Raw genomic sequence first — 57671 nt, forward strand, 5'->3', positions numbered from 1 at the left:
CTTGATCGCACGGTGCAAAAACAAGTGGTCGCCCTGCTCCGCCAACTTCAGGAAAAACATGGCCTGACCTACCTGTTCATCAGCCACGACCTGGCGGTGGTGCGCGCACTGGCTCACGACATGATCGTGATCAAGGACGGCAAAGTGGTGGAAAGCGGTGCCGCCCACGACGTGTTCGATTCGCCGCAGCATCCGTACACCAAAGAGCTGTTGGCGGCGACGCATCCTGGGGCCGCTCGATGAACACCACCGACAGCCTGAAGGACTACCAACGCGTTCGCCTGCTGGCCATCCGTTCGTTGTTCGAGATCATCGAGCAGTCGAGTGAAGGCACGGTGATTGTCGACCGCGATGCGAACATCGTCTGGATGAACGAGCGTTATGCCCGACGCTTCGGCCTGGAATCGGCGGAAGTGGCCATCGGCAAGTCCTGCGAAAGCGTGATCCCCGGCAGTCTGTTGCGCGAGGTGGTGCGCACGGGGCGGCCGATTTTACTCGACATGCAAGACACCCCCAAAGAGCCGCTGGTGGTGATGCGCCTGCCGATTCATGACGACGCCGGCGTGGTGATCGGCGCCATCGGTTTTGCGCTGTTCGACGAATTGCGCAGCCTCTCGCCGATGCTCAAGCGCTACATGAGCATGCAGGAAGAACTGGCCTCCACCCGCTCGCTGTTGCGGGCGCGGCAAACCAAGTACAACTTCGCCCATTTTATCGGCACCAGCGCGGCCAGCCTGGAAGTCAAACGCCGCGCCCGACGCAGTGCCAGCGCTGATTCACCGGTGTTGCTGCTCGGTGAAACCGGCACTGGCAAAGAGCTGCTGGCCCAGGCGATCCACGGCGCTTCGCCGCGTGCGCACAAAGCTTTCGTCAGCATCAACAGCGCGGCGATTCCCGAATCGTTGCTGGAAGCGGAATTCTTCGGCACCGCGCCCGGCGCGTTTACCGGCGCCGATCGCAGGGGTCGCGCCGGCAAGTTGCAGATTGCCCAGGGCGGCACACTGTTCCTCGATGAAATCGGCGACATGCCGTTGCCGCTGCAAAGCAAACTGCTGCGGGTCCTGCAGGAAAAGGAATTCGAACCGGTGGGCTCCAACGAAGTGATCCAGAGCGATGTGCGGGTGATCGCCGCGACCTCCACGGATTTGCAAGCCGCGATCAAACGCGGCGAATTTCGCGCCGACCTGTATTACCGCCTCAACGTGCTGCCGATCCAGGTCCCGCCGCTGCGTGATCGACTCGATGACCTGCCGGCCCTCAGTGAAGCGATCCTTGAGGAACTGCGCAGTCAGCACGAATTGAACCGTGAAGCGCTGGAGCTGCTGGGCCAGCACGCCTGGCCGGGGAACATACGCGAACTGCGCAATGTGCTGGAGCGCGCGGCATTGCTCAGTGATGACTTGATGCTGAATGCCACGGATATCCGCGCGGCGATTGGTACGTTCACACCGGTAGAGCGTGCGGCGCCGTTGGCGATTGAGGCGGTTGCGCACGAAACCTTCAGTGAGGCCCGGGAGCGGTTTGATCGACAGTTGATTGAGGTAACCCTCGCGCAATGCGGCGGGAAGGTTGTTGAAGCGGCGGCGCGATTGGGACTGGGACGGTCGACTTTGTACAAGAAGATGGTGGCGCTGGGGATTGTCGAGTCTCTATAACGAGACATTGATCTCTATTGTTAGACAGAACATCGCGAGCAAGCTCGCTCCCACCTTTGACCACATTCCTCTGCGCAACTCGGTCACCCTGTGGGAGCGAGCTTGCTCGCGATGAGGTCGGCATTACCCATACAAGTCTCAAACTAGAGACAACCAACTGAAACACAACTCAAAAAAACTACATACATCCTTATGTTTCAATAGCTTGCGCGTCTGGCACGAATCTCGCTATAGCCCTCTCCCACAAAAGACCCACCCTACAAAAATAACAATCCAGGAGACACACCATGAGTGTGATCATTGCCTTGGCAGCCCTCACGCTGCTAATGCTCGCGGCTTACCGTGGCTACAGCGTTATCCTTTTTGCCCCGATTGCCGCCCTCGGCGCCGTTCTGCTCACCGACCCTTCCGCCGTCGCCCCTGCCTTCACCGGGGTGTTCATGGAGAAAATGGTCGGCTTCATCAAACTGTATTTCCCGGTGTTCCTGCTCGGTGCGGTGTTCGGCAAGCTGATCGAACTGTCGGGCTTCTCGCGCTCCATCGTTGCAGCGGCGATTCGCCTGCTCGGCACCCGTCAGGCGATGCTGGTGATCGTGTTGGTCTGCGCCCTGCTGACTTACGGCGGCGTGTCGCTGTTTGTGGTGGTGTTCGCGGTCTATCCGTTTGCCGCTGAAATGTTCCGCCAGAGCAATATTCCCAAGCGACTCATCCCGGCAACCATCGCCCTCGGTGCATTCTCGTTCACCATGGACGCCCTGCCCGGCACCCCGCAAATCCAGAACATCATCCCCAGCACCTTCTTCAACACCACCGCCTGGGCCGCGCCTTGGCTGGGCTTGATCGGCTCGATCTTCGTGGTCTGCGCCGGCATGCTGTTTCTCCAGCGCCAGCGCAACAAGGCGCAGCACGCCGGTGAAGGGTATGGCACCGATCTGCGCAACGAGCCGGAAACCGCTGCCAACATCAAACTACCAAATCCGTGGATCGCGGTGTCGCCGCTGCTGGCCGTCGGCATCATGAACCTGCTGTTTACCCAGTGGATTCCGCAGTGGTACGGCAAGACCCACAGCCTCGCGCTGCCGGGCATGGCCGCGCCGGTGACCACCGAAATCGCCAAACTCACGGCGATCTGGGCCGTTCAGGCAGCCTTGCTGGTCGGCATCATCATGGTACTGGTGTTCGGCTTCCAGGCGATCCGCGGCAAGTTGGCCGAAGGCAGCAGAAGCGCGGTCAGCGGTTCGTTGCTGGCGGCGATGAACACCGCGTCGGAGTACGGCTTTGGTGCGGTGATCGCCTCCTTGCCGGGCTTCCTGGTATTGGCCGGCTGGCTCAAAAGCATTCCCAATCCGCTGGTCAACGAAGCGATTACCGTGACCCTGCTGGCCGGTATCACCGGTTCCGCGTCTGGCGGTATGAGCATTGCGCTGGCGGCCATGGCCAATGACTTCATCGCAGCCGCCCACGCCGCCAACATTCCGCTGGAAGTACTGCACCGGGTGGCCGCGATGGCCAGTGGCGGCATGGACACCCTGCCGCACAACGGCGCGGTGATTACCCTGCTGGCTGTCACCGGCCTGACCCACCGCGAAGCCTACAAAGACATTTTCTGTATTACGCTGATCAAGACCCTGGCGGTCTTTGTGGTGATCGGTACTTTCTACGCCACTGGCATTGTGTGAGGTATCTATGACAACTCTTTCGGGCAAGACTGCACTGGTCACCGGTTCCACCAGCGGCATCGGCCTGGGCATTGCCCTCAGCCTGGCCAAGGCGGGCGCCAATCTGATCCTTAACGGTTTCGGTGATGCGTCTAAAGTCATTGCCGAGGTCGAGCAGTTCGGGGGCAAGGTCGGCCATCACCCGGCCGACGTGAGCAACCCTGAGCAGATCGCCGACATGATTGCCTACGCCGAGCGTGAATTCGGCGGCGTGGACATCCTGGTCAACAATGCCGGCATCCAGCATGTGGCGGCGGTGGAAGACTTCCCGGAGGAGCGCTGGGATTCGATCATTGCGATCAACCTGTCCTCGGTGTTCCACAGCACTCGATTGAGCCTGCCAGGCATGCGCGCCAAGGGCTGGGGACGGATCATCAACATCGCTTCGGTGCATGGCCAGGTCGGGTCTGTCGGCAAGGCGGCTTACGTGGCGGCCAAGCATGGGGTCATCGGTTTGACCAAGGTGGTGGGCCTGGAAACGGCCACCACCCACATCACCTGCAACGCCATCTGCCCGGGTTGGGTGCTGACGCCGCTGGTGCAGAAGCAGATTGATGATCGCATTGCCAAAGGGGTCGACCCGCAGCAGGCGCAGCATGATTTGCTGGCCGAGAAGCAGCCGTCCCTGGCGTTCGTCACGCCGCCGCAACTGGGCGAGCTGGTGCTGTTCTTGTGCAGCGAAGCCGGTAGCCAGGTGCGCGGTGCGGCGTGGAATATTGATGGTGGGTGGTTGGCGCAGTAACCCACAGATGATCGTTCCCACGCTCTGCGTGGGAATGCAGCCCGGGACGCTCCGCGTCCCAAAGCGGACGCAGAGCGTCCATTGAGGCATTCCCACGCAGAGCGTGGGAACGATCTGATACCAACAAGAAGAGGCAAGCCATGTCCGACATCCTCTGGCAACCCAGCGCCAAGCGCATCGGCAAGACCCGCATGGAGGCCTTTCGGCGATTCATCAATCAGCGACACAACCTCCACGTCGACGACTACCCTGCCCTGCACCAATGGTCCATCGATCAGCGTGAAGCGTTCTGGCAGGCCATCGTCGATTTCTTCGACATCCGTTTCCACGATCAGCCGGACGCTGTGCTGGTGGAAGGCGCGCAAATGCCCAGCGCCCAATGGTTTCCCGGCGCCACCCTGAATTTCGCCGAGCACCTGCTGCGCCGTCGTGACGATGCCGTGGCATTGGTGGCCATCGGTGAAAACGGCCAACGCGAACAGCTGACCTGGGCCGAACTGGCAGAGCATGTCGCCGGTTTTCAAAATAGCTTGATTGCCGCCGGCGTCGTCGTTGGCGACCGAGTGGCCGCGTGCATGCCAAACACTTGGCAAACCCTGGTGGCCATGCTCGCCACCACCAGCCTGGGGGCGATCTGGTCCTGCTCTTCGCCGGACTTCGGCACTCAAGGGGTGATCGATCGCTTCGGCCAGATCGAACCGACCGTGCTGATCACCTGCGCCGCTTACCGCTATGCCGGCAAAGAGATTGAGCAAACCGCCAAGGTCAACGAGATTCTCGAGCGCCTGCCGTCCTTGCAGCAGTTGATCGTCGTGCCTTACGCCCGGCCACAGGCGCGCATCGAGGACTTCCACACACGGGCCAACGTGACGCTCTGGGATGATTTCTACGACGCTGGCGGCGAACCGGATTTCGTTCCCGTGCCCTTCGCGCATCCGCTGTACATCCTCTATTCCAGCGGCACCACGGGCGTGCCCAAATGCATCATTCACAGCACCGGCGGCGTGTTGCTGCAACACGTCAAGGAACATGGCCTGCATTGCGATCTCGGTCCCGGCGACCGTTTGTTCTACTACACCACGTGCGGCTGGATGATGTGGAACTGGCTGGTTTCGGCGCTGGCCGTGGACAGTGCGGTGGTGCTGTACGACGGCTCGCCGTTTCATCCTGCCACCGAGCGCCTGATCGATCTGATCGACGACGAACGCATCAGCGTCTTCGGCACCAGCCCCAAGTACCTCGCGACCCTGGAAAGCAGCGGCATCAAACCTCGTGAAAGCCATGACCTGAGCAGCCTCAAAACCCTGCTCTGCACCGGTTCCGCGTTGTCGCCCCAGAGTTACGACTATGTCTACCGCGACCTCAAGGCTGACCTGTGCCTGGCCTCGATGTCCGGCGGCACCGACATCGTTTCGTGTTTTGTGAACAGCAATCCGCTGCAACCCGTACGACGTGGCGAGATACAAGGCAAAAGCCTGGGCATGGCAGTGGAAGTCTGGAACGACAACGGCCAGCCTGTGATCGGCGAAAAAGGTGAGTTGGTGTGCACCCGGCACTTTCCGGCAATACCCATCGGGTTCTGGAATGACCCTCAGCAGGAAAAGCTTCGTGCCTCGTATTTCAGTCAGTTCCCCGGTGTCTGGGCCCAAGGCGATTACGCTGAACAACTGCCCCATGGCGCGATGATGATCCACGGACGCTCCGACGCCGTACTCAACCCCGGCGGCGTGCGCATCGGCACGGCGGAAATCTACCGTCAGGTGGAGAAGATCCCGCAGGTACTGGACAGCGTGGCCATCGGTCAGCAATGGCTTGATGACGTTCGGGTCGTGCTGTTCGTACGTTTGCGTGACGGTGTCGAACTCGACGAGGGGCTGGAACAGCAGATCCGCCAGGTCATCCGCGCCAACACCACACCACGGCATGTGCCGGCAAAGATTGTCGCGGTGACGGACATTCCACGGACGATCAGTGGCAAGGTTGTCGAGTTGGCGGTGAGGAATGTGGTGCACGGGCAGAAGGTGAAAAACACCGATGCGCTGGCCAATCCCGAGGCGCTTGAACAGTTCCGCAACCGACCGGAATTGCAACGCTGAGCGAGCCTCAGTCCATCAATCCCCATTCACCCGGTGGTGCATGGGGGCCCGGTGATGCTTCGGCGTGCAGCTTCAACCGCAAGCGCAAATTGTTCACCGAATCCGCATGCTTGAGCGCTTCTTCCTCTTCAATCGCCCCCTCGACGACCAACGCGTACAACGCACCATCGAACGTCTGCATCCCCAGTTCCACAGACTTCTCCATGATCCCCTTCAGTTCTGAAAACTCATTGCGCCGGATCAGGTCGCCGATGGTCGGCGTCCCGAGCATCACTTCTACCGCCGCCCGCCGCTTGCCGTCGCGGGTGCGCACCAAGCGCTGGGAAACGAAGGCCTTGAGGTTGTTGCCCAAATCATTAAGCAGCTGTGGCCGGCGCTCTTTGGGGAAGAAGTTGATGATTCGGTCCAGCGCCTGATTGGCGTTGTGGGCATGCAGGGTGGAAATGACCAGATGGCCGGTATCGGCAAACGCCAGCGCGTGCTCCATCGTCTCGCGGTCACGGATTTCACCGATCAGCACTACATCCGGTGCCTGGCGCAGGGTATTTTTCAATGCAGCATGAAAACTGCGGGTATCGACGCCGACCTCGCGCTGGTTGATGATCGACTTTTTGTGCCGATGGATATACTCGACCGGGTCTTCGATGGTGATGATGTGGCCACTGCTGTGGCGATTGCGGTAGTCGATCAATGCCGCCAGCGAGGTGGATTTACCGGAGTCGGTGGCACCGACGAACAGCATCAGTCCTTGTTTGAGCATCACCGTCTCGAGCAGTACCGACGGCAGGTTGAGGTCTTCGAAACGCGGAATGTCGAGTTTGATGTTGCGCGCCACGATCGACACATCGTTGCGTTGTTTGAAGATATTGACCCGAAAGCGCCCGACACCTGTCAAAGAGATCGCCAGGTTCATCTCCAGCTCCCGATCGAACTCCAGCCGCTGTTCGGCGTCCATGATGGAGGCGGCAATGGCCGCAATTTCTCCCGGCTTAAAGGGACGATCGGCCAAGGGTTTAAGCACACCATCGAACCGTGCGCTGGGTGGCGCACCGGTGGACAGGTATAGATCGGAGCCATCCTGATTGGCCAGGAGCCTCAACAGCGAATCGATTTCCATGGCAAAAAGCACCCGCGAAGCATTCAATGAACAGAAATGACCCAAAGTGGGTCATCCAGCGTCTACCGCCTCAGGATAGTTGACGCCGCCACACCGACTTAAGTGCAGGACATGTAGATGAACGCATCACCGACCGGCAGCGATGCCCAGGCCTTGATTGCCCGACTGGATTGGAGACGCAGCCCGCTGGGAGCGGCCAGTACCTGGCCGCAGAGCTTGCGAACCGCCGTGGATATCGTGATTCATTCGCCGATGCCAATGCTGTTGTTGTGGGGTCCGCAGCTCACGCAGATCTACAACGACGGCTTTGCCCTGCTGTCCGGCAGCAAGCATCCGCACGCTTTCGGACAGCCGACGCACCTGATCTGGCCAGAGTTAAAGGAATTTACCGACCCCATTTACAGCGCCGTCCTACAAGGACAGGTGCGGACCTACAGCGAACAGCGCTTCACCTTGCAGCGTGATGGCCATGATTCCGACTTTTGGCTGGACCTGACCTACAGCCCCATCCGCGATGAAAGCGCCCAGGTCGCCGGGATTCTGGTCACCGCCATCGAAACCAACGAACGCCGACGCATCGCCCTCGAACTCGAACAGCGCTCGGCCGCCAGCCTCAAGGCCCAGCACGAGACCGAGGAGCGTCTGCAACTGGCCCTCGCTGCCACCGACGCCGTCGGCACCTGGGACTGGGACATCGGCGAGGATCGCTTCATTGCCGACACCCGCTTTGCCCAATTGCACGGCGTCGACCCGCTGCTCGCCAGCCAGTTGCCCATCAGCGCCTACCTCCAGGGAGTGCACCCGGAAGACCGCGCCATGGTCACCCGCAGCATCAAGCACTCCATCACCCACGGCACCGAGTACGCCGAGGAGTATCGCCTGCTGCAACCCAATGGCCAGCTGCGCTGGGTGTTTGCCCGGGGGCGTTGCTACAAGGACCACCATGGCCGGCCGATTCGCTTCCTCGGCGCTGCCCTGGACCTGACTGAACGTAAACACACCGAGCAAGCCTTGCGGCAAAGTCAGACCGAGCTGCAACTGATCATTAACGCCATGCCGATCCTGATCAGCTACGTGGACCGCGAGGAGCGCTTTCGCCTGAACAATGCGGCCTACCTCGATTGGTACGGGCTGACGCCTCAGGAGCTCTATGGCAGAACCATCCGCGAAGTACTGGGTGAAGAAGCTTATGCCCTGCGCGCCGAACACATCGCCCAGGCACTGTCCGGCAGGTCTTGTTGTTTCAGCATCAGCACCCCGCACCGTGACGGCAGCAACCGCCATGCCCTGATGAACTACTTACCGCGCCACGGTGCGGATGGTGCGGTCAATGGTTTCTACATCTTTGTGATTGACGAAACCGAGCGCAAACAAACCGAAGAAGCCCTGCGCAATCTCAACGAAACCCTTGAAGAACGTGTAGTCGCCCGCACCCAACAACTGGCCGAAGCCAACCAGCGGCTGCAGAACGAGATGTTCGAACGCGAGCGCGCCGAAGAGGCGTTGCGGCATGCACAGAAGATGGAAGCGCTCGGCCAGCTCACCGGCGGCATCGCCCATGACTTCAACAATATGCTCACGGGGATCATCGGCAGCCTCGATTTGATGCAGCGCTACATCGCCGACGGGCGCGCCGCCGAGGTTGGCCGTTTCACCGAGGCGGCAGTGTCCTCGGCCAACCGTGCCGCCGCCCTGACCCATCGCCTGCTGGCGTTCTCCCGGCGTCAGTCACTGGACCGCAAGCCGCTCAACGCCAATGATCTGATCCATTCCCTGGAAGACCTGCTCAGCCGGACCAAGGGCGACCACATCGAGCTCACACTGCAACTGGCCGATGACGTCTGGCCGGTCAGCACGGACGTCAGCCAGCTGGAAAACGCCCTGCTCAATCTGGTGATCAACGCCCGGGACGCCATGCCCGATGGCGGTGAATTGAGGATCGAAACGGCCAACGTTTACCTCGACAGCAGTGACATCAACACCCTGGAAGCGGTCAAGGCTGGGGATTATCTGATGATCGCCGTCAGCGACAACGGTACCGGCATGACACCGTCGGTGCTGGCCAAGGCCTTCGACCCGTTCTTCACCACCAAACCCATCGGCCAGGGCACCGGTCTCGGGCTGTCGATGATCTATGGTTTTGCCCAGCAGTCGGGCGGGCATGTCAGCCTTTTCAGCTTGCTGGGCCAGGGCACCAGCGTGCGTCTGTACCTGCCGCGGCTACACGTTTGCGAGCCGGTCAATACCCTGATGCCGGTCACGAGTGAGGCGCCGGCCGCCATTGCCGGTGAAACCGTGGTGTTGGTAGAGGACGATCCGGCGGTGCGCATGCTGGTGCTCGACCTGCTCCACGAGCTGGGTTACCACGCCCATGAAGCCGAAGACGCGAAGACCGCCCTGCCTCTGTTGGAATCCGATCTGCGGGTCGATTTGCTGGTCACCGACGTCGGGCTACCGGGAATGAACGGTCGACAATTGGCGGAAATCGCGCGCCAACACCGCCCCGACCTTAAAGTGCTGTTCATGACCGGTTATGCGGAAAAAGCCACCGAGCGCCAGGGTTTCCTGGAGGAAGGCATGGACATGGTGTCCAAGCCCTTTTCCATTGACCTGTTGGCCAACAAGATTCGCGCGATGATCGGTCAACCGGACTGAGTTAAGGCATAATCGCGCGCCCCCCGCGGGCACTAACATAGCCACCACCGTTGCAAGGTACTGCCCATGAAAGCTCAAGCTCGCCATATTCTGGTGAAAACCTCGGAAGAAGCCGAACAGCTCAAACAACGCATCGACAAGGGCGAAGCCTTCGATGTGCTGGCCAAAAAGTACTCCACTTGCCCGTCCGGCAAGCGCGGCGGCGACCTCGGTGAAGTACGGCCCGGGCAGATGGTCGGGGTCATTGATGCCGTGATCTTCAAAAAACCACTGCGCGTGGTGCACGGGCCGATCAAGAGCAAGTTTGGTTATCACCTGGTGCAGGTGTTTTACCGGGATTGATCGATTGGCTTGAGGCCCTCATCGCGAGCAAGCTCGCTCCCACATTGGATCTGCGGTGTGCACAAGCCCCCTGTGGGAGCGAGCTTGCTCGCGATCCGACTGCGAAGCAGGCGGCCATTCACCGCTTATCTCGGGATCAGTGCCCCCGGCACCTGAATCACCCGACTCGCCAATCGATGCCCGGCCTCAGCAGCCTCAACCGGACTGCCGCCCTTGAGCCGACTGGCCAAATACGCCGCACTGAACGAATCCCCCGCCGCCGTGGTGTCCACCACTCGCTCAACGACCTGAGCCGGCACCTCGAACGACTCCCCGTCACAGCGAATCAGACAGGCCTCGGCGCCACGCTTGAGCACCACTTCAGGCGTGCCGATTTGCTCATAAGCCGCAAACACCGCCTCATAATCAGAAAAATGAAACAGTGCCTGCTCGTCATCGACGGTCAGCAACGCCAGGTCGACATAGGGCAGAACGCTGCGATAAGCCGTCCGAGCTTCTTCAACCGATGCCCACAAACGTGGCCGGTAGTTGTTGTCGAACACAATCCGCGCATCCCGCTGCCGGGCAGCGATCAGGGTTTCCAGCAACTTCTCCCGCCCCTGCACACCCAGTACCGCCAGGGTGATGCCGCTGAAATACAGCACATCGTAATCCGGCAGCGCCGCCAGGATTGGCACGGCGGCTGGGGTCGTAAAGCAATCACGGACTGCCGCTTCATTGCGCCAATAGAGAAAACGCCGCTCGCCGGCGGCGTCAGTCTGGATGCAATACAAGCCGGGCAAGCGACCGGGCAAGCGCTGGACCATGCCCAGCCCGATGTTTTCCTCGGCCCAGCTCTGGCACATGGCATCGCTGAAAGTGTCGTCGCCCAGCGCGGTGACGTAATCCACGGTGCCGCCCTCGCCCAATTCCCGGGACAGGTAGACCGCCGTGTTCAAGGTATCGCCACCGAAACGCTGTTGCAGGCTGCCGTCGGCGCGTTGCTGCAACTCGATCATGCACTCGCCGATCAGGGCGATGCGCGGGATGTTGGGGCCGAGGGTGCTGATGGTGTTCATGGGTGTTGGGGTCTCAGGTGGTGCAATGTTGTCTGGGAGGCCGCCTTCGCGAGCAGGTCTCAAGCCTTAGAAACAGGTTTCCATGGTTTCGATGACGTTCAGTTGCTCATCCACCAGACACCCGGTACGCCACTTGTCGAACGTCAGGCACGGATGGGACGTGCCGAACGAAATAATGTCCCCCACCCGCAACTCAACGCCCGGCGCTACGATCATGAACGCATGCTGGTCCATCACCGCCGTCACCTTGCAGGCGCTGACGTCATCGCCCGTCGCCGGCACTACACCGGCCTTGTAACGCAACAACGGCACCGGCAGACCGGCATCGTAGGCCACGTCGCGTTTACCCAGGGCGATCACCGCAAACCCCGGCTCCGGCAACGACTGCACATGCGCCCAGACTTCCAGCGCCGGGCGCAGGCCCTCGTGCAGATCACTGCGGCGGTCGAGCACGCAGCATTGCGCTTCTTTGTAGATGCCGTGATCGTGCGCCACATAGCTGCCGGGACGCAGCACGCTGAGGAACCGCCCACCGGCGTTCTGCGCTTCGAATGATTCAGCGATCAGGTCGTACCAGGCCGAACCAGAGGCGGTGATGATCGGCTTGGGAATGGCGAACGCCCCGCTGTCCTGCAACTGCACGGCCAGGCGCACCAAAGAATCAGCGAACGCACGGATGCCACTTTCCGCGTGATCACCGTGAATCACCCCTTCGTATCCTTCGATCCCGGTCAGCGCCAACGCCGGTTGCGCCGCGATGGCCTTGGCCAGCGCAACCACTTCCTCTTCCGTGCGGCAACCGCAACGACCACCGACCACGCCGTACTCGATCATCACGTTCAAGCGCACACCGCGCGAGGCGAAATACGCGCCGAGGTCAGCGACGTTGTCCGGGTGATCGACCATGCAATGGAAGTCGAAAGCCGGATCAGCCAACAGATCAGCGATCAGCGCCATGTTCGGCGTACCGACCAATTGGTTGGCCATCAACACCCGATGCACGCCATGGGCGTAAGCCGCGCGGGTTTGCGTGGCGCTGGCCAGGGTGATGCCCCAGGCACCGGCGTCCAGTTGGCGCTGAAACAGCGCTGGGGTCATGCTGGTTTTACCGTGGGGCGCGAGTTCGGCTCCGCTGTTGCTGACAAACGCCTGCATCCAGCGAATATTGTGTTCCAGTGCTTCGCGGTGCAGCACCAGCGCCGGCAGGCTGACGTCGCGCACCAGGTTGGCGCCAGTGTGGGCAAAGCCCTTTTCCACGGCGGCAGTATTTTTGGCAGAAGACATGGTCGAACTCCTCACATTCGCGGCCGCAGGCAGCCGCTGTTATTCGTTGATGCGACGGGCCAGGTTGTTGGCGCTGTCGATCAGCACCCGGCGATAGTCGTTGTAATTGTTCTTGGCATCGGCCCGTGGGGCAACGATGCACAGGGTCGCAATGGCCACGCCGTTCGCGTCTTTAACCGGGGCGGCGAAGCAATGGGTAAACGTGTCGGCAACGCTATCGAAAGAGAAGAACCCATCGATACCGGCCTGACGAATCTCCTGAAGAAACTGTGCAAGCGGCAGGCGCTCGCCGTTGGGCAGGATGAAGTCGTCGTGATCGATCAGGTCAACGATTTCCTGGTCGCTCAGGTGCGCCAGCAAGAGGCGCCCGGATGCGGTCCAGGGAATCGGTGCGTTCTCGCCGATGTCCGAGGAAATACGGAAATGCCGCTCGCCCTCTTTCATCAACGCCACGGTGTATTTTCGCCCGTTGAGCAGGCACATCTGCGCGGTTTCGCGGGTCTGGCTGACGATCTCCTGCAAGGCGTGATCGGCCTCGCGGGTCAGGTCGAAATGGCGCAAGTGCGCCTGACCGAGGAAGTACAGCTGACGGCCGAGGTAGACGTGACCGTCCTTGCCCACGGCCTCCAGAATCCGCCGGTCCAGCAGGGAGGCGACCAATTCGTAGACCGTGGATTTCGGGCTGCCGATGCCGCTGGCGATCTCGTTCGGGCGCAGGGGCTTGCCGACCTCCTTGAGGAAGTCGAGGATATCGAACGCCCGGTCCAGACCGCGAGCCCGGCGCTTGATGGTGTCTTCGGTCATGTCTGTGTTCCCATTCAAAGTCGCCGGAGTTTACCGCCAATGATCGTTCCCACGCTCCGCGTGGGAATGCCTCAACGGACGCTCTGCGTCCACCGCTGGGACGCAGAGCGTCCCGGGCTGCATTCCCACGCGGAGCGTGGGAACGATCTATAGCCTCAGGCCTTTTTCTTGTACGCGATGCAGTCAATCTCGACCTTGCAATCGACCATCATGTTCGCCTGCACACAGGCCCGCGCCGGTGCGTGTTCGCTTTTGAAGTACTCGGAAAACACCTTGTTAAAACTCCAGAAATCCCGCGGATCTTCCAACCACACGCCGGCGCGCACCACGTCTTCCAGGCCATAACCACCTTCTTCGAGAACGGCGATCAGGTTCTTCATGGTCTGGTGAGTTTGCTCGACGATGCCGCCCGCAATGATCTCACCGTCCAGCGCCGGCACCTGGCCGGACACGTGCAGCCAGCCATCGGCTTCAACGGCGCGGGCGAAAGGGCGGGGTTGGCCGCCACCGGCGGTGCTGCCAGTGCCGTAACGAGTAATGCTCATGAGGGTTTCTCCTGATTGAAAAGTGATAGGTCAAAAACGCGTGTTCTTGAGAAATTCCGCCAGTCGTGGCGATTGCGGACGTTCGAAGAGTTCCTTGGGTGGCCCCTGCTCTTCGATCCGCCCCTGATTCATGAAAACAATCTTGTCCGAGACCTCGAACGCAAAACGCATCTCGTGGGTCACCAGCAGCATGGTCATGCCGTCCTCGGCCAGGCCCTTGATCACGCTCAACACTTCGCCGACCAGTTCCGGATCGAGGGCCGAGGTCACTTCGTCGAACAGCATCAGGCTCGGGTTCATCGCAATCGCCCGGGCAATCGCCACACGCTGCTGCTGACCGCCGGACAGCTGACCGGGGTAGTGGTCGCGCCGTTCCAGCAAGCCGACCCGTTCCAGCCATTTTTCCGCCAGGGCAACCGCTTCATCCTTGTGTAGCTTTTTGACCTTGAGCAGACCGAGGGTGACGTTCTGCAACGCCGTGAGGTGCGGAAACAGGTTGAACTGCTGGAACGCCATGCCGGTCATGGCCCGATGCCTGGCGATGACTTTTTCCGGGTGGCGCACACGCTTGCCATTGATCTCGTCATAACCGATGGACTCGCCATCGAGCATGATCTGCCCGCCCTGAAACTCTTCGAGCATGTTCACGCAACGCAGCAGCGTGGTCTTGCCCGAACCGCTGGAACCGATCAGCGTCACGACGTTGCCGCGCTGCATCGTCAGGTCGACGCCCTTGAGCACTTCGAGCGGGCCGTATTGCTTGTGCAGGCCGCGGATGTCCAGCAGCGCCTGATTCTGTATCGAAGCTTGAGGTTGAGTCATGGCAAGGCCACCCGCTTTTCAATGTGCCGGCCGAGTAATTCGATGGCGTAGTTGATGACGAAAAACAGAAATCCGGCGAACAGGTAAAACTCGAGGGTCATGAAGGTTCGGGCGATGATTTGCTGCGTGCTGAGCAACAACTCAGCCACACCGATCACCGACAACAGCGTCGAAGCCTTGACGATCTCCGTGGACGAGTTGACCCAGGTCGGCAAAATCTGCCGCAGCGCCTGAGGCAACAGCACGTAGCCGAGCGATTGATAAAACGTCAGGCCGATGGCCTTGCTCGCTTCCATCTGACCACTGGGCAGCGCTTGCAACGCGCCGCGAACAATCTCGGCGACGTGGGAGCCGCAAAACAGCGTCAGCCCCAACGCACCGGCCTGAAACGCACTGATCTGCCAGCCCAGCGCAGGCGCCATATAGAAGCAGGCGAGCACCAATACAAACACTGGCGTGCCGCGAATGATGTCGACGTAAAACCGAAACGGCGCACGCATCCAGAACTTGCCGTAGGTCAGCACCAGACCGGTGACAATACCGACCATCGTGCCCAACAGAATCGCCAAGGCCGAGACCTGCACACTGGTCAGAAAACCTTGCCACAGGACTTCCCGCGCTACCCATAACTCATGCAACCAACTGGGGGATTCGTACATGTGGCCTCCTATCGGCGAATCGCCAGACGCTGCTCGAGGTAACGCAGCATCATGGCAATGAGGTAACAGGCCGCCACATAGAGCGCTGTGGTCACCATCCAGGTTTCAATCACCCGGTAGCTCTCGACATTGATCTTGCGCGCGTAATAAGTCAGCTCCGGCACGGCAATCGCAGCCGCCAGCGAGGTGTCCTTGAACAGCGAGATAAAATTGTTCGACAAGGCCGGCAGTACATTGCGCAGCATCACCGGCACAGTGACGTAGGCCTTGACCTGCCATTCGCCTAGACCGATTGCCAACCCGGCTTCACGTTGCCCTTTGGGAATGCTCAACAACCCGCCGCGGAACACTTCGGTCAGATAGGCCCCGGCATACAGCGACAGCGTGATGATGAACGACGGGATCTTGTCCAGACGGATCCCCAGGCTCGGCAAGGCGAAGTAGATCAACAGAATCAACACCAGAATCGGCGTGTTACGGATGACCGTCACATACACCGACGCCAGTACTCGCAACGCGCGGTGCTTCGACAGCAAAGCAAACGCCATCAGCAGGCCGATCACGCAGCCGATGGCGATCGACACCAGCGCCAGTTCAAGGCCCAGACCGAGCCCCGCCAGCAAGGTGTCGAAATCGCGCCACACGGCGGCAAAGTTCAACTGATAGTTCATAGTCAGCAGTACCTTGAACGGGGCGATTTATGACCGCCCCACTCTCACGAGATCATTTGAATTCGACGGGGAAACCGATGGCCGGGGTCGGCAGATCCACACCGAACCACTGCTTGAAGGACGCCGCATAGGTCGGGAACTCAACGCCGGTCATGGCTTCATGCAGGGCGGTGTTGATGAAGTTCAGCCAGTCTTGATCGCCGCGTTTGACGGCGCACGCGTAGGTTTGCGGGCTCCAGGCGAAAGCCGGGCTGCGATAGCGCCCCTGGTTTTGCACCATCAGGTATTTCACCGACGATTGATCGGTGGCAGCGGCATCGGCGCGTCCGGAGTTCACCGCCTGATACATCAGGTCCACGCTGTCGTATTGATCGACCTTGGCGTTAGGCAAGGCCTGATGCACCAACTCTTCGGCGTACACGTTTTGCAGGACTGCCACGGTCACGCTATCGCCGGCGGCTTTAAGGTCTTCGATTTCCTTGTACTTGCTGTTGGCCGGTAACAGCAGGCCGACACCTTCGCGGTAGTACGGCAGCGTGAACGCCACCTGCTGCGCACGGCTGGCGGTGACGGTAATGAACTGACAGCTCATGTCGACCTTGTCGGTCAGCAAGTTGGGAATCCGCGCATCGGACGACTGCACCACGAACTCGACCTTGCTCGGGTCGTTGAACAACCCTTTGGCCACCATCCGCGCGATATCAATATCAAACCCCTGCAACTTGCCATCCGCTCCCTGGAAGTGCCACGGCGCATTGGTGCTGCCCGTGCCCACAATCAGTTTCCCGCGGGCCAGCACGCTATCGAGCTTGCTGTCCGCCGCCTGGGCCACGCCCATGGCAGCAGCCGAAGCCGCGAGAACAAAAACACACGCTTTAAACAAGGTAGGTCGGCGATGCATGGCAAGCACTCCAGGGTGATGTTAATTCCGCTATACCGGACGTTGGTATGTAACAACGGAATAGACAGCAGAAAGTGTGCCACAGGGTGTGGGTGGAATGTTGAGGAGATTGAAAAGTGTTTTGAATCAAATGGATGGATAAAATACAAAACGGACGTTACGAAATGCACAGCTGAGCAGCCGCTACCTTTGGCTACACAGTGCGGGCATCTGGTTCACAGTTGGAGTTTTGATGAGCTGATTCGGTGCGGCGCTGCATTAGTCTTTGCAGCCGGAAAATGAATGTAACAAGGCCCATCAGCGATCGGCTGCTTCCTTGTAAACATCGCTTCGCTCTCTTTTCCCTACTGCTATTACGGTTACTACCAGCACATCATCAAGCACGCGATACACCATTCGATATCCGGCACTACGCAGCTTGATTTTGTAAGCATTTCCAAGCCCGCTGAGTCGGTCAGCAGGAACGTGTGGGTTTACAAGACGCTCCTGAAGTTTCCTTTTGAACGGGTCCTTGAGGTTTCCTCCGAGTTTTTTCCATTCTTTCCAGGCTTTTTCTGAAAACTCCAGCTCATAGGTCATCAATTGAAACCCTTATGGTCGGATCGTTTTCCCGCTCTTTACAAAGGGCAAGTAACTCCAAGTCATCTAGGCGATTCATCATGGCTTCGTATTCTTTGGCGGGAACACAATAGAAAGCCGGCTCATTGCGGTTAAGTATCGCAACAGACAGGCCACCGCCGGCAGCGACTGTACCCATCGGATTTTTTTTCAGTTCAGAGATGCTGGCCACCACCTGCGAAAGCACGATATGTGTCATGAAGTTATTCCTTAGGGTGCTTTTAGAAGTGCTAAAAATAGCACTCCAAAGCGTATCTGCCTCTATCCTTTTGTCATAAAGGGGGCGCTCAGTACTTGCCATTTATTGCCCTTCGATTTGCGGATTGATCATGCGCTCCAGGTTCTCACTCATCTGTTTGGACACTTCTTTCTCACAGTCCATGACTGCCTCCATTGAGGAATGAACAAAAAGTATCACGTCACAGGCTTCCGGATTTCCGTGATTCCTGTCGGGTTGGTCCTGCAACGTAGTAAGGAGTGTCCTGGCCTACGTAGGAAAACCTACCTGTTATTTCTGACAGTAGACTGATCGCGGCTGACTCCTTTACCGTCAACAGGCACTCGATGCACGGTGAAAAAGGAGATTTCAATGAGTTCGAAAACTGCGCGCAAAACGCTGTCCCCGGTCTACCGCAAGGCCCTGAACACCTGGCGCCCGGTGATCTTGTACTTCGGCAGTGAACACTGTTGCGCCTGCGAAATGGCCGGGCCGATTTTTCGTCAGATCGCTGAACCGTATCGGCATCAGGCCCAAATCTACATGTTGAACACCAGCGAATCGCCTCGGCATCCGGACGTCACCGGCACACCCACCGTGCTGTTTTACAAGGATGGGAAGCTGCTGAAGAAGCTCAAGGGCATTGGCACTGAACGAACCCTGCAGGACGACTTCGCCTGGCACATCGGCAAGGTGAAACCGGCAACGGTGAACCGTAAACCGGTTCGCAATCTGGCGTGGTTGCGCCGGACCCTGCGCAGACTGTGCACCGTGCCTCGGGCGCGCACGTTGATCGGGGCTTGAGAAATGATCGCTCCTACACGCAGGAACAATCTAAACAGCGCGCACCAGTAATACTCGCGTCACCCGCCTCTCTTCAACCGCCGCCACCGTCATCCGCCAGCCTTCCCACTCATGGCTGTCACCGATCATCGGCAGGCGATCCAGCAGGCTCACCACCAGCCCGGCCAAGGTCTGATAGTCGTCGGTAGGCTCTGCCGCAAACCCGGTCCGTTGTCGCACCCGCGCCAGGTTCAACGCGCCGCTGACCATGAAGCCACCCTTCTCCTCGACCACATCCGGGCCCTCGATTTCGCTGGCGTCTGGCAACTCGCCGGCGATCGATTCGAGAATGTCAGTCATGGTCAACACACCGACGAAGTCACCAAACTCATTGACCACAAACGCAATGTGAGTCGAGGCGTGGCGCATCTGTTCCAGGGCATTGAGGATCGAGTAACTGTCCAGCAAGTTGATGGTCTTGCGCGCCAAATGCTCAAGACCAGGCTGGTTGCCGGCCAGGTATTCCTTGAGCAATTCCTTCTTGTGCACAAAGCCCAGCGGCTCATCCACCGCGCCATCGCGAATCAGCGGCAGGCGTGAATAGGACGAATTCATCAGGCGCGTGCGAATGGCTTCGGCATCGTCGGACAGGTCGATGTGATCGACATCTGCGCGCACAGTCATCAAGGTGCGGATCGGTCGCTCGGCGAGTTGCAGCACACCACTGATCATCACTCGTTCGCGACGGTCGAACAGCTCTACGCTCGGCGCTTCACCATTGTCCAGCATGTCGGCAATCTCCTCGCCGACCTCCTCCACCGCCAGCTTGCGGCCACCGAGCAAACGCATCACGGCGTGGGCCGTGCGCTCACGCAGCGGTCGCAGGCCCTGCATCGATTTTTTACGGCGAGCCCGGGCAATCTGGTTGAAGATCTCGATCAGGATCGAGAAACCGATGGCCGCGTACAGGTAGCCCTTCGGAATGTGGAACCCCAAGCCTTCAGCGGTCAGCGCGAAGCCGATCATCATCAGAAAGCCCAGACAGAGCATGATCACCGTCGGGTGTTCATTGACGAAACGGGTCAGCGGCTTGCTGGCGACGATCATCAGACCGATGGAAATAATCACCGCGATCATCATCACCGCCAGTTCATCGACCATGCCCACAGCGGTAATCACCGCATCCAGGGAGAACACCGCATCGAGCACCACGATCTGCGCCACGATCGGCCAGAACATCGCATAAGCCGCATTAGATGCGCGCTGGCCGACATGGCCTTCGAGCCGCTCGTGCAATTCCATGGTGGCCTTGAACAACAAGAACACACCACCGAACAGCATGATCAAGTCGCGGCCGGAGAAGCTCTTGTCGAACACCTCGAACAACGGCTGAGTCAGGGTCACCAGCCACGAAATACTCGCCAGCAGGCCCAGGCGCATCAGTAACGCGAGGGACAAACCGATGATCCGCGCACGGTCGCGTTGCTCGGGCGGCAGCTTGTCGGCAAGGATTGCGATAAACACCAGGTTATCGATGCCCAGCACCAGCTCCAGCACAATCAACGTCAACAAGCCCAGCCATGCGGTGGGGTCAGCTATCCATTCCATAAAAACGTCTCGATCTCTTCAATGAATTCAGAAAGCCGGGCACGACAAGGCGCGGCGCAAAGGCCGTGGCGGTGAAGTGACAAGGGGATTCGGAGATCGGAAGATTAGATGCTTCGCGTGCATCAAGACCGCGTGGTAGCGCGAGGAGAAAGGATAACTGGGAGGCTCCGAGAGGGTGTTCATGCAAGACCTGAAAGGAAAAAGGCCTTGGAGCGTACAGGCGAAAGCGACATTTCCCACAGCCGAAAATCATTACAAAATCTGTAATCAGTGCTTTTTGACCCGCTCGATATACCTCTCCACCGCGGGTAACTTCTCGAATCGCCGATGGATCACCGACAACCAGGAACTCGCCTCACACCCTTTGATTGGCCGGTACAAGACACCGGGCAGACTGACATGCCCGACCACCGATTCCGGCACGACCGCAACACCCTGCCCCAACGACACAAGCGCTATGACCGCCACCAGCCCGCCCGGTTGCGCCCCCAATTTCGGCGCAAATCCACCCTCGGCGGCGACTTGCAAAGTCCCGCTGATCTGCTCCGGTAGGATGAACGTCTCGTTCTGCAAGTTTTCCGGGGCGATTTCTGGCAAAAGGCACAGCCAAGACTCGGCCGACAGCGCCAGCACAAAACCTTCTGCATCGAGGCGAATGGCTTCCAGGCCTTCAGGCAGGGTCATGGGTGAGCGCACATAGCCAATGTCGAAACGCCCCTCGACCACCATCACTGGCAATGACGCCATGGAACTTTCCCGTACATTCAGGCTGACGTCAGGACACTCGCGACTGAAGGCTTGCACCTGTTTCTGCAGCAAGCCCGAATACACCGCCGAAGCCACGTACCCCAGTTCGATATGGCCAATATCCCCGCGCCCGGCATGCTGGGCGTTGTACTGAGCATATTCGAATTGCCGCACCGTCGCCTCGGCCTCGATCACCAGCGCGGCGCCAGCCTCGGTCAGGCTGACTTCACGTGTTTGGCGCACGAACAATCGCGTGCCGAGTTCGTTCTCCATGTCCTGGATCTGTCGAGTCAAGGTCGGCGGTGCGATACCGAGTTGTTCGGCGGCGCGGGTGAAGTTGCCTTGCCGGGCAACGGCCAGAAAATAGCGGAAATGGCGAATATCCATCGGTGCGCTAGCTCAAAGGTAATGAAGTGACAAGGCGTGCCTAACAAAGAAAGCATCAACCGGCGATAAGCTGCACTGACTTTTACAGTAGAGAAACGCTGCCATGTCCGTCAAACACAAGGTGAGCCCGCGACTGACGTTACTCACAGCCTCAGGGAATGCGCTGTTCCTCGACACCGCGGGCGATCAAGGGTGTCGGTGCAGCATTGCTGCTGACCTCGGCCCTCGCCTCCATCGGCCACACGTTTCACAATGAAGTGGAACGAGCCAAGGCTCTGATGTGTAATCCAAACCCCGTCCCCTCGACTGCTGCCGTCGGCGTTAAGGCTTAAACGACGCCAATACACGCTCGACATTCGCTACCAGCCCCGCGAGTGTGTTTACCGTCCGGAAAAACGCAATCTGGATAGCTGACGCAAATTCCCGTCGAGGTAATAGTCATCGGTCCAGCTGTCATCCGCCGCCAACGGCTGGACCTGTTTGAGCGCGAGTTTCTTGGCGAAATACCGAAAGCGGTAATGCTCGTAAAACCGCAGCAGCTCCAGCCCATAACGGTCCGCCAGATCGGTATTGCCGCGAATGATCAAGTAGTTCTCGTCATTGCCATTGCTGGCCGCGGCACTGAGGTTATGGCTGCCGCTGATGATTGTCGGCGCATCGCTGGTGAAGTCTGTCACCACGGCTTTGGTGTGCACCAGCAGGTTGCCCTTCTGGCCTTTCATGTTCTCTCTGAGCCAGCCTTCCAGTCCGGTGTTGAGCAGCGCGGTAGCGGCGAATTCGGCGGTGCGGTCGGCGTGGAAACCGGTGATCCGGCTGACGGTGTTTTGCAGACCGTAACGCAAAATGTCGTCGTGGGGCTGGCCGAGCAAGGCGTTCAGGATGTCGTCGGGCAAGGCGAACGCGGTGACGAACAGCACGTCCTTTTTCGCGGCGTTGATGATCTCGACAAACTCACCCAGATCCCCTTTGCCCGAGCGCGGTGAGAACCCGGCGAACATCGGTTGCAGCGGATCCATCGGGTTGTTTTGCGTGAGCCAGTTTCGGGTGGCGCCGATATCCGCCGGGTTAGCCCAGACCTGCTCGAAGGTGCGCAGATAGCTGGCGCTGACTCGCGTGTCGTCCAGCACATGCACCACGTTGGCTTGGCGGTACACGCCATTGGGGGTGAAATTGGTGCTGCCGCAAAGCACCGCTTCGGGCTGCCGCTGTCCCGCTGCGTCGAGCCGGCTCAGCACCATGAATTTGTTGTGGAAGATATTATGGGTGACTCGGCCGCGCTTGTTCTCTGCCGGGATGTTTTCCAGGCTGGCCTCGTTCATGGTGGTGTCCTCATCACCCGGCTGGGCGTGATACAGCACGCGAACGTTTACCCCACGTGCAAACGCTGCATTGACGGCATCGACAATGGCCTGCAATTCATACTCGTAAATGGCAATGTCCAGCGCCCACAGGCCACCCACCGCACGCTCGATAAACCCCAGCAAACGCCCGAGCAAACCGTTTTCCAGCCATTGCCGCGGGGCATCCGGCCAAGCTTCGATGGGCAGGTTCTTGTTGGCGGTGATCAACGCGTCGAGCTCGGGAAATTTACGCTGGAACGCTTGGCTGGCGGCGACCGCACGGTTGAAGATCACGCTTTGGTTATTCGGCAGGCCATTGTCGGAAGTGACTGTCACCTCCAGGTATTCACCCAGTTGCGGCGCATCAACGGTGCCGTAAGCCAGGTGGATTCGGTAATGGATCGTCATCCCCGGATTGACCGCGTAATCGGCCCAGCGAAATTTCTGCAACGGCGCGATATCGCTGGGGGTGGCGTGAAACTGGGGAAACGTATGCACCTTGCCGGGGAAGGTCAGTCTGTTGAACAGGAACAGCCAAGGCTTGCTGCCTTGCTGTTTTTCGATGGCGAAACCCAAGAGGCCTTTGCGGCGGGGTTCGGCCAGGTCCATGGCCAACAGCACGCCATTGGTGCCAGCGTAAGCCTTGACGCGGAAATCGTCCTGATCGTTGACGGCTAGAACGCGCATGACTCACTCCTGTGATTTTTTCGGCTCACTGCATATCATCGATATGTTGATATTCGGCCTGCAACTCGGCAGCCATCACCTTAGCCCGTCCAAGCCGAATCGGCCCGCGTTCGATGTCGATCAGCAGCCCAGGACAATCAAGCGCCGACAACGTTGACCAGTCCTTCAATCGGCCATCGGTGACCAACAACAATCGCTGCTGTTGCGCCGGAAAGTGTTTTTGCCGTGCTGTCAGCCATCGCCCCGCTTCCCCCAGCGCCGCCAGTAATGGCGTACCACCGCCCGCCCCCAGGCCATCAAGCCAGTCGCGCAAACCGGCGGAGGCTTTCAACCCTTGCACTTGCCATTTCGGTAGATTGCCACTGGCCGTCAGCAACGCCAGGCGCGCACGCTGGCGATAGGCGTCGTCGAACAGCTGCGCCAGCAAGCCCTTGGCATCGCTCAACGCCTGATGGCGGCGGGTCGAGGCCGAGGCGTCGACGATCACCAGCCACAGTTCGTGGGGCGAACGGGTGCGCAGGTGAAACAGGACATCGTCGCGCTGACGCGGACGGCCATTCAGCAATGTGCCGGGCCAATTGATCGAGCCGTTACGTGCCGCGTGACGTTTACCCTGCTTGCCATTGTCCAACCGTCCGGCGCGGGGTCTGGCATTCGCCCCCGCGTCAGATCGAGGGCGAATGCCTAGGGCTTTTTTGGCCAGCTCGGCACTTCACGTCGCGCGCCGACCGGTAACGCCTGGGCGGGCATTTCCCCCCATTGACCCTGGCCTTCGCTCGGGTTGGCATTTTGCGTCGAGGGCGGCTGACATTGTTGCGGCGCCGGTGGCGACTGCTCGCGGCGGCGATGGCGCAAGGCAAATTCGGCGACGGCGTCGATATCTTCCTCGGCGATTGCGCTTGCCCCGCGCCACGCTGCATGGGCACGCGCCGCGCGCAACCAGACCAGGTCGGCTCGCAAGCCATCGACGCCAGCGGCAAAGCAACGCTCGGTAATCTGCGTCAGCGCATGATCGTCGAGAGGGACACTTGCCAGCGCGCTGCGCGCTTTCTGGCAACGCTCACGCAAAGACTGCTGTTGGCTTTCCCATTCTGCGCAGAAGCTGTAGGGATCGCTGTCGAAATCCAGCCGCCGGCGGATGATCTGACCGCGCTCGGCCGGTGCTGTGTGACCACTGAGGGCGACGTTCAGGCCAAAACGGTCGAGCAGTTGCGGACGCAGCTCACCCTCTTCCGGGTTCATGGTGCCGATCAGCACGAACTTCGCCGAATGCCGATGGGAAATGCCGTCACGTTCGATCAGATTGGTGCCGCTGGCGGCCACATCCAACAGCAGGTCCACCAGGTGATCGGGCAATAAATTGACCTCGTCAACGTAGAGCACACCGCCGTCAGCCTTGGCCAGCACACCGGGGGAAAACTGCGCGCGCCCCTCGCTCAGGGCGGCGTCAAGGTCGAGGGTGCCGACCAACCGTTCTTCGGTGGCACCCAACGGCAATGTCACGAATTGGCCGCTGGCCAGCAGATCCGCCAAGCCTCGGGCCAACGTAGACTTGGCCATGCCGCGGGGGCCTTCGATGAGTACGCCGCCGATTTTCGGGTCGATGGCGGTCAGGTAGAGGGCGAGTTTCAGATCGTCGGCGCCGACCACGGCGGAAAGCGGGAAATGGGGGGTGTCGGTCATTGTTAATACTCGGTCATGGTCGGTAGCAGGCACACCTTGTACCTGTGGGAGCGTGGCTTGCCCGCGAAGGCGTCCGGTCAGTCGATGTCAATGTTGAATGTGAGGGCGTCTTCGCGGGCAAGCCACGCTCCCACAGGTTTAGCGGTGCAGCAGAGTTAGCTGTCTTCTTCTATGTCTAGCAACAAATTTTCTAGCGCTTCGCGATACTCACCCGGCTCCTTCCACATCCCCCGCTGCTGCGCCTCCAGCATCCGTTCAGTCATATCGCGCAACGCATGCGGATTGTGCTCACGGACAAAATCCCGGGTCGCCGGGTTCAGCAAATACGCCTCCGCCAGCAACGCATACTGGTGGTCGTCGATCAGCTGCGTGGTCGCGTCGAACGCAAACACATTATCAACCGTCGCCGCCAGTTCAAACGCGCCTTTATAGCCGTGGCGCTTCACGCCGTCGATCCACTTCGGATTGGCCGCCCGTGAGCGAATCACCCGGTTCAGCTCTTCCTTCAACGTGCGGATCTTCGGCAAGTCCGGCTGACTGTGATCGCCATGGTAACTGGCCGCTGTTTCACCACTGAGGCTTTCCACGGCCGCGAGCATGCCGCCCTGGAACTGGTAATAGTCGTTGGAGTCGAGCAAGTCGTGCTCACGGTTGTCCTGGTTTTGCAGCACGGCTTGCACTTGGCTCAGGCGCTGAGCGAACTGCTCTCGCGCTGCGGTACCTTCGTCAGAACCGCCGTAAGCGTAGCCGCCCCAGTTCAGATAAACCTCGGCCAGGTCATCGCGGCTTTGCCACAGGCGACCCTCGATGGCGCCCTGCACGCCCGCGCCGTAAGCACCCGGTTTGGCGCCAAAGATGCGCCAACCAGCCTGACGCCTGGCCGCGTCTTCATCCAGCCCCGATTGCATCAACGCTTCGCGCTCGGCACGCACCTTGGCGGCCAGGGGGTTGAGGTCGTCCGGCTCGTCAAGGGCGGCGACCGCTTGCACAGCGGCGTCGAACAGACGGATCAAGTTGGCAAAGGCATCGCGGAAGAACCCGGACACGCGCAAGGTCACGTCCACGCGCGGACGGTCCAGCAGGCTCAGCGGCAGAATTTCGAAATCGTCGACCCGCTGACTGCCCGTGGCCCAGACCGGGCGCACGCCCATTAGCGCCATGGCCTGGGCAATGTCATCGCCGCCCGTGCGCATGGTCGCGGTGCCCCACACCGACAGGCCGAGCTGACGCAGGTGATCGCCGTGGTCTTGCAGGTGTCGTTCAAGAATCAGGGTGGCCGACTGGAAACCGATGCGCCACGCCGTGGTGGTCGGCAAGTTACGCACGTCCACCGAGTAGAAATTGCGACCGGTCGGCAGCACGTCGAGTCGACCCCGACTCGGCGCACCGCTGGGGCCGGCCGGCACGAAGCGGCCACTGAGAGCGTCTAGCAGACCGCGCATTTCCGCCGGACCGCAGGCGTCCAGCCGTGGAGCGACGACTTCACGCAGGCTGTCGATGATGGCTTTCACCTCTGACCAGCCTGGCGCGTTCAGCAGCTCAACCTCAGTGTTCAAGGCCTGCTCAATCAGCTGTGTGGCGAACAGTTCCAGACGCTCACGAGTATCACCCGCTGTGCGCCAGGCTTCCTGGGTGAGGATTTGCAGTTCAATCGGACGCGGCCCGGTCCAAGGCTCAGCCAGCGCACAATCCAGCGGATCAAAGCCCAACGCGAACGCCTTGGCCAGCGCACGCAGCAGACTTGATTGGGCGCCACGCCCATCGCCACGCGGGATACGCAACAACGCCAGCAAGGTGTCGATACGCAAACGCCCGGTCGGCGACTCGCCGAACACATGCAAACCATCGCGGATCTGCGACTCTTTCAAGTCGCACAAATACGTGTCCAGACGCGGCAACCAAATCGCCGCATCGGCCTCACTGTCGAGCTTCTCGTCCAGTTGCAGTTCGCGGTCGATGTGCGTCTCGCGCACCAGTTGCAGGATGTCGCGCTGCAATTCCCGGGCACGGCGCGGATCGAGCAATTGCGCTTCGTAATACTCGTCGGCGAGTAATTCGAGGTTGCGCAACGGGCCGTAGGTTTCGGCGCGCGTCAGCGGCGGCATCAGGTGATCGATGATCACCGCTTGGGTGCGGCGCTTGGCCTGGGCGCCCTCACCCGGGTCGTTGACGATGAACGGATAGATGTTCGGCAGCGGCCCGAGCAGCGCGTCCGGCCAGCAATTCTCCGACAGCCCGACGCCTTTGCCCGGCAGCCATTCGAGGTTGCCGTGCTTGCCGACGTGGATCACGCCGTGGGCACCGTAGGTGTTACGCAACCAGAAGTAGAACGCCAGATAACCGTGAGGCGGCACCAGGTCCGGGTCGTGATACACCGCGCTCGGATCCACCTGATAACCCCGCGCCGGTTGAATGCCGACGAAGGTCAGGCCAAAGCGCAGCCCGGCGATCATCATTCGCCCGCCACGGGACATCGGATCGCTCTCGGGCGTGCCCCAACGATCCAGCACGGCTTTGCGGTTGGATTCGGGCAAGGCGTTGAACATCAGCAGATAGTCGTCCATCGCCAGGCTTTGCTGACACGGACGCTGGTCAAGGGTGTCGAAGTCGTTGCTGACGCCACCGAGCAATTGCTGGATCAATGCGGTGCCAGTGTCCGGTAACTCCGCCGGTAGCGGATAACCTTCGGTGTGCAGCGCACGGAGGATATTCAGCGCGGCGGCCGGGGTGTCGAGGCCCACGCCGTTGCCGATACGACCATCACGCGTCGGGTAGTTGGCGAGGATCAGGGCAATGCGTTTTTCACTGTTCGGCACCCGCGCCAGATCAATCCAGCGTCGCGCCAGTTCGGCGACAAAATCCATACGTTCAGGTTGCGGTCGGTAGCAGACCACATCCGACTGGCTGCGCTCGCTGCGCCAGGCCAGGTCCTTGAAGCTGATCGGCCGGCTGATGATTCGGCCATCCAGTTCCGGCAGCGCGATGTGCATCGCCAAATCGCGTGGACCGAGGCCCTGTTCACTGGCACGCCAACCGGATTCGTTGTCCTGGGCGCAAATCGCCTGGATCACTGGGATGTTGCGGCGAAACGGTCGCAGGTGCGGCGCTTCGGGGCTGGATTGAGCGAAACCGGTGGTGTTGAGAATCACGCCGGCTTCGACTTCATCCAACCAGTCCTCGACCGCCGTCAGGCAGCCGGGCTCTTTCAAACTGGCCAGCGCAATTGGCAACGGGTTCAACCCCGCCGCTTGCAAACGCTGGCAGAAAATATCGATGAAACCGGTGTTCGCCGCTTGCAGATGCGAACGGTAAAACAGCACCGCCGCGACCGGTTGATCGGCCTGCCAGTCGGCTTGCCAATCGTGAAGGTCTGCGGGGCTTTTTTGCGGATGGTAGATCGCCGTGCGCGGCAGGGTTTGCGGCTCGGCCCAGGCGTAGTCGCGTTCCAGCCAACGATCGGCAAGGCAGCGGAAAAAATCCAGGGCATTGCTCATGCCGCCCTGACGCAAAAACTGCCAAAGCCTATCGCGGTCGCCGGCAGCCACGGTGCTGAGGTCGCTGAGTTCCGGGTCCGGGCGGTCATCGCCGGGCACCAGAATCAGCTGCACGCCGCGCTGGGACAACGCCACCAAGCGCTCCACGCCATAACGCCAATAGGCGATGCCGCCGTGCAGCGAGATCAGAATCACCTTGGCGTGGCGCAGCACTTCGTCGACATACAGGTCGACCGACGCGTGATTCTGCACCTGCATCGGGTTGGCCAGGCGCACGCTCGGGTAATCGTCGGGCAACTGCTGCGCCGCTTCGGCGAGCAGCGCGAGGCTGGAGTCGCCACTGCACAGGATCACCAGCTCGGCGGGGGTTTGTCCAAGGTCGGCAATGTTGTCATCCGACACGAAACCGCCGGGCTGGGTCCTGAGCAGGTGCATGGCTTAAACGCTGAGCGCAGCGCGCAGTTGCGTTTCGATTAGAATTGCGTCCAGTTCCTGACCGATCAATACCAGGCGTGTGGTGCGCGCTTCGTCGGCGCCCCACTGACGGTCGAAATGCTTGTCGAAACGAGTGCCTACGCCCTGGATCAACAGGCGCATCGGCTTGTTCGGAATCGCCGCAAAGCCTTTGACGCGCAAGATGCCGTGTTGAACCACCAGTTGAGTCAGCGCGTCCAGCAGCAGGCTTTCATCTGCCTGGGGCAGTTCGATGGAGATCGAATCGAAAGCATCGTGATCGTGATCGTCCTCACCTTCATGGTGGTGATCGTGATGGCTGTGACGGCTGTCGATGTGTTCTTCGGAACCAGCACCGAGGCCGATCAGCACGTTCAGTGGCAGACGACCACTGCTGGCCTCGATGACTTTCACGGCGGACGGCAATTCTTCAGCGACTTCCAGGCGCACACGGGCCAGGTCTTCGGGGCTGATCAGGTCGGCCTTGTTGAGGATCACCAGGTCGGCGCTGGCCAGTTGGTCGGCGAACAGCTCGTGCAGCGGCGATTCGTGGTCCAGGTTCGGGTCGAGTTTGCGCTGGGCATCGACCTGGTCCGGGAAAGCCGCGAAGGTGCCGGCGGCGACCGCTGGGCTGTCGACCACGGTGATCACCGCGTCAACGGTGCAGGCGCTGCGGATTTCTGGCCACTGGAAGGCTTGCACCAGCGGTTTTGGCAGGGCCAGACCAGACGTTTCAATGAGGATGTGGTCGAGGTCGCCGCGACGGGCGACCAATTCGCGCATCACCGGGAAGAACTCTTCCTGGACGGTGCAACACAGGCAGCCGTTGGCCAATTCATAAACGCGGCCGTTGGCTTCTTCCTCAGTGCAGCCGATGGAGCACTGCTTGAGGATTTCGCCGTCGATGCCCAGCTCGCCGAACTCGTTGACGATCACCGCGATGCGGCGGCCCTGAGCGTTGTCGAGCATGTGCCGCAGCAACGTGGTTTTGCCCGAGCCGAGGAAGCCGGTAACGATGGTGACGGGGAGTTTGGCCAGTGTTTTCATCGGATGCCCTTTGGCAAGGTGGCGGGCATACGGGACGACGACCGGCAACGCGGACGCGCGTGCCTGAAGAGTTCGCCACCGGATCACCCCGCCCGGTTGAAAGTGAGAATCTGTGTCGAGGCAGGTCTCCTGGCTGACGGCTTGCCAGTCGTTCGACTGACGTAGGCTGCGCCTTCCCGCGGACCCGATAGACAGGGCTTGCAGTGGCGTGGCAGCCAACAGAACCGTTCACAGTTGCGGGGGCAGCCGCGGCATCGACCGCGTTCCCTTCTTAGCTTCGGCAGACGCCGAAGAACCTCGAAAGCGCAAGGCTACGCATCGTGTGAGGGCGGGTCAATGTCTTGTGGCAGCCGTACCGGCCCCTTCGCGAGCAGGCTCGCTCCCACATCTATGGTTACCCCCTTTTCTGCAATACTGTTTTTGATGCGTGGTTGGCTTGCTTTCATCTATCCGGCGTCTGAGTGGGGTTGTGGCCCCCGCGCCTCGATGAGAATCGATGCCCGACGATCCTAATTATTCGAACGGCCTTTCAGCCGTGTGGGAGCTCAGGGTTGTCGTCAGGCCGGTTGGCCGTTCACGTCATCTGTTATCCAGCATCGCAAAACCAGGTGGGTGGTGCTCGGGTGACAGCAGGGTCAGGCGTTCATCGCGGTTGGCCCTGCATCGAATTCAGAGTGGTGTGCCGCAATCGCCCAGGCGATCCTCGCCAGCTTATTGGCCAGCGCGCAGACCACATGGTTGGAGTGATGGTGGGCTAATAGCTGCCGGACCCAGTCCGCCAGCCAGCCTTTCTGGCGCTCCAGCTGCATCAAGTAGACACGGGCGCACTGGATGAGCAGGCGCCTCTGGTTGCGATCACCGCGCTTGCTGATGCCCAATAGAACGGTCTTGCCGCCCGTGGAATGCTGTTTGGGCACCAGCCCGATCGAGGCCGAATAGCCTCGCCCGCATTTGAACTGTTTGCCATCACCCAACTCGGCAGCCAGGACGGTGGAGGTGATCGGGCCGACACACGGCATGGTCATCAAACGAGATGCCAGATCATCTTCAGCGGCCTGGCATTGCACTCGCTTATCCAGTGCCTTGATCCGCTCATTCAGGTAGTTGAAGTGCTCATGTAGCATCGTCAGAATTATTTTGATGTCTTCAGAAAATGAACTCGCCTCAAGTAGCGTCGGCAGATCGTTGATCGATTTGAAGCCTGGGGCCAAGCTGACGCCAACCTCCAGAAGGGCTGCGTGAATCCGATTGACGGTCGCGGTGCGGTCTTTGATGAACGAATCCCGTGTCGAGTTGAGCATGGCCAACGCCTGCTGAGCCTGGGTCTTGGGGGCGACAAAGCGCATCGTTGGGCGGGTCGCTGCCTCGCAGATCGCCTCGGCGTCAGCGAAGTCGTTCTTGTTGCTTTTCACATAAGGACGCACGAGATGAGGCGCAATGAGCTTGGGCGTATGTCCCAGCTTTGCGACCTCCTGCGCCATGAAGTGGGCGCCGCCACAGGCTTCCATCACGACGATGCAGGGATCGAGGTTCGCCAGGTGTTGGATCAGCGCCACTCGAGTAAACTTTTTGCGCTGGAGCTCATGACCACGATCATCTTGAGCATGCAGGTGAAAGGAGTGTTTTCCCAGGTCGATGGCGGCAATAGCTACTTTGTTCATGGCAACGGTCTCCGATAGGCCCCCTGTGAAAGCTTAGTGGGCGATCACAGGGGGCGGCGGGGGTAGCCATTTCATTATTGTAATGCGGTCACCTGTGGGAGCGGGCTTGCTCGCGAAGGACGCGACTCGGTATCCAAGTGAGAACCCTTGCCAATTGACGCCCAACCCCCGCCCATGCTCTCCTACGCACTGTGTTACGGGTGCCCTTCACAGGGTGAAACGGGAAACCGGTGAATCATGTGCTTTCCTCTAAAGTCATGTCAGTCCGGTGCTGCCCCCGCAACGGTAAGCGAGCGAAGCGTCAGAACCACTGTGCCAGCAGTTCAGCATGGGAAGGTGATGCTTGCAGGTCAGGGCGAAAGCCAACGCCCCTCGTGAGCCCGGAGACCGGCCCGCAACACAAAGTGACCATTACGATCACTGAATGACAAACCCGCGGTGGGCGGGCGCTGTTTGAACCTCTGCGCGCCCGACTCGCAGGGGTCTTCCATGCGCTCTATTCACCCGCTGACAGACCAGAGGGAAGCGCCATGTCGATCATCAGCAGTACCGGCAGCAACACCGATAAGAGCACCGCCAGCACCACCACGACCCTGACTCAACGCCTGACCGCCGCGGTGTGTGCGTCGATCCTTGGCGCTAGCCTGGTGTATTTCGCCGGTTTCTCGCACATCGAAGCGGTGCACAATGCCGCGCACGATACCCGCCACAGCTCTGCATTCCCGTGCCATTGAGGCTGCTGACATGATCAAGCGTATTGCGCAAACCGCAGGGTTCACCGGGCTTCTGGCCGCCTTGCTGCTGACCCTGCTGCAAAGCTTCTGGGTGGCTCCGCTGATTCTGCAGGCCGAGACTTACGAAAAATCCGAGCCCGCCGCTGTTGCAGTTCACGAACACGCCGCGGGTGCTGTCGCCGCTCACACCCACGACGCCGAAGCCTGGGAACCGGAAGACGGCTGGCAGCGCGTGCTGTCGACCACGGGCGGCAACCTGGTGGTAGCGGTCGGTTTCGCCCTGATGCTCGCCGGCCTCTATACCTTGCGCGCACCGACCAAAACCTCCCAAGGCCTGCTCTGGGGCCTGGCCGGTTATGCGACGTTCGTGCTGGCGCCAACCCTCGGTCTGCCGCCTGAGCTGCCGGGCACTGCCGCTGCTGATTTGGCGCAACGGCAGATCTGGTGGATCAGCACTGCCGCCTCCACTGCAGCCGGCATCGCATTGATCGTGTTCAGCCGCCACTGGTTGATGAAAGTGCTCGGCGTGGCCATTCTGGCCGTTCCTCACGTGATCGGCGCACCACAACCGGAAGTCCACTCGATGCTGGCTCCAGAAGCGTTGGAAGCTCAGTTCAAAATCGCTTCGCAGCTGACCAACGTTGCGTTCTGGCTGGCCCTGGGCTTGATCAGTGCCTGGTTGTTCCGCCGCAAAAGCGATGGTCAATACCACGCATGACTGACACTAGCGCCGCGCCGACCCTGGTGGTCGGCCTGGGCTGCCAGCGCGGCTGCCCCGTCAGCACGCTGCGGGCGTTGCTCGATCAGGCGTTACAGGCTTATAAAATCGAGCTCCACCAGATCAAGGCATTGGCCAGCATTGACCTGAAGCGCGAAGAACCTGGTTTGATCGAATTGGCTGAACAGCTAGCGCTGCCACTGATGTACTTCAGCAGTGAACAACTGGCCGGCTATCAACCGCAACTCAGCCACCGCTCGGACATCGCGTTCGAACGCACCGGCTGCTACGGCGTCGCGGAAAGTGCCGCCCTGGCCCTGGCCGAACAGTTGGCCCAGGCACCGGCAAAATTGCTGATTTCACGACAAAAATATGCCCAGGCCACCTTGGCTTTGGCCTGCGTCGCCTGAAATCCTCAATAATCCCCGTCTTTGATCATGAGCAATCTTCATCTGAAACCTTGCCCATACCCTTTTTCTCACAGGAACCGACGATGACCGTCTACTTCATTGGCGCAGGTCCCGGCGACCCGGAACTGATCACCGTCAAAGGCCAACGGCTGATTCGTAGCTGCCCGGTGATCATCTACGCCGGCTCCCTCGTGCCCGCCGCCGTGCTGGAAGGCCATCGCGCCGAACAGGTGGTCAACAGCGCCGAACTGCACCTGGAACAGATCATCGAGCTGATCAAGACTGCCCATGCGAACGGCCAGGACGTGGCCCGTGTACATTCCGGTGATCCGAGTCTTTACGGTGCCATTGGCGAGCAGATTCGCTACCTGCGCGAACTCGACATCCCTTTTGAAATTATTCCCGGCGTCACGGCCACGGCGGCCTGCGCGGCACTGTTGGGCGCCGAACTGACGTTGCCCGATGTGTCGCAAAGCGTGATCCTGACCCGCTACGCCGACAAGACCGCCATGCCCGCTGGCGAAGAGCTGGGCAGCCTGGCGCAGCATGGGGCGACCATGGCGATTCATCTGGGGGTCAATCATCTGGAGAAAATCCTGGTTGAATTGCTGCCGCATTACGGCGCGGACTGCCCGATCGCGGTGATTCACCGAGCGACCTGGCCGGATCAGGATTGGGTGGTGGGGACGCTTGAGGACATTGCCGCGAAGGTTGAAGCCAAGGGGTTTCGACGCACGGCGCTGATTTTGGTGGGCCGAGTGTTGGGCAGTGATCACTTCAGTGAGTCATCGCTGTACCGCGCTGGGCATGCGCATCTCTTCCGACCCTGATCGTTCCCACGCTGGCCGATCGTTCCCACGCTCTGGTCTGACCCCAAAAAGTTGGACGATTGTGGACCTATACCTGAACGGACTGAGTCCTGTATTCAACAGGGCTCAGTCCGTTTAGTTTCAGCTTTATGCGACGATGATTGTAATAGTGGATGTAATCCACCAAACCAGCGTGAAGCTCGTCGACATTTTCGAATTTTTTCAGGTAAAAAAATTCAGATTTGAGCGTGCCAAAGAAGCTCTCCATCGCCGCGTTATCGTAACAGTTGCCTTTGCGCGACATGCTCGGTGTGACCGAATGTTCTTTGAGAAGCTGACCATAAATGGGCATCCGGTACTGCCAGCCCTGGTCTGAATGCAGAATGGGCTTTTCATCTGATTTGAGTCGCTTAAAAGCTTCGCTAAGCATTGTCCCAACCATGCTGAACAACGGCCGCTTTGCGATATCGTAGGAAATGATTTCGCCGTTGTACAGGTCCAGGATGGGCGAAAGATAAAGCTTCTGCCCGCTCACTTTAAATTCCGTGACGTCAGTTACCCACTTTTGATTGGGCTGTGAGGCGTTAAAATCGCGGTTCAAAAGATTTGGCGCCGCTCGGCCAACTTCTCCTTTATAGGCACGATACTTCTTCACACTCACGCGGCATCTAAGACCAAGCTCAGCCATGAGGCGCTGGACGGTCTTGTAGCTGATTACGTAACCATCCTTGCGAACTGCCAGCGTCACGCGGCGATAGCCAAGCTTGCCTTCGTCTGCGTCGAAGACCTCACGTATCTTGGCTTTCAGATCCGCATACTTATCAGCTGCTTGAAGTACTTTCTGCTGATAATAAAACGTGCTGCGCGCCAATCCTGCCACTTTTAACAAACCATCAAGAGAGTGCCGCTGCCTCAGTTCGATTACGATTTGCGCTTGTTCTCTTGCGCTGCTCGTTTCTTTTGAACCAAGGCGTCCAGCTTTTTTAGATAGTCATTTTCCAGCCGAAGTTGATTCAGTTCCGCAATCAGCTCATCCCGACTACGGGATTCATCAGGTAACTGAGGCAGGGCAGGTTCGGGCGGTTTGGGCATTTTTCTTACAGGTCCGATACGTCTGGGTTGGATTAGCAACGCATTTTCATCGCCCCCATCATAGCGGCGCTGCCAATCGCCGACGATGCTGAATCTACGGATATCGAACAATGCCGCGACTTGGCGATAGGAAAGCCGTTCTTCACGCATACGCTTCAGAACCGACAACCTGAATTCAACGCTGTAGTGCTGCACCTTTTTTGCTTCTAGCGCCGCAGCACCGTGCACTTGGTAGGCCGCGACCCACTGACGCAACGACGAAAAATCAACGTTGTGACGATGCGCGACCTCTCTAAATCCCGCTTTGCCGGAACAGTAATCCTGTACCGCTGATAACTTTGCTTGAACAGTGTACTTACCCATGAAACACCCCATCAGTTGTGTCCAACTTTTGGGGTGCAGACCACTCTGCGTGGGAATGCAGCCCGGGACGCTCCGCGTCCCTTCTAGAGCCGAACGCGGAGCGTCCGTTGAGGCATTCCTTTGCTGTGCGTGGGAACGATCAAAAAAAACGGCACTCACGGGTGCCGTTTTTTTCAATACGCAGCGAACGCCTTAGTAGTAGGCGTTTTCTTTCTGCGTGTGGTCGGTGACGTCACGAACACCCTTAAGCTCGGGAATACGCTCGAGCAACGTGCGCTCGATGCCTTCGCGCAGGGTGACGTCTGCCTGGCCGCAGCCTTGGCAACCGCCGCCGAACTTCAGTACGGCGATGCCGTCTTCGACCACATCGATCAGGCTGACCTGACCGCCGTGGCTGGCCAGCCCCGGGTTGATCTCGGTTTGCAGGTAGTAGTTGATGCGCTCGTTGACCGGACTGTCGGCGTTGACCATCGGGACTTTGGCGTTTGGCGCCTTGATGGTCAGCTGGCCGCCCATGCGGTCGGTGGCGTAGTCGACGACCGCATCGTCCAGAAAGGCTTCGCTGAACGAGTCGATGTAAGCGGTGAAGCTTTTCAGCCCCAGCGCGGTGTCTTCAGGTTTTTCTTCGCCCGGCTTGCAGTAAGCAATGCAGGTTTCGGCGTACTGAGTGCCAGGCTGGGTGATAAAGACGCGGATGCCGATGCCTGGGGTGTTCTGCTTGGAGAGCAGATCAGCCAGATAATCGTGGGCGGCGTCGGTAATGGTAATAGCGGTCATGGAAACTCCTCGCAGGCTTGGGCGCAGTTTACGCCAATCATCGCGCCGCACAAAGTCCTAGTATTTTTGTCGGGAAAGATGCGCCTGTCGATGAACGTCTAATCACCGCAACCCCTGTAGGAGTTCGGCGGTGCGTGTTCAGGCTTTCTATCAAAGATTCTCGTACCGGTTCATGTCCAGCACGCCCTCTTCCACCGGATCGGTCTCGTGGACGTACCGGCTCAGGTCATGGAAGTAGAACCAGAACTGCGGATGGCTGCGGCGAATACCCCAGCGCTCGACGATTTTTTCGAAGCGATTGGCGTCCTTGGCGTTTTCCATGGCATCCACGAATGCCGGCACTTGCTCGGCCGGGATGTTGAACATGAAGTTCGGATAGCTACTGAGCACGCCCGGGTAAATAGTCACGGTGTCGAGCCCTGGCTGATACCGCAGCGATTCACCGAGCAGGAACGCCACGTTACTGTGTGCGCGGTTGCGCAGCAGGCTGTAAACCTCGCGTTTGCCGCTTTGGGTTTCGATGCGCAGCAGGGTCGCTTCCGGCAACTGATCAATGACTCTCAATCCGGCCGCCGGACGCGAAGTCAGTCGACTCAACGCCTGCTCGGCGCTCTGCAATGCCGGATCGATATTAGGCCGCGAGCAATAAGCGCCATCACACCGGTTGATCGGATCAGGCTTGGCGTTGAGGTCGCCGTAACGGGCCAGCAACTGCATGGCGAAATCGCGTTTCGGGTCCTTTTCGTCCAGCACCAGCGCCGTCTCTTTGTCGTTATCGATGGACTCGTAGTCCAGCCACATCTTGAATTTTCCGCCGCTCTGGTACCAATCGTCGAGGTAATCATCCCGCGATTCGGCGGGCATCAGACGCAGGAAGTTTTGCTCGGCGCCGTTGCGAATCAAGTCGAAGTACAGGCGCGTTTGCGCCTGATGGGAGACGTTGCCGAACACGTCGAAATTGACCGCCAACTGATAATAAGTGCGCTCCAGCAGCGGGAAGTCGAACAGCCACATTGTTTGCGGCACGTCACCGATCAGGCCCTTGTTCACCGAGGCGCTGTCGAAATGCCGGAAAATGCTCAGCAGCGCGTTGTCGTTGCCGGCCCACAAGGTCGACCAGCTCGGGGCTGGCGTATCGGCGTAACTGTCACGGCGTAGCGCCTCGTATTCGTTACGCTTGTTGCGGTAGTCATGCCACAGGCTCAGGACACTGCCGACATCATCGTTCTGCCCCGGCATCGCCAGCAGCGGCGTGGCCTGACCGCGGTAGTTCGGATCGATGATGTAGAGGTCGTGCTCAGGCGCCTGGAACATTGCCCAGAAGTTATCGCGGATCACGTCGGTGGCGATCTGACCGCGGCACACCGGGCCGCGAATGAAGGTGCGCACGAAGTATTCGGCGTTATCGAGCATGAACTGATAACGCGCCTGGGCCGGGATCGCCTCGAACGTAGTGAACGGATTGGCCCGACGATCCGGCCCGTAGCCTGGCAACGCATTGACCTGCCAGTTGCCGTTATAGAAGAGGCTTTTGGTCCGCGCCATCTTCGCCGCGCTCAACGGGTAGGTGATGTGGGTCTTTTGCACAATCACGCCTTGCACCGGCCACAAGCGGTAATACACCCGAGTACCCGGATCGTCATTCGGGCGGCGTGTGTTGATCAGATCGATCGGCTGGCCGGTCGGCGTGCGTGAACGTACCCACTGAAAGAAATGCCCCGGCTCGCCGTCCTTGAAGTAGAGATGAGCGAGAAACCAATGCTCGAACAACCAACGCCCCACCAGGCTCTGTCGCGCGCCCGGTGCGTTGAGCAGGTTTTCCCACTGCACCACCTGCAACGCTTCTTTGGCGCTCGGCACAAGACCTTGCTCGTCAATCGGCGCGCCGGACGCCAACCAGCGTTGCAGCGTCTGGTATTGCTGGTCGGTCAGGCCGGTGACCGCCAGCGGCATGCCCTCTTGGGGGTGTGAACGGGCGTAGCCGTCGAACTCGGCCGGCATGGCGCACCTGTTTTCCCGGTTAAGACCAAGGACGATGTCTTCGGGCAACCTGGCGTTGGGTTGCAATGGGGTTTTGTGGCCCTGCTCCAGCATCCGCGCCATCAGCGAGGCTTGGCTGCCTTGAGCGTCGAGCACCGAGTAGAAGTCCTTTTGCTGCCAGGCACGTTGACCAAAAGCGTCATAAAACAGCCGGGTCGGCGCGGCAGCCTGGCTGCGTTCGCCGTCGTAGACCGGGATCTTGGTCGCGCCCCGAGCAGCCCCTTCGCCACTGCCCAGATTGAGCTGACAGGCGGAGTCATAGCAGGCGTGGCAGGCCACACACTTTTCGGTGAAGATCGGCTGGATGTCGCGGCTGTAGGAAATCGCAGAGGAAATCGCCGGACCTTGCGCGATGGCATCCCAGCTTAAAAGCAGCATAAACAGGCTGGTGATGACGCGATTCGACATGTCCCTGGTCCCAATCATGAAAAGCGCTGCGATTCTACCGGTCTGTCCCCCACATCATCATGAGCGATATTCATGCAAAACCGGGACATGCTCTAAAACCACGCAGGTTTGCTATCATCCTGCCCCTTCGTCATGGTCTTTCCGAGTAGTCCAAATGTCCGATCGCAGTGTTCGCCTTCAAGCTCTCAAGCACGCCCTCAAAGAGCGCATCCTGATTCTCGATGGCGGCATGGGCACGATGATCCAGAGCTACAAGCTCGAGGAGCAGGATTACCGAGGCAAACGTTTCGCCGACTGGCCAAGTGACGTCAAGGGCAACAACGACCTGTTGATCCTGACGCGTCCGGACGTGATTGGCGCCATCGAGAAAGCCTACCTGGATGCCGGCGCCGACATTCTGGAAACCAACACTTTCAACGCCACTCAGGTTTCCCTGGCCGACTACGGCATGCAGGGCCTGGCGTACGAGTTAAACGTAGAAGGCGCACGGCTGGCGCGCAAGGTGGCCGATGCCAAGACCCTGGAGACCCCGGACAAGCCGCGCTTCGTCGCCGGCGTGATCGGGCCGACCAGCCGCACCTGCTCGCTGTCGCCGGACGTGAACAACCCCGGCTACCGCAACGTGACCTTCGATGAACTGGTGGAAAACTACACCGAGGCCACCAAAGGCCTGATCGAAGGCGGCGCCGACCTGATCCTGATCGAAACCATTTTCGACACCCTGAACGCCAAAGCTGCGATCTTCGCCGTGCAAGGGGTGTTCGAAGAGTTAAGCATCGAACTGCCGATCATGATTTCCGGCACCATCACCGACGCCTCCGGCCGAACCCTGTCCGGCCAGACCACCGAAGCGTTCTGGAACTCCGTGGCTCACGCCAAGCCGATTTCGGTCGGTTTGAACTGCGCCCTCGGTGCCAGCGAACTGCGCCCTTACCTGGAAGAGCTGTCGAACAAGGCCAGCACCCACGTGTCGGCGCACCCGAACGCCGGCCTGCCGAACGAATTCGGCGAGTACGACGAACTGCCGTCAGAAACCGCCAAGGTCATCGAAGAGTTCGCCCAAAGCGGCTTCCTCAACATCGTCGGCGGCTGCTGCGGCACCACGCCGGGCCACATCGAAGCCATCGCCAAAGCCGTGGCCGGTTACGCACCGCGCGAGATTCCGGAGATCCCCAAGGCCTGCCGCCTCTCGGGTCTGGAGCCGTTCACCATCGATCGCAACTCGTTGTTCATCAACGTCGGCGAGCGCACTAACATCACCGGTTCGGCCAAGTTTGCGCGGCTGATCCGGGAAGACAACTACACCGAAGCCTTGGAAGTCGCCCTGCAGCAGGTCGAAGCCGGTGCCCAGGTGATCGACATCAACATGGACGAAGGGATGCTCGATTCGAAGAAGGCCATGGTGACCTTCCTCAATCTGATTGCCGGTGAGCCGGACATCTCCCGCGTGCCGATCATGATCGACTCCTCCAAGTGGGAAGTGATCGAAGCCGGCCTCAAATGCATTCAGGGCAAGGGCATCGTCAACTCGATCAGCATGAAGGAAGGCGTCGAGCAGTTCATTCACCACGCCAAATTGTGCAAGCGCTATGGCGCCGCCGTGGTGGTGATGGCCTTCGACGAAGCCGGACAGGCCGACACCGAAGCGCGCAAAAAAGAGATCTGCAAGCGCTCCTACGACATTCTGGTCAACGAAGTTGGCTTCCCGCCGGAAGACATCATCTTCGACCCGAACATCTTCGCCATCGCCACCGGCATCGAAGAACACAACAACTACGCTGTGGACTTCATCAACGCCTGTGCCTACATCCGCGACGAGCTGCCGTATGCGCTGACCTCCGGCGGCGTGTCCAACGTGTCGTTCTCGTTCCGGGGCAACAACCCGGTGCGCGAAGCGATTCACTCGGTGTTCCTGCTGTATGCGATCCGCAACGGCCTGACCATGGGTATCGTCAACGCCGGCCAACTGGAGATCTACGACCAGATTCCGGCCGAACTGCGTGACGCCGTGGAAGACGTGGTGCTCAACCGCACGCCGGAAGGCACCGACGCCCTGCTCGCCATCGCCGATAAGTACAAGGGCGATGGCAGCGTCAAGGAAGCCGAGACCGAAGAGTGGCGCGGCTGGCCCGTCAACAAGCGTCTGGAGCATGCACTGGTCAAGGGCATCACCACGCATATTGTTGAAGACACCGAAGAATCCCGTCAGTCGTTCACCCGGCCGATCGAAGTCATCGAAGGCCCGCTGATGTCCGGCATGAACATCGTCGGCGACCTGTTCAGCGCCGGCAAAATGTTCCTGCCACAGGTGGTGAAGTCCGCCCGCGTGATGAAGCAGGCCGTGGCCCACTTGATCCCGTTCATCGAACTGGAAAAAGGCGACAAACCGCAAGCCAAGGGCAAGATCCTCATGGCCACGGTCAAGGGTGACGTCCACGACATCGGCAAGAACATCGTCGGCGTGGTGCTGGGCTGTAACGGCTACGACATCGTCGACCTCGGCGTGATGGTGCCGGCCGAGAAAATTCTGCAAGTGGCCAAGGAGCAGAAGTGCGACATCATCGGCCTGTCCGGGCTGATTACGCCTTCGCTGGATGAAATGGTCCACGTGGCCCGTGAGATGCAGCGTCAGGACTTCCACCTGCCGCTGATGATCGGTGGCGCGACCACCTCCAAGGCGCACACCGCAGTGAAGATCGAGCCCAAGTACAGCAACGACGCGGTGATCTACGTCACCGACGCCTCTCGCGCCGTGGGCGTGGCGACACAGTTGCTGTCCAAGGAATTGAAGCCGGCCTTCATCGAGAAGACCCGCCTGGAATACATCGAAGTCCGCGAGCGCACCGCCAACCGCAGCGCCCGCACCGAACGCTTGAGCTATCCAGCGTCCATCGCCAAGAAACCGCAGTTCGACTGGAGCACGTATGAGCCGGTCAAACCGACGTTCACCGGTGCCAAGGTGCTGGAGAACATTGACCTGAAGGTCTTGGCCGAATACATCGACTGGACGCCGTTCTTTATCTCCTGGGACCTGGCCGGCAAATTCCCGCGCATCCTCACGGATGAAGTGGTCGGTGAAGCCGCCACGGCGTTGTACGCCGACGCCCAGGAAATGCTTGCCAAACTGATCGACGAGAAACTCATCAGCGCCCGCGCGGTGTTCGGCTTCTGGCCGGCCAACCAGGTGCGTGAAGATGACATTGAAGTCTATGGCGATGACGGCAAGCCGATTGCCAAGCTGCATCACCTGCGCCAGCAGATCATCAAGACCGACGGCAAGCCGAACTTCTCCCTGGCCGATTTCGTGGCACCGAAGGACAGCGAACTCACCGACTACGTGGGTGGTTTCATCACCACCGCCGGGATCGGTGCCGAAGAGGTGGCCAAGGCCTATCAAGATGCGGGCGACGACTACAACTCGATCATGGTCAAGGCACTGGCTGACCGCTTGGCCGAGGCTTGCGCCGAGTGGCTGCACCAGCAAGTCCGTAAAGACTACTGGGGATACGCCAAGGACGAAACGCTCGACAACGAGGCGCTGATCAAAGAGCAATACACCGGCATCCGCCCTGCCCCGGGCTACCCGGCCTGCCCGGATCACACCGAGAAATCCGCGCTGTTCAAGTTGCTGGACCCTGAAGCCGCGGAAATGAAAGCCGGCCGCAGCGGCGTGTTCCTTACCGAGCACTACGCCATGTTCCCGGCGGCAGCGGTCAGCGGTTGGTACTTCGCTCACCCGCAGGCGCAGTATTTTGCCGTGGGCAAGATCGACAAGGACCAGGTGCAGAGCTACACGTCGCGCAAGGGTCAGGAGTTGAGCGTGACCGAGCGGTGGTTGGCGCCGAACCTGGGTTACGACAACTAATAGAGGCAACTCGGTCCGATCGTTCCCACGCTCTGCGTGGGAACGATCTATCGCTGCAATATTGTCTATGCTTAGCACTCACACATGGGTGACGAGGGGTTTATGGACGATCCAGTCGACAACAAACCGCCGACGTTCTGGCAGATGCTGCACAGCGTCATGGCGGCGGCGTTCGGGGTGCAGAGCGGAAAAAATCGGGCCCGGGACTTCGCGCACGGCAAGCCGAGTCATTTCGTGATTCTGGGGATTGTGTTCACCGCGGTGTTCGCCCTGACCCTGTTTGGCATCGTGCAACTGATAGTGCACCTGGCCGGGATTTAGCGCATCAAGGTTTGCAGGCTGAACGGATAGCGATACGACGTCGGTCGGCCCTTGGCTGAAAGACGACGGAAGTTCACACCGTAATCCGGTGATGCACCCATGGCCAGCAATCGCTTGGCCTGTGCCTTGTCGATCAGCTGCAACAACGGGATCTGCTGGTCACGGCCGCCGTACTGGCGCAGATCCACGCCCTGATCAAGGTCATGCAACTCCACCAGTGCCCAGCCACCCAACGTGAAGTGCCCGCCCAACAACACGCTTATGCGTCCGTCGACCGTCGCCTGCAACGCTGCTGGCGAGGTGTTGACCGCACTGAACAACGCATCCTTGCCGGGCACCCCACCCGCCTCCGAAAAGGCCTGCATGGCGCCAAACGCCATTTCGTCATTGGCTGACCACACCAGCGAGACCTTCGGGTAACGCCGCCACAGCAGCGTCGCCTGTTCATACGCCCGATCCCGGGTCCAGCCGCTGTAAACCAGTTGGCGCAAGCGCACTTCAGGGTGCTCGGCCAAGGCCCGCATCATGCCTTGCTCGCGCAGTTGCGCCGACGGTGTGATCTTCAGGCCGGAAAACGCCAGCAACTCGATGACCTGATCGGGTGCCACGGGCCGATGCTGGCGAATCAGTTCCTTGAGCATCAGGTAGCCACCCTCCTCATCGTTGGGCACCAGGCTGCCCAACCGATCAGAGCGATCCCCCAGCAGACTTAGCTGATTGGCCGTCAACGAAGCGTTGACCATAAACAACTTCACCCCGCTGCCCTGGGCCAGACGCAGGATTTGCGGTGCGACGTACTGTTCGTTGACGAAAACCAGATAGTCCGGACGATTGTCATCCTGCAGCGCCAGGCGGGCTTGCGCCAGCGTGAGCTCAGGCATGCGCCGGGAATAGAGAATTCGCAAATCTATGCCCAGGTCCGTGGCTGCCGCCTGCATGAATTGCGAATAGCTGACCCAGAACGCTTCGTCAGTGTTCCCGGGATTCAGAAACAGCACCGATTCCGCGCGCGCACCGGGTCCGTAAACCGCGCTGCACATCAACAGGAATGAGTAGAAAAACTTCAACATTGATCGTCCGGGCCCCTCGGCATTTCGCCGGGCAGTATAGCCAGCGAAGTCCCGGAAAACGGCGTTTATTCGGGGTATTGTCCGACAATCGTCGGAATCGAGCCCGGACGGGGTCGGTTATTGATGGCTGACCCAATATACCGCTGTGCCCACGACCAGAATGATCAGGAACAGAATGGCCCAAGCATCGACCGTGCTATCGGGTTTAGCCGTTTTGGTAGGGTTGCTCATTGCATCGCCTCTTGTCGGTTTTATCGGTGATTGCATAAAGACTCGAGCACAGTTAAGACGATGATTGCCCGCATCACAAATGTGGGTTTTACCTTGTTGCTCCTCATTAGTCGTTTTGGTTCTTTACATATACTCAAACATCACTTTTGCGCATAACTGCAAACTGGTATCTTGCCCCGGCTCCGTTGGGAGTGCGCGGCCGTGCGCGCAGAATTGCCGAGGCAGCATCGGAGACTTCTAAGCGAAAAACGCAACTGGATCCGACCGGCCCAAGCCTGAGAACAGGACTTATATGTACGTATACGACGAGTACGATCAGCGGATCATCGAGGACCGCGTCAAGCAGTTCCGTGATCAGACCCGACGCTATCTGGCAGGCGAGCTGAGCGAAGAAGAATTCCGCCCCCTGCGCCTGCAAAATGGCCTTTATATCCAACGCTTCGCGCCGATGTTGCGGGTGGCGGTGCCTTACGGCCAACTGACTTCGCGCCAGACGCGAATGATGGCCAAGATTGCCCGTGACTATGACAAAGGCTATGCCCACATCAGCACCCGGCAGAACGTACAGTTCAACTGGCCGGCGCTGGAAGACATCCCGGACATCCTTGCCGAACTGGCTACCGTGCAGATGCACGCGATCCAGACCAGCGGCAACTGCTTGCGCAACGTCACCACGGATCAGTTCGCCGGTGTCGCTGCCGATGAGTTGATCGATCCGCGTCCATGGTGCGAGATCGTCCGCCAGTGGACCACCTTCCACCCGGAATTCGCTTACTTGCCGCGCAAGTTCAAGATCGCGATTAACGGTTCGACGTCCGACCGTGCGGCCATCGAAGTCCATGACATCGGCCTTGAGCCGGTGCACAACGCTGCGGGCGAGCTAGGCTTCCGTGTGCTGGTGGGTGGCGGTCTCGGCCGTACTCCGGTGGTGGGCGCTTTCATCAATGAATTCCTGCCGTGGCGAGACCTGTTGAGCTACCTCGACGCCATCCTGCGGGTCTACAACCGCTACGGCCGTCGTGACAACAAGTACAAGGCGCGGATCAAGATTCTGGTCAAGGCCCTGACCCCTGAAGTCTTCGCGCAAAAAGTCGACGCGGAAATGGAACACCTTCGCGGTGGCCAGACCACGCTGACCGACGCCGAAGTGCATCGCGTCGCCAAACATTTCGTCGACCCGGACTACAAAGCCCTGGACAACCAGACCGCTGAACTGGCCGAGCTCGACAAACAGCACCCGGGCTTCGCGCGCTGGCGCACCCGCAATACCCTGGCCCACAAGAAGCCAGGTTATGTGGCCGTGACCCTGTCCCTGAAGCCAACTGGTGTTGCACCGGGCGACATCACCGACAAGCAGCTCGATGCCGTTGCCGACCTGGCCGATCGTTACAGCTTCGGTCAGCTGCGCACCTCTCACGAGCAGAACATCATTCTGGCCGACGTTGAACAAAGTCAGTTGTTCGCGATGTGGGGCGAGTTGCGTGAGCAAGGTTTCGCCACGCCGAACATCGGATTGCTGACCGACATCATCTGCTGCCCGGGCGGCGACTTCTGCTCCCTGGCCAACGCCAAGTCGATCCCGATCGCCGAATCGATCCAGCGTCGCTTCGAAGACCTGGATTACCTGTTCGATATCGGCGAACTGGACCTGAACATCTCCGGCTGCATGAACGCCTGTGGTCACCACCACGTCGGCCACATCGGCATCCTCGGGGTGGACAAGAAAGGCGAAGAGTTCTACCAGGTGTCCCTCGGTGGCAGCGGAAGTCGCGACGCCAGCCTGGGTAAAATTCTCGGTCCGTCCTTCGCCCAGGACGTCATGCCTGATGTGATCGAAAAGCTGATCGACGTGTACATCGAACAACGTACCGAAGACGAGCGTTTCATCGACACTTATCAGCGTATTGGCATTGACCTCTTCAAGGAGCGCGTCTATGCAGCGAATCATTAAGAATAACGAAGTCGTCGACGAAACCTGGCACTTGCTGCCCAAGGACTTCAACATCGACGAGATCAGTAACTGCGACGATTACATCGTCCCGCTGCAGCTGTGGCGCGAACACAGCCGTATGCTCAAGGCCCGCGATGGCGGTTTGGGCGTGTGGCTGGACGCTGACGAAGAAGCCGAAGAAATCGCTGAAGACGTGGATCAGTTCAAGGTGATCGCCTTGAACTTCCCGGCCTTCACCGATGGCCGCAACTACTCCAATGCCCGCCTGCTGCGTGACCGTTATGGCTTCAAAGGTGAACTGCGGGCGATCGGCGATGTGCTGCGCGACCAGCTGTTCTACCTGCGTCGCTGCGGTTTCGATGCATTTGCGATTCGCGCCGATAAAGACCCGTACGAAGCCCTTGAAAGTCTCAAGGACTTCTCGGTGACCTATCAGGCCGCCACCGACGAACCGCTGCCGCTGTTCCGTCGCCGTTGATCGTGACGCCTTGAACCTCCATCCGGAGGTTCAAGGCGTTTCCCCTCCTCTTAAGGTTCTGGATGCTCCCCTAGCGGAATTGGCCGTCCCATGGCCACCCAGTTGCTGTAAAGGCGCGCCCGATCTTCCAGAATGTTGAACAACCTGAATGGATTCTCCGCGTCGGCCAGCGTCGTTTCGACACATTGACGCAGCCAGCCCCACAATTCCTCTGAAGCATCCGCTTCACGCATCAGTCGCCATACCCGGGCTTGCAGCAACCAGTAACCAACGCGGAAATCCGCCGTCAGGCTCAATCCGTCCATGACCCGCAGAAACACACCACCCGAGGGTTTTGCCGCCAACCGTTGCCAGATCTCCTGTCGGGTTGTGCGCGATAGCTCATCGCCGTCCTCCAGCCACGGTATCGCGCTGCCATAATCAACGCCCGGCTCGCTCAGCCAGAGATTGATGCCGGTGCGCTCACGATGCTCGACCAGTCGTGTCAGCGTCTCCTCATCCGTCAGCGGGTTGCCCCAAAGCCGTACCCGATCCTTGGCGACAGCCTGATTCAGTATCGCGTCGGGAACCCGAGTGATCCGGTTGTCGCGCACATCCAGCGAAGTCAAATACGGGTCATTGGCAATGCCCACCGGGCATCGGGTAATACCGGTGTTTCTCAGGTTCAGAACGCGCAAATCGTTCAAGCCCAGCACCACAGGCGGGACGGCCAACGGGTTATCACTCAGGTCCAGCGTTTGCAAACTGAGCAGATCGCACAAATGCCCAGCGGTGTCCTCTTTGAACGCTAGAAACGTGGCGTTGAGATTCAGTGTTTCGAGCCGGTTCATTCGCCGAATCCTCGAGGGCAGCTCACCCTCCAGCACGCCAGCGGCGTTGAGACCGCGCAGGTCGACATTTTTCAGATTCAGCGAATGCAGGTTCGGGAAACTTTCCAGGAACGCATTCAGGCTCTCGCGCTCGATCAGGTGCAATCCGTGCATCGACAATTCGATGACCTCGTCGAAACGAACGTTCATCGTCGGCAAACGGTGATAGTCCTCAAAATCCAGATTGAGTTTGTAACCGGCAACCCCTTCGCCAGAAAGGACGCGATCGGTGTCAGCCGAACGCTTTTGCCAGATGGCGATCAATTCGTCGGCCAGTTCGTTGCGGGTTTGGCGTTCGTAGTCGATCACGTGCTGCAACATTTCAACATTGTGCGCCGCCACCTGTTGAGCGTTCATGCCTGCAGCGTCTTCATCGCCCAGCGTGAGGAAGTCCAGATCCATATCATCGACATCCAGCAACGACTGATCGACCCAGTAGCGCAGATCGATGCTCAATTGCTGCAACTGTAACTTCAGACTGTCCAGAAGCGCTTGAGCCCCAGCGCCTGCCGTTCGAAGCAGTTCCTCAGCTTGGGCGTTGGTGAAATCCGGATAAAGATCCTTGACCTGCAACCGCATCATTTCATGGGTCAGCGCCACAGCTTGCGGGGTGTTCGGAAACCCGCCGCCGCGCAAACCCTGGGACTCAAAGGGCAATCCGCTATCCATTCGATTCAACCCAAGCATCAGCTCGTTACGTGTGATCGCCCGCTCACCGAGTCGAAGCCGTAATTCGCCGGCCTGATCCAGCGAGCGCAAGGACAACGCCTCGCGCTCCCCGGCAGACAACGCACCGAGTAGCGCGCAAAACAAATCCGACTGTGCGGTGGCGGTATTCGCCGCGGCAGAATTTCGATAGCGGTTACCGGTCTTGATCAATCGACGGCAGTCCGCCGAGTCGAGCGGTCCGCAACGATCCAGTACCCGGCCACTGATGGAACCCTCAAGCACTTCGATTCGCAAGCGCCTGGGCCAACCGGGTAAGCGCCCGAGTGAATGCAGGGCCAGGATGTCGGATTCGGGGTGAACGATCGAGTGCAAATAAAGACTCTCATAGGCGCGATTGAGCCTTACGTGGCCTTGATACTGTCGGGCCTTGCCGTCCAGTCGCTTGAATACCTTATGCGCCTCGACAGCATCGACCGGCCGGCCGATGTCGACGCCCGAGCGGTCCAGGATCTGCTCCACGACGGCTTTCGGCAAACCGGGATACTCCCGTTGAAACAACCGAACCCATTCGTGCTCCGACTGCTGGAGTGCCTGATAACGCGTAATGAACAATTGCACTCGCGCTGCCGGGTCGGCAATCGCTTCAAGCGCCTGATCGAGCTTGAATCGGCTGATGGTGTCGAGCAGCAGCGGAGTCGGCGCACGCCCGAACTGCATCAGGCGCAACATGTCGTCGTCGACGGTACTGATTCTGGCGATTTGGCCCAGCACCTCATCGCTGAACGAAGCAAACGGGGCGCACACACCACGAATCAGCTCCAACCGTGGCAGCACCGACGGTGGCGCTTGCCCGGGTGTGAGGAGAGGCGTCGCGTCGGGCAGAAGCTCGCTGCTCGGTTCGCTGACGGGCTCCGAGGACTCGTGGAGTGTTTCAGCCACTCTGCCCGCGCTTGCGCCTTCGCCCTTGAGCGCCGCGACAGCCCCGGCCAACGGTAGCGCATTGAGCAAGCCGAACACGGTGCGCGTCACGCCTTCGGAACGTTTTTCGGCGGTTTGGCCGTTGACTGCCAGATTGATGCCATAGCCGGCATCGATGAGCCCGGCCAGCGCCAACAACCCTTCGCCACCGGGAACAAACAGTGCCAACGGACCAAACTGGTTGATCCACCGCACCAGCGGTTCGACTACCGCACTCAGATTGTCTCGATTGACCTGAGCATCGTCACGGATGGATTTGACGCTGGCCATGGCCGCCCGCTTCATGGTCAACACCAGTTGCGCAAACGGATCGACTGCGGCGGACGCGCGCTCAAAGTCGATGTAATCCTGCGGCTCCCAATAGCCGTCATCGTTAAAGAAACCGGCGTTATTTGTCAGCCTGTGCTTCCTCGGGTAGATCGCTATCCCCTCCAATGCAGTCAACACACCCGCATGAAAGGTGCCATCCTCACGGTCCTCCTCGGCAAAGTGCGCGGCCAAGGCTCGTTTTGTGTCAGCCCCCTTTGCTTGCGCCACGATCCATTCGCGCAAGGGGTGGACGTCGACAAACTCATGCAACGGCGAAGAGTTCGCCGGGATGTACAACAAGATCCTGGTGCCGGCGCGGTGGCGAAAACACCAGATATCAGTCGAGGTGTAGCGATAGATCGTCAGGCGACTGGTCTCGACTTGCGCGCTGACGCGGGTCGGGGCTTGCAGATCGGTGGTGCTCAACGCGCTCCAGGTTTGATCCGCCGGCAATCCGCCTGCCTGCATCGCCAGCGCCAGGCCTTCCTGGCTCAGACTGCCTTCCTGAAATTGCAGGCAGGCACTCATGACAAAAGCTGCCTTGACCGAGGTTCTCAGCGCATACGGTTCGGCCTGCACGATCCGCTCATCAGCGGGCCAGGCATGATCGAGATAAGCCTGATAGCGAGTCTGTAGATCCAGTTCCCAGACCCATTTCTTGAAGTCGGCGGGTCGAAGGGCAATTTGCGTACTCGGCCCGTAAACCTGTGGCACGGTTTGCCGATAGATGCCTTCATAGGTGTAGTGGTTGCCTGAGCCCTGTTCGGCGAATTCATCGACATTCTCCACGATACGCACCGAGGGACCGTCATCGGGCGGCGTGTACAGGCCGAATGCGGTTTCGCCGAAACGCCCGTCGCCGACGGTTTGATAGTTGTATAGCAGCGCCTGTAACAATGTCTGCGAGCTCGCTGTTTGGCCTTGCTGGATGCCGTTCTGTTGCGGATGCCCCCGGTAGTTATAATCCAGCGTCACTAACAGGACTGCGTGCGGGTTGATATCCTGGCCCCATTTTTCCTTGATCAACTGGACGCCAAATTGCTCGGGAGATTGCGGCAGCGCTGTGTTCACTGCCGACTTCAGTTCTTCACGCATCGGCAGGACAGGCGAACTCGGCGCAGTAACGTTGTCACGCAAGTGGTCATTCATATGCAGTCCATTGCAAACATAAGTAACAGCACCATAAGCCACTGTTTTTGAATCGACAGCAGGAAGGATCGACAGCGCAGTTAGGAGAATTCGCTGATGGTTGAGGGCAGTGGGTAATTCGAAGATCACAGGCAAAAAAAACCGCAGCGGACGCCACGGTTTCATTTGTTAACGGATGCCTGCAGTGAAGCTTTACCAGAAGCGTTGTTGGGTCAACCGGCTCCACCAGCTCAGCAACACACGGTCCACCGAGCCACTGGCCGCCATGCCGATGCGCTCCTGCAGGCTTTTACGCTCGGCGTAATGCAGGTGATAAAGCTCGGATTTTTCCGCCCGTTCGGCGAGGTACTGATCGCTGGTCTTGAGCTCGTCCACCAGTTGCTTGTCCAGCGCCGCGATGCCGAGCCAGATTTCACCGGTGGCCACTTCGTCGATGGCCAGTTGCGGGCGATACCGGGAAACGAAGTTCTTGAACAACTGGTGAGTGATGTCCAGGTCTTCCTGGAACTTCTCCCGGCCCTTCTCGGTGTTTTCGCCAAACACCGTCAGGGTGCGCTTGTATTCGCCGGCGGTCAGCACTTCGAAGTCGATATCGTGCTTTTTCAGCAGGCGGTTGACGTTAGGCAACTGCGCCACGACACCGATCGAGCCGAGAATTGCGAACGGCGCACTGATGATCTTCTCGCCGATGCACGCCATCATGTAGCCACCGCTGGCCGCGACCTTGTCGATGCACACGGTCAACGGCACGCCGGCATCACGGATGCGTGCCAGTTGCGAGGACGCCAGGCCGTAGCTGTGAACCATGCCGCCGCCGCTTTCCAGACGCAGCACCACTTCATCCTTGGGTGTGGCGAGAGTCAGCAGCGCGGTGATTTCATGGCGCAGGCTTTCAGTGGCCGACGCCCTGATGTCGCCGTCGAAATCCAGCACGAACACCCGAGGTTTGGCTTCAGGTTTTTTCTTTTGCTTTTTCTCGCATTTAGCCTCGACCTTGCGCAGCGCCTTGAGTTGGTCCTTGTCGAGCAAGGTTTGCTCCAGGCGTTCGCGCAGGTCTTTGTAGAAATCATTGAGTTTGCTGACTTGCAACTGGCCGACCGACTTGCGTCGACCTTTGCTGCGCAATGCCGCGAAACTGGCCAGGACCACCAAAATGGCGATCACCAGTGTCACGGTCTTAGCCAGAAAAACTGCGTACTCGGCAAAAAACTCCACAGGGACTCCTTTAATACGATGCGCTGCAATAACGCGCGCGGGATTACCTCCAGCATACCCATGCACCGGCTCGGCGGCCAGTCGTGAAACCTCTGGCAACAGGCCTGTAACGGGCATTTCAAACAAGCGTATGTTTTTTCATTGACAGCTCACCGCCATCCTCATAACCTCGCCGAACCTTCAACGTACCGGGATGACGCGGACGTGGGCAGTATCTATTTGATTCGACATGGCCAGGCCTCCTTTGGTGCAGACGACTATGACGTCCTGTCGCCGACCGGTATTCGCCAGGCAGAAATCCTTGGTCAGCACCTCGCCGAGCTGGGCATCAGCTTCGACCGCTGCCTCTGCGGCGACCTTCGTCGTCAGCAGCATACAGCCACCAGCGCGCTGGAACAGTTCTCTGCCGTGGGCCAGCCGGTGCCGACTCTGGAAATCGATTCCGCCTTCAACGAGTTCGACGCCGACGCGGTGATCCGCGCGCTGCTGCCGGCCATGTTGCAGGATGAGCCGCAAGCCCTGGAGATCCTGCGTAACGCCGCGCAAAACCGTAGCGAATTCCAGCGGATCTTCGCCCTGATCATCGAACGCTGGCTTGCCGGCACTTATGACACACCGGGCCTGGAAAGCTGGTTGGGCTTTGTCGAACGCGTGCAAGCCGGTTTGCAGCGGATCCTCGAAAGCGCCGACAACACCCAGAAAATCGCCGTGTTCACCTCCGGTGGCACCATCACCGCCCTGCTCCACCTCATTACGCAAATGCCGGCAAAGCAGGCGTTTGAACTGAACTGGCAAATCGTCAACACCTCGCTCAACCTGCTGAAGTTTCGCGGGCGCGAGGTGGCTCTGTCTTCTTTCAACAGTCATGCGCACCTGCAGCTGTTGAAGACCCCGGAACTCATCACGTTTCGCTGAGTCCGGACTATTGTGACCCTGGCTGTAATCACCCAGCTCTAATTACCCAAGAAAGGATCGAACCATGACCTCCGTAGCTGATGCCGTACAAGCAATGAAAGCCAAGTTCAACCCAGCCGCTGCTGCCGGTCTGGACCTGGTATTCGGTTTCCGCATCGACGACACCAAGAACTTCTCGCTGATCGTCAAGGACAGCACCTGCGAGCTGCAAGAAGGCGAAAACCCGGACGCCCAGGTCACTCTGGTGATGGACGGCGAAACCCTGGAAGGCATCGTCGACGGTTCGACCGACGGCATGCAAGCGTTCATGGGCGGCAAACTGCGCGCTGAAGGCGACATGATGCTGGCCATGAAACTGTCCGAGCTGTTCCCGAGCTAAGACGGCGGCTCCCGGTCTTCGGGAGCACGTCTGGCTGCAAACGAATCCCGCCCCTCGAGGCGGGATTCGTCGTTTTTCGGCCTCGGAAAACGGCTACCTGTGGATTTGCCGTCTATATTCCTTTTGGCCGCATGCGTCAGACATCGGCTGTTTGCCCTCGCTTCTTTTGTGAAAAGCCTTTGCGCGGAGCACTGCCCATGAGCCCATCTGACGACCACGACGGCTTCAACCGCCGACGTGTACTGCAAGGCCTTTCGGCAGGTGCCGCCGGTGCCTGGATCAGTCCGCTATTCGCAGGGAGTAAAACCATGCCCGACACCCCCGCTGACCTCATCCTGTACAACGGACGCCTGCACACCGTCGACCGTAAAAAACCTCAGGCCAGTGCCGTCGCGATCAAGGACGGACGCTTCGTGGTGGTTGGCAGCGATGCCCAGGCCATGGCCCTGCAGGGTCCCGGCACGCAAATCATTGACCTGCACGGCCGCACGGTGATTCCCGGCCTCAACGATTCGCACCTGCACCTGATCCGCGGTGGCCTGAACTACAACCTCGAACTGCGCTGGGAAGGCGTCCCCTCACTGGTCGACGCGCTGCGCATGCTCAAGGATCAGGCAGACCGCACACCCACGCCGCAATGGGTGCGGGTGGTCGGTGGCTGGAATGAATTCCAGTTTGCCGAGAAGCGCCTGCCGACCCTCGACGAACTGAACAAGGCTGCGCCGGATACCCCGGTGTTCGTCCTGCACCTCTACGACCGTGCCCTGCTCAACCGCGCCGCGTTGAAAGTGGTCGGTTATACCCGCGACACGCCGAACCCGCCGGGTGGCGAAATCCAGCGCGATGCCAATGGCTACCCGACGGGCATGCTGATCGCCCGCCCTAACGCGATGATTCTCTACTCGACCCTGGCCAAAGGGCCGAAACTGCCGCTGGAATATCAGGTCAACTCGACCCGTCAATTCATGCGTGAACTCAATCGCCTCGGCGTCACCAGCGCCATCGATGCCGGCGGCGGATATCAGAATTATCCGGACGACTACCAAGTCATCCAGCAACTGGCTAAAGACCAACAGCTCACGGTGCGCATTGCCTACAACCTGTTCACCCAGAAACCCAAGGAAGAGCTGACCGACTTCAAGAACTGGACCAGCAACTCCCACTACGGTCAGGGCGATGACTTTCTACGGCACAACGGTGCAGGAGAAATGCTGGTGTTCTCGGCGGCAGACTTCGAGGACTTCCTCGAGCCACGCCCCGACCTGCCGCAAACCATGGAGCAGGAACTGGAACCGGTGGTCCGCCATCTGGTGGAACAGCGCTGGCCATTCCGTTTGCACGCCACGTACAACGAATCCATCAGCCGCATGCTCGACGTGTTCGAGAAGGTTAACCGCGACATTCCGTTCGATGGTTTGCCGTGGTTCTTCGACCACGCCGAAACCATCACCCCACAGAACATCGAACGGGTGAAAGCCCTCGGCGGCGGCATCGCGATACAGGATCGCATGGCATTTCAGGGCGAATACTTCGTCGACCGTTACGGCGCCAAGGCTGCCGAACACACGCCACCCATCACCCGAATGCTGGCCGAGGGTATACCGGTCGGCGCCGGCACCGATGCCACGCGCGTGTCCAGCTACAACCCCTGGACGTCGATGTATTGGCTGGTCAGCGGTCGCACCGTCGGTGGTCTGGCGCTGTACCCGCAAGGCTTGAGCCGCGATACCGCGCTGGAACTCTTCACCCACGGCAGCGCCTGGTTTTCTTCCGAGCAAGGTAAAAAAGGCCAGATCAAGGTCGGACAACTGGCGGACCTGATTGCGCTGTCGGCGGACTACTTCCACATCGAGGATGAAGCCGTCAAATGGATCGAATCGGTGTTGACCATTGTCGACGGCAAGATCGTCTACGGCAGCGTCGAGTTTGAAAAACTCGGGCCGCCTCCAATCCCGGTGGTGCCTGAGTGGTCGCCAGTGGCCAAAGTACCCGGTCATTGGAAACCCCTGGCGCCGCTGACGGCGCAGGTTCATCAATGTGTCGGGGCTTGCGCGGTGCATGCCCATAGCCATGAACGGGCGCGATTGTCGTCGGCCCCGGTCAGTGACTTTCAGGGATTCTGGGGAGCGTTTGGCTGTTCGTGTTTTGCGTTTTGAAGGCAGCATCGAGTTGGAGTTCGGCCCTTTAGGAGCCAGACTTGCCGGCGAAGGCGCACTTAAGGACGCCTTCGCCGGCAAGCCTGGCTCCTACGAAAAGCAGTTCACTCGCCACCGGTAGCGAGTGCTCTTACAATGCCCGCACTTCCCCCTCCGGCCGCCCCATGGACATCGACCTCGCCCGCACCTTTCTGGAAATCGTCCGCCACGGCAGCCTTGCCGCCGCCGCCGAAAAACTCCACGTCACCCAGACCGCGATCACAGCGCGTGTGCAGAAACTCGAGAGTCAACTGGGCAGCACCCTGTTCGTGCGTAATCGCGCCGGTGCCCGTCTGACGCCTAACGGTGAAGCCTTCGTGGTCTACGCCAATCAACTGGTCGAAACCTGGGAAGCGGCGCGACGGGATTTGCCGTTGCCCGAGGGCTACCGCGACGTGTTGCACATCGGTGGCGAGGTCAGTCTGTGCAACCCGCTGATGCTCAGTTGGGCCGGCGAGTTGCGCGAAAAGATTCCCAGCCACGCACTACGGATGGAAATCCGTGACGGTGAAAACCTGCTGCGCCAACTGGAACTGGGGGTTCTGGACGCGGCGCTGGTCTACCAGCCCGAGTATTGGCCACGCCTGCAAGTCGAGCAGGTCCTGGAAGAAAAACTCGTCCTCATCCGGCTGGCCGCAAGTCCCGATCCCTACGTGTACATCGACTGGGGCCCGGACTTCCGCCGCCAGCACGATGCGGCCCTGCCGGAAAAAGCCAAAGCTGCGCTTAGCTTCAATCTCGGCCCACTGGGCTTGCAGTACATTCTTGAAAACGGCGGCAGTGGCTACTTCCGCACCCGGGTAGTCCAGAGTTATCTGCAAAGTGGTGTACTGGAGCAAGTGCCCAAAGCCCCGGAATTCAGCTACCCGACCTATCTGGTTTACTCCCGCGACCGCGATTCGGCGACCCTGCAACGAGCCTTCGACTTGCTGCGCGAAGTGATCAAATCCGACGATGACTGGTCGCAACGCTGGAACCCGCTGACCTGAGTCCGGTTTGCACCGGATCATGGCGTTTGTGACCTCATGGTTCGGCCCGCCTGAAACGTCGGGATCGTCTAATCTGCTGGAGATAACAATAACCACAGGTGAATGCAGTGAGGCAGACCACCGAAGCATTCCGCGCTCGCTACCGCGCAGACATTCATCCGCTTTACAACCCATGGCTACACGGCGCCTTTGTGCTGCTGTTCGGGTTGCTGGCCATTGGTGGATTCTGGAGCACCGTGCATCAAGTTCAGCCACTGCAATGGCTGGCAATGCCGCTGGCCCTGCTGTTCTTCAACTTTGCCGTGTACAGCGTGCATCGGCACCTTGGGCATCACAAAAAAAGTTTCGCGCGGATGTTCTACGCCCGCCACGCGGGCGACCACCACAGTTTTTTCGCCCCCGGCCACATGACCTACGACAACGCCAGGGACTGGCGGGTAATTCTGTTTCCGGCCTGGCTGATCGTGTTGCACACGGTTGTCATCACCCTGCCCATCTGGTGGCTGCTTAAGCAGTTCGATGCCAACGTCGCCGGGATCTTCGGTGGCTGCCTGGTCCTCGGTTACCTGACCTATGAAGTGTTCCACGCCTGCGAGCACTTGCCGCCCGAGAGCCCCGTCACCCGTTTGCCGTGGATCCGCCAGATGCGCCGCCTGCATGAACTGCATCACCGTCGCGAGCTGATGCAGGAACGCAATTTCAACATCGTTTTTCCGCTGATGGACTACCTGTTCGGCACCCTCTATTGGGAACCGGAGCCGACCGACCTGCACCTGACGAGAACGCCCATGACGCGCATGCAGCATCAGATCGACATCGCTGGAAACCCGATTGACGTGCTCGCCTACGCCAGCACCGTGACCCATTGGCCGGAGTGGCATCCATCGTCGCTCAAGGTTGATGGCCCGAACGGTCCGCTGCATGCCGGGGAGCGGTTTGAGGA

At 59.6% G+C, this 57671-nt stretch carries 46 protein-coding genes and 2 riboswitches (2 of these 48 only partly in view); of the genes, 21 read left to right on the plus strand and 25 right to left on the minus strand.

Annotated elements, in window-relative coordinates; genetic code table 11:
• The 5 genes from ACYZTR_RS16695 to ACYZTR_RS16715 form a co-directional block, all read left to right on the plus strand.
• Positions 1–243, plus strand: the 3' portion of a protein-coding gene (locus ACYZTR_RS16695) for an ABC transporter ATP-binding protein (protein ID WP_461972607.1). 1341 nt of this gene lie to the left of the window's left edge; only the last 243 of its 1584 coding nucleotides appear in the window; the start codon falls outside the window, past its left edge; it ends in the stop codon at positions 241–243.
• Positions 240–1655 carry a sigma-54 interaction domain-containing protein gene (locus ACYZTR_RS16700; protein ID WP_461972609.1) on the plus strand — a complete coding sequence of 472 codons (1416 nt, stop codon included), beginning with the start codon at positions 240–242 and terminating at the stop codon, positions 1653–1655. The genes ACYZTR_RS16695 and ACYZTR_RS16700 overlap by 4 nt, the downstream gene beginning before the upstream one ends.
• Before the next feature lie 287 nt (positions 1656–1942).
• Complete coding sequence (locus tag ACYZTR_RS16705) at positions 1943–3334, plus strand: GntP family permease (protein ID WP_461972611.1); 1392 nt, start codon at positions 1943–1945, stop codon at positions 3332–3334.
• A gap of 7 nt (positions 3335–3341) precedes the next feature.
• Positions 3342–4115, plus strand: coding sequence for a 3-hydroxybutyrate dehydrogenase (gene hbdH / locus ACYZTR_RS16710; protein ID WP_461972613.1), 774 nt, complete (start codon positions 3342–3344; stop codon positions 4113–4115).
• Between the two features lie 140 nt (positions 4116–4255).
• Complete coding sequence (locus ACYZTR_RS16715) at positions 4256–6211, plus strand: acetoacetate--CoA ligase (protein ID WP_461972615.1); 1956 nt, start codon at positions 4256–4258, stop codon at positions 6209–6211.
• A gap of 7 nt (positions 6212–6218) precedes the next feature.
• Here ACYZTR_RS16715 and ACYZTR_RS16720 read toward each other — a convergent pair whose 3' ends face one another.
• On the minus strand, positions 6219–7328 hold the full coding sequence (locus ACYZTR_RS16720; protein ID WP_461972617.1) for a PilT/PilU family type 4a pilus ATPase: 1110 nt from the start codon (positions 7326–7328) through the stop codon (positions 6219–6221).
• A 117-nt stretch (positions 7329–7445) separates the two neighbouring features.
• On the opposite strand from ACYZTR_RS16720, the gene ACYZTR_RS16725 reads away from it, so the two are divergent.
• Both ACYZTR_RS16725 and ACYZTR_RS16730 read left to right on the plus strand, forming a co-directional pair.
• Positions 7446–9983: a hybrid sensor histidine kinase/response regulator gene (locus tag ACYZTR_RS16725; RefSeq protein WP_461972619.1), complete on the plus strand. Its 2538-nt coding sequence runs from the start codon at positions 7446–7448 to the stop codon at positions 9981–9983.
• Positions 9984–10049: 66 nt separating this feature from the next.
• Positions 10050–10325 (plus strand): peptidylprolyl isomerase, encoded by a 276-nt coding sequence (locus ACYZTR_RS16730; RefSeq protein ID WP_461972621.1) that lies wholly within the window; start codon positions 10050–10052, stop codon positions 10323–10325.
• Positions 10326–10450: 125 nt separating this feature from the next.
• Here the strand turns inward: ACYZTR_RS16730 and ACYZTR_RS16735 are convergent, their stop codons facing one another.
• From ACYZTR_RS16735 to ACYZTR_RS16780, 10 genes are all read right to left on the minus strand, one after another.
• Positions 10451–11383, minus strand: a complete 933-nt coding sequence (locus ACYZTR_RS16735) for a sugar kinase (protein ID WP_461972623.1) — start codon at positions 11381–11383, stop codon at positions 10451–10453.
• A 66-nt stretch (positions 11384–11449) separates the two neighbouring features.
• Positions 11450–12667, minus strand: coding sequence for an amino acid deaminase (locus ACYZTR_RS16740; RefSeq protein WP_461972625.1), 1218 nt, complete (start codon positions 12665–12667; stop codon positions 11450–11452).
• A 39-nt stretch (positions 12668–12706) separates the two neighbouring features.
• Positions 12707–13471 (minus strand): IclR family transcriptional regulator, encoded by a 765-nt coding sequence (locus tag ACYZTR_RS16745; RefSeq protein ID WP_461972627.1) that lies wholly within the window; start codon positions 13469–13471, stop codon positions 12707–12709.
• Positions 13472–13626: 155 nt separating this feature from the next.
• Positions 13627–14016 carry a RidA family protein gene (locus ACYZTR_RS16750; RefSeq protein ID WP_461972629.1) on the minus strand — a complete coding sequence of 130 codons (390 nt, stop codon included), beginning with the start codon at positions 14014–14016 and terminating at the stop codon, positions 13627–13629.
• A 30-nt stretch (positions 14017–14046) separates the two neighbouring features.
• Positions 14047–14838, minus strand: coding sequence for an amino acid ABC transporter ATP-binding protein (locus ACYZTR_RS16755; RefSeq protein ID WP_461972630.1), 792 nt, complete (start codon positions 14836–14838; stop codon positions 14047–14049).
• A complete protein-coding gene (locus ACYZTR_RS16760; RefSeq protein ID WP_461972632.1) occupies positions 14835–15497 on the minus strand; it encodes an amino acid ABC transporter permease in 663 nt (220 codons plus the stop codon). Before ACYZTR_RS16760 ends, ACYZTR_RS16755 begins: the two co-directional genes overlap by 4 nt.
• A gap of 8 nt (positions 15498–15505) precedes the next feature.
• Entirely contained in the window at positions 15506–16168 is a 663-nt protein-coding gene (locus ACYZTR_RS16765) for an amino acid ABC transporter permease (RefSeq protein ID WP_017339153.1), read from the minus strand.
• A 52-nt stretch (positions 16169–16220) separates the two neighbouring features.
• Entirely contained in the window at positions 16221–17069 is an 849-nt protein-coding gene (locus ACYZTR_RS16770) for a transporter substrate-binding domain-containing protein (protein ID WP_461972634.1), read from the minus strand.
• A gap of 297 nt (positions 17070–17366) precedes the next feature.
• Entirely contained in the window at positions 17367–17648 is a 282-nt protein-coding gene (locus tag ACYZTR_RS16775) for a type II toxin-antitoxin system RelE family toxin (protein ID WP_461972636.1), read from the minus strand.
• A complete protein-coding gene (locus ACYZTR_RS16780; RefSeq protein ID WP_461979762.1) occupies positions 17638–17886 on the minus strand; it encodes a type II toxin-antitoxin system Phd/YefM family antitoxin in 249 nt (82 codons plus the stop codon). The genes ACYZTR_RS16775 and ACYZTR_RS16780 overlap by 11 nt, the downstream gene beginning before the upstream one ends.
• Before the next feature lie 390 nt (positions 17887–18276).
• Between ACYZTR_RS16780 and ACYZTR_RS16785 the strand changes: the two genes are divergently transcribed.
• Positions 18277–18708, plus strand: coding sequence for a thioredoxin family protein (locus ACYZTR_RS16785; RefSeq protein ID WP_461972638.1), 432 nt, complete (start codon positions 18277–18279; stop codon positions 18706–18708).
• Positions 18709–18738: 30 nt separating this feature from the next.
• On the opposite strand, the gene ACYZTR_RS16790 is transcribed toward ACYZTR_RS16785, so the two are convergent.
• The 8 genes from ACYZTR_RS16790 to ACYZTR_RS16825 all read right to left on the minus strand — a co-directional run bounded on the left by ACYZTR_RS16790 (position 18739) and on the right by ACYZTR_RS16825 (position 31794).
• A complete protein-coding gene (locus tag ACYZTR_RS16790) occupies positions 18739–20295 on the minus strand; it encodes a TerC family protein (protein WP_461972640.1) in 1557 nt (518 codons plus the stop codon).
• 267 nt (positions 20296–20562) lie between these two features.
• A complete protein-coding gene (locus ACYZTR_RS16795; protein WP_461972642.1) occupies positions 20563–21429 on the minus strand; it encodes a LysR family transcriptional regulator in 867 nt (288 codons plus the stop codon).
• Positions 21430–21809: 380 nt separating this feature from the next.
• A complete protein-coding gene (locus tag ACYZTR_RS16800; protein WP_461972644.1) occupies positions 21810–23456 on the minus strand; it encodes a phospholipase D-like domain-containing protein in 1647 nt (548 codons plus the stop codon).
• 25 nt (positions 23457–23481) lie between these two features.
• Entirely contained in the window at positions 23482–24021 is a 540-nt protein-coding gene (locus ACYZTR_RS16805; RefSeq protein WP_461979764.1) for a vWA domain-containing protein, read from the minus strand.
• A gap of 119 nt (positions 24022–24140) precedes the next feature.
• Positions 24141–25139: an ATP-binding protein gene (locus ACYZTR_RS16810; protein WP_461972646.1), complete on the minus strand. Its 999-nt coding sequence runs from the start codon at positions 25137–25139 to the stop codon at positions 24141–24143.
• Between the two features lie 155 nt (positions 25140–25294).
• Positions 25295–29068 carry a cobaltochelatase subunit CobN gene (gene cobN, locus ACYZTR_RS16815; protein WP_461972648.1) on the minus strand — a complete coding sequence of 1258 codons (3774 nt, stop codon included), beginning with the start codon at positions 29066–29068 and terminating at the stop codon, positions 25295–25297.
• A gap of 3 nt (positions 29069–29071) precedes the next feature.
• Positions 29072–30133: a cobalamin biosynthesis protein CobW gene (cobW, locus tag ACYZTR_RS16820; protein WP_461972650.1), complete on the minus strand. Its 1062-nt coding sequence runs from the start codon at positions 30131–30133 to the stop codon at positions 29072–29074.
• A 102-nt stretch (positions 30134–30235) separates the two neighbouring features.
• Positions 30236–30448: riboswitch (cobalamin riboswitch) on the minus strand.
• A 320-nt stretch (positions 30449–30768) separates the two neighbouring features.
• Positions 30769–31794 (minus strand): IS110 family RNA-guided transposase, encoded by a 1026-nt coding sequence (locus tag ACYZTR_RS16825; protein WP_461972651.1) that lies wholly within the window; start codon positions 31792–31794, stop codon positions 30769–30771.
• Positions 31795–31975: 181 nt separating this feature from the next.
• Positions 31976–32204, plus strand: a riboswitch (cobalamin riboswitch).
• Between the two features lie 120 nt (positions 32205–32324).
• On the opposite strand from ACYZTR_RS16825, the gene ACYZTR_RS16830 reads away from it, so the two are divergent.
• From ACYZTR_RS16830 to cobM, 4 genes are all read left to right on the plus strand, one after another.
• Complete coding sequence (locus tag ACYZTR_RS16830; RefSeq protein ID WP_223513157.1) at positions 32325–32528, plus strand: CbtB domain-containing protein; 204 nt, start codon at positions 32325–32327, stop codon at positions 32526–32528.
• A gap of 10 nt (positions 32529–32538) precedes the next feature.
• A complete protein-coding gene (locus tag ACYZTR_RS16835) occupies positions 32539–33246 on the plus strand; it encodes a CbtA family protein (protein ID WP_461972653.1) in 708 nt (235 codons plus the stop codon).
• Positions 33243–33656, plus strand: a complete 414-nt coding sequence (locus tag ACYZTR_RS16840; protein WP_461972655.1) for a cobalamin biosynthesis protein — start codon at positions 33243–33245, stop codon at positions 33654–33656. The genes ACYZTR_RS16835 and ACYZTR_RS16840 overlap by 4 nt, the downstream gene beginning before the upstream one ends.
• Before the next feature lie 83 nt (positions 33657–33739).
• Positions 33740–34486 carry a precorrin-4 C(11)-methyltransferase gene (cobM, locus tag ACYZTR_RS16845; RefSeq protein ID WP_461972657.1) on the plus strand — a complete coding sequence of 249 codons (747 nt, stop codon included), beginning with the start codon at positions 33740–33742 and terminating at the stop codon, positions 34484–34486.
• A gap of 67 nt (positions 34487–34553) precedes the next feature.
• On the opposite strand, the gene ACYZTR_RS16850 is transcribed toward cobM, so the two are convergent.
• The 3 genes from ACYZTR_RS16850 to ACYZTR_RS16860 form a co-directional block, all read right to left on the minus strand.
• Positions 34554–35920, minus strand: a protein-coding gene (locus ACYZTR_RS16850; RefSeq protein ID WP_461972659.1) for an IS3 family transposase whose coding sequence is annotated in 2 segments (ribosomal slippage) — positions 34554–35440 and positions 35440–35920 — 1368 coding nt in all. Because the reading frame shifts where the segments join, the coding sequence is not laid out codon by codon here.
• Between the two features lie 192 nt (positions 35921–36112).
• Entirely contained in the window at positions 36113–36697 is a 585-nt protein-coding gene (gene nfuA, locus ACYZTR_RS16855; protein ID WP_007898222.1) for a Fe-S biogenesis protein NfuA, read from the minus strand.
• A gap of 150 nt (positions 36698–36847) precedes the next feature.
• Positions 36848–39145 carry a fatty acid cis/trans isomerase gene (locus ACYZTR_RS16860; RefSeq protein ID WP_461972661.1) on the minus strand — a complete coding sequence of 766 codons (2298 nt, stop codon included), beginning with the start codon at positions 39143–39145 and terminating at the stop codon, positions 36848–36850.
• Positions 39146–39299: 154 nt separating this feature from the next.
• On the opposite strand from ACYZTR_RS16860, the gene metH reads away from it, so the two are divergent.
• Positions 39300–43010, plus strand: a complete 3711-nt coding sequence (gene metH / locus ACYZTR_RS16865; protein ID WP_461972663.1) for a methionine synthase — start codon at positions 39300–39302, stop codon at positions 43008–43010.
• A 102-nt stretch (positions 43011–43112) separates the two neighbouring features.
• Positions 43113–43331, plus strand: coding sequence for a DUF2970 domain-containing protein (locus tag ACYZTR_RS16870; RefSeq protein ID WP_461972665.1), 219 nt, complete (start codon positions 43113–43115; stop codon positions 43329–43331).
• Here the strand turns inward: ACYZTR_RS16870 and ACYZTR_RS16875 are convergent.
• Positions 43328–44401, minus strand: coding sequence for an ABC transporter substrate-binding protein (locus tag ACYZTR_RS16875; RefSeq protein ID WP_461972667.1), 1074 nt, complete (start codon positions 44399–44401; stop codon positions 43328–43330). The two genes, ACYZTR_RS16870 and ACYZTR_RS16875, sit on opposite strands and share 4 nt — an antisense overlap.
• A gap of 523 nt (positions 44402–44924) precedes the next feature.
• Here ACYZTR_RS16875 and ACYZTR_RS16880 point away from each other — a divergent pair.
• Both ACYZTR_RS16880 and ACYZTR_RS16885 read left to right on the plus strand, forming a co-directional pair.
• Positions 44925–46583 (plus strand): nitrite/sulfite reductase, encoded by a 1659-nt coding sequence (locus tag ACYZTR_RS16880; protein ID WP_461972669.1) that lies wholly within the window; start codon positions 44925–44927, stop codon positions 46581–46583.
• Positions 46567–47061, plus strand: a complete 495-nt coding sequence (locus ACYZTR_RS16885; protein ID WP_461972671.1) for a DUF934 domain-containing protein — start codon at positions 46567–46569, stop codon at positions 47059–47061. The genes ACYZTR_RS16880 and ACYZTR_RS16885 overlap by 17 nt, the downstream gene beginning before the upstream one ends.
• Before the next feature lie 50 nt (positions 47062–47111).
• Here ACYZTR_RS16885 and ACYZTR_RS16890 read toward each other — a convergent pair whose 3' ends face one another.
• Both ACYZTR_RS16890 and sohB read right to left on the minus strand, forming a co-directional pair.
• Positions 47112–51035, minus strand: a complete 3924-nt coding sequence (locus ACYZTR_RS16890; protein WP_461972673.1) for a dermonecrotic toxin domain-containing protein — start codon at positions 51033–51035, stop codon at positions 47112–47114.
• Positions 51036–51227: 192 nt separating this feature from the next.
• A complete protein-coding gene (gene sohB / locus ACYZTR_RS16895) occupies positions 51228–52250 on the minus strand; it encodes a protease SohB (protein WP_461972675.1) in 1023 nt (340 codons plus the stop codon).
• A gap of 204 nt (positions 52251–52454) precedes the next feature.
• On the opposite strand from sohB, the gene ACYZTR_RS16900 reads away from it, so the two are divergent.
• The 5 genes from ACYZTR_RS16900 to ACYZTR_RS16920 form a co-directional block, all read left to right on the plus strand.
• Complete coding sequence (locus tag ACYZTR_RS16900; protein ID WP_461972677.1) at positions 52455–53165, plus strand: histidine phosphatase family protein; 711 nt, start codon at positions 52455–52457, stop codon at positions 53163–53165.
• Positions 53166–53229: 64 nt separating this feature from the next.
• Positions 53230–53544, plus strand: a complete 315-nt coding sequence (locus ACYZTR_RS16905; RefSeq protein ID WP_008015934.1) for an SCP2 sterol-binding domain-containing protein — start codon at positions 53230–53232, stop codon at positions 53542–53544.
• A 308-nt stretch (positions 53545–53852) separates the two neighbouring features.
• Complete coding sequence (locus tag ACYZTR_RS16910) at positions 53853–55700, plus strand: amidohydrolase (protein WP_461979766.1); 1848 nt, start codon at positions 53853–53855, stop codon at positions 55698–55700.
• A gap of 164 nt (positions 55701–55864) precedes the next feature.
• Complete coding sequence (locus ACYZTR_RS16915; protein WP_461972680.1) at positions 55865–56728, plus strand: LysR family transcriptional regulator; 864 nt, start codon at positions 55865–55867, stop codon at positions 56726–56728.
• Between the two features lie 107 nt (positions 56729–56835).
• Positions 56836–57671, plus strand: the 5' portion of a protein-coding gene (locus ACYZTR_RS16920; RefSeq protein WP_461972682.1) for an SRPBCC family protein. The gene runs 292 nt beyond the window's last position; only the first 836 of its 1128 coding nucleotides appear in the window; it begins with the start codon at positions 56836–56838; its stop codon lies off the right edge, out of view.

This window comes from Pseudomonas sp. Hz4, from assembly GCF_054898165.1.

Coding starts and splice junctions, on each gene's coding strand:
- ACYZTR_RS16700 (WP_461972609.1), top strand. CDS start 240: ATGAACACCACCGACAGCCTGAAGGACTACCAACGCGTTCGCCTGCTG.
- ACYZTR_RS16705 (WP_461972611.1), top strand. CDS start 1,943: ATGAGTGTGATCATTGCCTTGGCAGCCCTCACGCTGCTAATGCTCGCG.
- hbdH (WP_461972613.1), top strand. CDS start 3,342: ATGACAACTCTTTCGGGCAAGACTGCACTGGTCACCGGTTCCACCAGC.
- ACYZTR_RS16715 (WP_461972615.1), top strand. CDS start 4,256: ATGTCCGACATCCTCTGGCAACCCAGCGCCAAGCGCATCGGCAAGACC.
- ACYZTR_RS16720 (WP_461972617.1), bottom strand. CDS start 7,328: ATGGAAATCGATTCGCTGTTGAGGCTCCTGGCCAATCAGGATGGCTCC.
- ACYZTR_RS16725 (WP_461972619.1), top strand. CDS start 7,446: ATGAACGCATCACCGACCGGCAGCGATGCCCAGGCCTTGATTGCCCGA.
- ACYZTR_RS16730 (WP_461972621.1), top strand. CDS start 10,050: ATGAAAGCTCAAGCTCGCCATATTCTGGTGAAAACCTCGGAAGAAGCC.
- ACYZTR_RS16735 (WP_461972623.1), bottom strand. CDS start 11,383: ATGAACACCATCAGCACCCTCGGCCCCAACATCCCGCGCATCGCCCTG.
- ACYZTR_RS16740 (WP_461972625.1), bottom strand. CDS start 12,667: ATGTCTTCTGCCAAAAATACTGCCGCCGTGGAAAAGGGCTTTGCCCAC.
- ACYZTR_RS16745 (WP_461972627.1), bottom strand. CDS start 13,471: ATGACCGAAGACACCATCAAGCGCCGGGCTCGCGGTCTGGACCGGGCG.
- ACYZTR_RS16750 (WP_461972629.1), bottom strand. CDS start 14,016: ATGAGCATTACTCGTTACGGCACTGGCAGCACCGCCGGTGGCGGCCAA.
- ACYZTR_RS16755 (WP_461972630.1), bottom strand. CDS start 14,838: ATGACTCAACCTCAAGCTTCGATACAGAATCAGGCGCTGCTGGACATC.
- ACYZTR_RS16760 (WP_461972632.1), bottom strand. CDS start 15,497: ATGTACGAATCCCCCAGTTGGTTGCATGAGTTATGGGTAGCGCGGGAA.
- ACYZTR_RS16765 (WP_017339153.1), bottom strand. CDS start 16,168: ATGAACTATCAGTTGAACTTTGCCGCCGTGTGGCGCGATTTCGACACC.
- ACYZTR_RS16770 (WP_461972634.1), bottom strand. CDS start 17,069: ATGCATCGCCGACCTACCTTGTTTAAAGCGTGTGTTTTTGTTCTCGCG.
- ACYZTR_RS16775 (WP_461972636.1), bottom strand. CDS start 17,648: ATGACCTATGAGCTGGAGTTTTCAGAAAAAGCCTGGAAAGAATGGAAA.
- ACYZTR_RS16780 (WP_461979762.1), bottom strand. CDS start 17,886: ATGACACATATCGTGCTTTCGCAGGTGGTGGCCAGCATCTCTGAACTG.
- ACYZTR_RS16785 (WP_461972638.1), top strand. CDS start 18,277: ATGAGTTCGAAAACTGCGCGCAAAACGCTGTCCCCGGTCTACCGCAAG.
- ACYZTR_RS16790 (WP_461972640.1), bottom strand. CDS start 20,295: ATGGAATGGATAGCTGACCCCACCGCATGGCTGGGCTTGTTGACGTTG.
- ACYZTR_RS16795 (WP_461972642.1), bottom strand. CDS start 21,429: ATGGATATTCGCCATTTCCGCTATTTTCTGGCCGTTGCCCGGCAAGGC.
- ACYZTR_RS16800 (WP_461972644.1), bottom strand. CDS start 23,456: ATGCGCGTTCTAGCCGTCAACGATCAGGACGATTTCCGCGTCAAGGCT.
- ACYZTR_RS16810 (WP_461972646.1), bottom strand. CDS start 25,139: ATGACCGACACCCCCCATTTCCCGCTTTCCGCCGTGGTCGGCGCCGAC.
- cobN (WP_461972648.1), bottom strand. CDS start 29,068: ATGCACCTGCTCAGGACCCAGCCCGGCGGTTTCGTGTCGGATGACAAC.
- cobW (WP_461972650.1), bottom strand. CDS start 30,133: ATGAAAACACTGGCCAAACTCCCCGTCACCATCGTTACCGGCTTCCTC.
- ACYZTR_RS16825 (WP_461972651.1), bottom strand. CDS start 31,794: ATGAACAAAGTAGCTATTGCCGCCATCGACCTGGGAAAACACTCCTTT.
- ACYZTR_RS16830 (WP_223513157.1), top strand. CDS start 32,325: ATGTCGATCATCAGCAGTACCGGCAGCAACACCGATAAGAGCACCGCC.
- ACYZTR_RS16835 (WP_461972653.1), top strand. CDS start 32,539: ATGATCAAGCGTATTGCGCAAACCGCAGGGTTCACCGGGCTTCTGGCC.
- ACYZTR_RS16840 (WP_461972655.1), top strand. CDS start 33,243: ATGACTGACACTAGCGCCGCGCCGACCCTGGTGGTCGGCCTGGGCTGC.
- cobM (WP_461972657.1), top strand. CDS start 33,740: ATGACCGTCTACTTCATTGGCGCAGGTCCCGGCGACCCGGAACTGATC.
- nfuA (WP_007898222.1), bottom strand. CDS start 36,697: ATGACCGCTATTACCATTACCGACGCCGCCCACGATTATCTGGCTGAT.
- ACYZTR_RS16860 (WP_461972661.1), bottom strand. CDS start 39,145: ATGTCGAATCGCGTCATCACCAGCCTGTTTATGCTGCTTTTAAGCTGG.
- metH (WP_461972663.1), top strand. CDS start 39,300: ATGTCCGATCGCAGTGTTCGCCTTCAAGCTCTCAAGCACGCCCTCAAA.
- ACYZTR_RS16870 (WP_461972665.1), top strand. CDS start 43,113: ATGGACGATCCAGTCGACAACAAACCGCCGACGTTCTGGCAGATGCTG.
- ACYZTR_RS16875 (WP_461972667.1), bottom strand. CDS start 44,401: ATGTTGAAGTTTTTCTACTCATTCCTGTTGATGTGCAGCGCGGTTTAC.
- ACYZTR_RS16880 (WP_461972669.1), top strand. CDS start 44,925: ATGTACGTATACGACGAGTACGATCAGCGGATCATCGAGGACCGCGTC.
- ACYZTR_RS16885 (WP_461972671.1), top strand. CDS start 46,567: ATGCAGCGAATCATTAAGAATAACGAAGTCGTCGACGAAACCTGGCAC.
- ACYZTR_RS16890 (WP_461972673.1), bottom strand. CDS start 51,035: ATGAATGACCACTTGCGTGACAACGTTACTGCGCCGAGTTCGCCTGTC.
- ACYZTR_RS16905 (WP_008015934.1), top strand. CDS start 53,230: ATGACCTCCGTAGCTGATGCCGTACAAGCAATGAAAGCCAAGTTCAAC.
- ACYZTR_RS16910 (WP_461979766.1), top strand. CDS start 53,853: ATGCCCGACACCCCCGCTGACCTCATCCTGTACAACGGACGCCTGCAC.
- ACYZTR_RS16915 (WP_461972680.1), top strand. CDS start 55,865: ATGGACATCGACCTCGCCCGCACCTTTCTGGAAATCGTCCGCCACGGC.